Source organism: Ruegeria sp. C12, from assembly GCF_056537745.1.
Map to the genome: position 1 here is coordinate 54,078 of NZ_JBQFSA010000009.1, position 53,418 is coordinate 107,495.

General features: G+C 59.9%; 68 protein-coding genes and 1 tRNA gene (2 of these 69 running past the window's edge). 35 read left to right on the forward strand and 34 right to left on the reverse strand.

The window, feature by feature from the left end:
• Positions 1-1,021, reverse strand: the 5' portion of a protein-coding gene (locus ACR0C9_RS17405) for an aminotransferase-like domain-containing protein (protein WP_480781570.1). The gene continues 179 nt to the left of window position 1, outside the view; the window shows 1,021 of its 1,200 coding nt (coding positions 1-1,021); it begins with the start codon at positions 1,019-1,021; its stop codon lies off the left edge, out of view.
• Positions 1,022-1,171: 150 nt separating this feature from the next.
• Here ACR0C9_RS17405 and ACR0C9_RS17410 point away from each other — a divergent pair, with 150 nt between their 5' ends.
• A complete protein-coding gene (locus ACR0C9_RS17410) occupies positions 1,172-1,942 on the forward strand; it encodes an FCD domain-containing protein (protein WP_170454713.1) in 771 nt (256 codons plus the stop codon).
• 80 nt (positions 1,943-2,022) lie between these two features.
• Here ACR0C9_RS17410 and ACR0C9_RS17415 read toward each other — a convergent pair whose 3' ends face one another.
• The 5 genes from ACR0C9_RS17415 to ACR0C9_RS17435 form a co-directional block, all read right to left on the reverse strand.
• A complete protein-coding gene (locus tag ACR0C9_RS17415; protein ID WP_170520225.1) occupies positions 2,023-2,583 on the reverse strand; it encodes a F0F1 ATP synthase subunit B in 561 nt (186 codons plus the stop codon).
• 5 nt (positions 2,584-2,588) lie between these two features.
• The gene (locus tag ACR0C9_RS17420) at positions 2,589-3,140 is read right to left on the reverse strand and encodes a F0F1 ATP synthase subunit B' (RefSeq protein ID WP_170454717.1); all 552 of its coding nucleotides are present in this window, start codon (positions 3,138-3,140) and stop codon (positions 2,589-2,591) included.
• A gap of 86 nt (positions 3,141-3,226) precedes the next feature.
• A complete protein-coding gene (locus ACR0C9_RS17425; protein WP_005981269.1) occupies positions 3,227-3,451 on the reverse strand; it encodes a F0F1 ATP synthase subunit C in 225 nt (74 codons plus the stop codon).
• 76 nt (positions 3,452-3,527) lie between these two features.
• The gene (locus tag ACR0C9_RS17430) at positions 3,528-4,286 is read right to left on the reverse strand and encodes a F0F1 ATP synthase subunit A (protein ID WP_170454719.1); all 759 of its coding nucleotides are present in this window, start codon (positions 4,284-4,286) and stop codon (positions 3,528-3,530) included.
• A gap of 2 nt (positions 4,287-4,288) precedes the next feature.
• Positions 4,289-4,621, reverse strand: coding sequence for an AtpZ/AtpI family protein (locus tag ACR0C9_RS17435; RefSeq protein WP_480626909.1), 333 nt, complete (start codon positions 4,619-4,621; stop codon positions 4,289-4,291).
• Between the two features lie 232 nt (positions 4,622-4,853).
• On the opposite strand from ACR0C9_RS17435, the gene ACR0C9_RS17440 reads away from it, so the two are divergent.
• A complete protein-coding gene (locus tag ACR0C9_RS17440) occupies positions 4,854-5,204 on the forward strand; it encodes a metalloregulator ArsR/SmtB family transcription factor (protein ID WP_170520223.1) in 351 nt (116 codons plus the stop codon).
• Here ACR0C9_RS17440 and ACR0C9_RS17445 read toward each other — a convergent pair.
• The 4 genes from ACR0C9_RS17445 to ACR0C9_RS17460 all read right to left on the reverse strand — a co-directional run bounded on the left by ACR0C9_RS17445 (position 5,197) and on the right by ACR0C9_RS17460 (position 7,850).
• Positions 5,197-5,610 carry a universal stress protein gene (locus ACR0C9_RS17445; protein ID WP_480781571.1) on the reverse strand — a complete coding sequence of 138 codons (414 nt, stop codon included), beginning with the start codon at positions 5,608-5,610 and terminating at the stop codon, positions 5,197-5,199. The genes ACR0C9_RS17440 and ACR0C9_RS17445 overlap by 8 nt on opposite strands.
• Positions 5,611-5,723: 113 nt before the next feature.
• Positions 5,724-5,996 carry a hypothetical protein gene (locus ACR0C9_RS17450; RefSeq protein ID WP_480781572.1) on the reverse strand — a complete coding sequence of 91 codons (273 nt, stop codon included), beginning with the start codon at positions 5,994-5,996 and terminating at the stop codon, positions 5,724-5,726.
• Between the two features lie 64 nt (positions 5,997-6,060).
• Positions 6,061-6,975, reverse strand: coding sequence for a DMT family transporter (locus ACR0C9_RS17455; RefSeq protein ID WP_480585301.1), 915 nt, complete (start codon positions 6,973-6,975; stop codon positions 6,061-6,063).
• A complete protein-coding gene (locus tag ACR0C9_RS17460; RefSeq protein ID WP_170454731.1) occupies positions 6,972-7,850 on the reverse strand; it encodes a LysR family transcriptional regulator in 879 nt (292 codons plus the stop codon). The genes ACR0C9_RS17455 and ACR0C9_RS17460 overlap by 4 nt, the downstream gene beginning before the upstream one ends.
• A 119-nt stretch (positions 7,851-7,969) precedes the next feature.
• On the opposite strand from ACR0C9_RS17460, the gene ACR0C9_RS17465 reads away from it, so the two are divergent.
• Both ACR0C9_RS17465 and ACR0C9_RS17470 read left to right on the forward strand, forming a co-directional pair.
• On the forward strand, positions 7,970-8,551 hold the full coding sequence (locus tag ACR0C9_RS17465) for an NAD(P)H-dependent oxidoreductase (RefSeq protein WP_170454733.1): 582 nt from the start codon (positions 7,970-7,972) through the stop codon (positions 8,549-8,551).
• A gap of 72 nt (positions 8,552-8,623) precedes the next feature.
• Positions 8,624-9,367 carry an aspartate/glutamate racemase family protein gene (locus ACR0C9_RS17470; RefSeq protein ID WP_480781573.1) on the forward strand — a complete coding sequence of 248 codons (744 nt, stop codon included), beginning with the start codon at positions 8,624-8,626 and terminating at the stop codon, positions 9,365-9,367.
• A 71-nt stretch (positions 9,368-9,438) separates the two neighbouring features.
• Here the strand turns inward: ACR0C9_RS17470 and ACR0C9_RS17475 are convergent, their stop codons facing one another.
• Positions 9,439-9,969, reverse strand: coding sequence for a prolyl-tRNA synthetase associated domain-containing protein (locus ACR0C9_RS17475; RefSeq protein WP_170454737.1), 531 nt, complete (start codon positions 9,967-9,969; stop codon positions 9,439-9,441).
• An 88-nt stretch (positions 9,970-10,057) separates the two neighbouring features.
• Between ACR0C9_RS17475 and ACR0C9_RS17480 the strand changes: the two genes are divergently transcribed.
• A complete protein-coding gene (locus ACR0C9_RS17480; RefSeq protein ID WP_480626911.1) occupies positions 10,058-10,576 on the forward strand; it encodes a hypothetical protein in 519 nt (172 codons plus the stop codon).
• Between the two features lie 3 nt (positions 10,577-10,579).
• On the opposite strand, the gene ACR0C9_RS17485 is transcribed toward ACR0C9_RS17480, so the two are convergent.
• Positions 10,580-11,467, reverse strand: coding sequence for a sulfotransferase domain-containing protein (locus tag ACR0C9_RS17485; protein WP_480781574.1), 888 nt, complete (start codon positions 11,465-11,467; stop codon positions 10,580-10,582).
• A 304-nt stretch (positions 11,468-11,771) separates the two neighbouring features.
• Between ACR0C9_RS17485 and ffh the strand changes: the two genes are divergently transcribed.
• From ffh to trmD, 11 genes are all read left to right on the forward strand, one after another.
• Positions 11,772-13,280: a signal recognition particle protein gene (ffh, locus tag ACR0C9_RS17490; protein WP_480781575.1), complete on the forward strand. Its 1,509-nt coding sequence runs from the start codon at positions 11,772-11,774 to the stop codon at positions 13,278-13,280.
• On the forward strand, positions 13,281-13,817 hold the full coding sequence (locus ACR0C9_RS17495) for a GNAT family N-acetyltransferase (protein WP_170454744.1): 537 nt from the start codon (positions 13,281-13,283) through the stop codon (positions 13,815-13,817).
• Positions 13,814-14,404 carry a GNAT family N-acetyltransferase gene (locus ACR0C9_RS17500; RefSeq protein ID WP_170454746.1) on the forward strand — a complete coding sequence of 197 codons (591 nt, stop codon included), beginning with the start codon at positions 13,814-13,816 and terminating at the stop codon, positions 14,402-14,404. Before ACR0C9_RS17495 ends, ACR0C9_RS17500 begins: the two co-directional genes overlap by 4 nt.
• Complete coding sequence (locus ACR0C9_RS17505) at positions 14,401-14,940, forward strand: GNAT family N-acetyltransferase (RefSeq protein WP_170454748.1); 540 nt, start codon at positions 14,401-14,403, stop codon at positions 14,938-14,940. The genes ACR0C9_RS17500 and ACR0C9_RS17505 overlap by 4 nt, the downstream gene beginning before the upstream one ends.
• A complete protein-coding gene (locus ACR0C9_RS17510; RefSeq protein ID WP_074737903.1) occupies positions 14,937-15,233 on the forward strand; it encodes a chorismate mutase in 297 nt (98 codons plus the stop codon). The genes ACR0C9_RS17505 and ACR0C9_RS17510 overlap by 4 nt, the downstream gene beginning before the upstream one ends.
• 67 nt (positions 15,234-15,300) lie before the next feature.
• On the forward strand, positions 15,301-15,690 hold the full coding sequence (rpsP, locus tag ACR0C9_RS17515) for a 30S ribosomal protein S16 (RefSeq protein WP_170350323.1): 390 nt from the start codon (positions 15,301-15,303) through the stop codon (positions 15,688-15,690).
• 12 nt (positions 15,691-15,702) lie between these two features.
• A complete protein-coding gene (gene bluB / locus ACR0C9_RS17520) occupies positions 15,703-16,338 on the forward strand; it encodes a 5,6-dimethylbenzimidazole synthase (RefSeq protein ID WP_480585281.1) in 636 nt (211 codons plus the stop codon).
• Between the two features lie 3 nt (positions 16,339-16,341).
• Positions 16,342-16,491 (forward strand): hypothetical protein, encoded by a 150-nt coding sequence (locus tag ACR0C9_RS17525; RefSeq protein ID WP_170454753.1) that lies wholly within the window; start codon positions 16,342-16,344, stop codon positions 16,489-16,491.
• Entirely contained in the window at positions 16,484-16,987 is a 504-nt protein-coding gene (rimM, locus tag ACR0C9_RS17530) for a ribosome maturation factor RimM (RefSeq protein ID WP_480585277.1), read from the forward strand. Before ACR0C9_RS17525 ends, rimM begins: the two co-directional genes overlap by 8 nt.
• Positions 16,987-17,802 carry a hypothetical protein gene (locus ACR0C9_RS17535; protein ID WP_480781576.1) on the forward strand — a complete coding sequence of 272 codons (816 nt, stop codon included), beginning with the start codon at positions 16,987-16,989 and terminating at the stop codon, positions 17,800-17,802. Before rimM ends, ACR0C9_RS17535 begins: the two co-directional genes overlap by 1 nt.
• Positions 17,799-18,608 (forward strand): tRNA (guanosine(37)-N1)-methyltransferase TrmD, encoded by an 810-nt coding sequence (trmD, locus tag ACR0C9_RS17540; protein ID WP_480781577.1) that lies wholly within the window; start codon positions 17,799-17,801, stop codon positions 18,606-18,608. The genes ACR0C9_RS17535 and trmD overlap by 4 nt, the downstream gene beginning before the upstream one ends.
• Before the next feature lie 5 nt (positions 18,609-18,613).
• Here the strand turns inward: trmD and ACR0C9_RS17545 are convergent, their stop codons facing one another.
• A complete protein-coding gene (locus ACR0C9_RS17545; RefSeq protein ID WP_480781578.1) occupies positions 18,614-19,417 on the reverse strand; it encodes a glycoside hydrolase family 25 protein in 804 nt (267 codons plus the stop codon).
• Between the two features lie 373 nt (positions 19,418-19,790).
• Between ACR0C9_RS17545 and rplS the strand changes: the two genes are divergently transcribed.
• Both rplS and rpmE read left to right on the forward strand, forming a co-directional pair.
• On the forward strand, positions 19,791-20,174 hold the full coding sequence (gene rplS / locus ACR0C9_RS17550; RefSeq protein ID WP_170328369.1) for a 50S ribosomal protein L19: 384 nt from the start codon (positions 19,791-19,793) through the stop codon (positions 20,172-20,174).
• Between the two features lie 11 nt (positions 20,175-20,185).
• Positions 20,186-20,407: a 50S ribosomal protein L31 gene (gene rpmE / locus ACR0C9_RS17555; RefSeq protein WP_170454763.1), complete on the forward strand. Its 222-nt coding sequence runs from the start codon at positions 20,186-20,188 to the stop codon at positions 20,405-20,407.
• 72 nt (positions 20,408-20,479) lie between these two features.
• On the opposite strand, the gene ACR0C9_RS17560 is transcribed toward rpmE, so the two are convergent.
• On the reverse strand, positions 20,480-20,851 hold the full coding sequence (locus ACR0C9_RS17560) for a VOC family protein (protein WP_480781579.1): 372 nt from the start codon (positions 20,849-20,851) through the stop codon (positions 20,480-20,482).
• Between the two features lie 95 nt (positions 20,852-20,946).
• Positions 20,947-21,834, reverse strand: coding sequence for an AEC family transporter (locus ACR0C9_RS17565; protein ID WP_170624294.1), 888 nt, complete (start codon positions 21,832-21,834; stop codon positions 20,947-20,949).
• A gap of 218 nt (positions 21,835-22,052) precedes the next feature.
• Here ACR0C9_RS17565 and ACR0C9_RS17570 point away from each other — a divergent pair, with 218 nt between their 5' ends.
• Positions 22,053-22,862: a division plane positioning ATPase MipZ gene (locus ACR0C9_RS17570; RefSeq protein WP_170454769.1), complete on the forward strand. Its 810-nt coding sequence runs from the start codon at positions 22,053-22,055 to the stop codon at positions 22,860-22,862.
• 16 nt (positions 22,863-22,878) lie between these two features.
• Here the strand turns inward: ACR0C9_RS17570 and ACR0C9_RS17575 are convergent, their stop codons facing one another.
• The gene (locus tag ACR0C9_RS17575) at positions 22,879-24,111 is read right to left on the reverse strand and encodes an adenylate/guanylate cyclase domain-containing protein (RefSeq protein WP_480781580.1); all 1,233 of its coding nucleotides are present in this window, start codon (positions 24,109-24,111) and stop codon (positions 22,879-22,881) included.
• Between the two features lie 60 nt (positions 24,112-24,171).
• On the reverse strand, positions 24,172-24,624 hold the full coding sequence (locus tag ACR0C9_RS17580; protein WP_480781581.1) for a MarR family winged helix-turn-helix transcriptional regulator: 453 nt from the start codon (positions 24,622-24,624) through the stop codon (positions 24,172-24,174).
• 57 nt (positions 24,625-24,681) lie between these two features.
• On the opposite strand from ACR0C9_RS17580, the gene hmgA reads away from it, so the two are divergent.
• From hmgA to ACR0C9_RS17610, 6 genes are all read left to right on the forward strand, one after another.
• A complete protein-coding gene (gene hmgA, locus ACR0C9_RS17585; protein ID WP_170624302.1) occupies positions 24,682-26,037 on the forward strand; it encodes a homogentisate 1,2-dioxygenase in 1,356 nt (451 codons plus the stop codon).
• A 31-nt stretch (positions 26,038-26,068) separates the two neighbouring features.
• The gene (gene fahA, locus ACR0C9_RS17590) at positions 26,069-27,325 is read left to right on the forward strand and encodes a fumarylacetoacetase (RefSeq protein ID WP_480781582.1); all 1,257 of its coding nucleotides are present in this window, start codon (positions 26,069-26,071) and stop codon (positions 27,323-27,325) included.
• A gap of 217 nt (positions 27,326-27,542) precedes the next feature.
• Positions 27,543-29,153, forward strand: coding sequence for an FAD-dependent oxidoreductase (locus tag ACR0C9_RS17595; RefSeq protein WP_480781583.1), 1,611 nt, complete (start codon positions 27,543-27,545; stop codon positions 29,151-29,153).
• Between the two features lie 5 nt (positions 29,154-29,158).
• Positions 29,159-29,356, forward strand: coding sequence for a DUF2783 domain-containing protein (locus tag ACR0C9_RS17600; RefSeq protein ID WP_480781584.1), 198 nt, complete (start codon positions 29,159-29,161; stop codon positions 29,354-29,356).
• 24 nt (positions 29,357-29,380) lie between these two features.
• The gene (gene maiA / locus ACR0C9_RS17605) at positions 29,381-30,022 is read left to right on the forward strand and encodes a maleylacetoacetate isomerase (protein ID WP_480781585.1); all 642 of its coding nucleotides are present in this window, start codon (positions 29,381-29,383) and stop codon (positions 30,020-30,022) included.
• An 84-nt stretch (positions 30,023-30,106) separates the two neighbouring features.
• Positions 30,107-30,442 (forward strand): DOPA 4,5-dioxygenase family protein, encoded by a 336-nt coding sequence (locus ACR0C9_RS17610; RefSeq protein ID WP_480781586.1) that lies wholly within the window; start codon positions 30,107-30,109, stop codon positions 30,440-30,442.
• Here the strand turns inward: ACR0C9_RS17610 and ACR0C9_RS17615 are convergent.
• Positions 30,439-32,064, reverse strand: a complete 1,626-nt coding sequence (locus ACR0C9_RS17615; RefSeq protein ID WP_480781587.1) for an acyl-CoA synthetase — start codon at positions 32,062-32,064, stop codon at positions 30,439-30,441. The two genes, ACR0C9_RS17610 and ACR0C9_RS17615, sit on opposite strands and share 4 nt — an antisense overlap.
• Before the next feature lie 219 nt (positions 32,065-32,283).
• On the opposite strand from ACR0C9_RS17615, the gene ACR0C9_RS17620 reads away from it, so the two are divergent.
• Positions 32,284-33,675: an aminotransferase family protein gene (locus ACR0C9_RS17620; RefSeq protein ID WP_480781588.1), complete on the forward strand. Its 1,392-nt coding sequence runs from the start codon at positions 32,284-32,286 to the stop codon at positions 33,673-33,675.
• Between the two features lie 137 nt (positions 33,676-33,812).
• On the opposite strand, the gene ACR0C9_RS17625 is transcribed toward ACR0C9_RS17620, so the two are convergent.
• Positions 33,813-34,118, reverse strand: a complete 306-nt coding sequence (locus tag ACR0C9_RS17625; protein ID WP_170454790.1) for a YciI family protein — start codon at positions 34,116-34,118, stop codon at positions 33,813-33,815.
• Between ACR0C9_RS17625 and ACR0C9_RS17630 the strand changes: the two genes are divergently transcribed.
• A complete protein-coding gene (locus ACR0C9_RS17630; RefSeq protein ID WP_480781589.1) occupies positions 34,105-35,079 on the forward strand; it encodes a LysR family transcriptional regulator in 975 nt (324 codons plus the stop codon). The two genes, ACR0C9_RS17625 and ACR0C9_RS17630, sit on opposite strands and share 14 nt — an antisense overlap.
• Before the next feature lie 137 nt (positions 35,080-35,216).
• Here the strand turns inward: ACR0C9_RS17630 and rplT are convergent, their stop codons facing one another.
• From rplT to pyk, 5 genes are all read right to left on the reverse strand, one after another.
• Positions 35,217-35,582: a 50S ribosomal protein L20 gene (gene rplT, locus ACR0C9_RS17635; protein WP_008756009.1), complete on the reverse strand. Its 366-nt coding sequence runs from the start codon at positions 35,580-35,582 to the stop codon at positions 35,217-35,219.
• A gap of 14 nt (positions 35,583-35,596) precedes the next feature.
• On the reverse strand, positions 35,597-35,797 hold the full coding sequence (gene rpmI / locus ACR0C9_RS17640; RefSeq protein WP_010443552.1) for a 50S ribosomal protein L35: 201 nt from the start codon (positions 35,795-35,797) through the stop codon (positions 35,597-35,599).
• A 182-nt stretch (positions 35,798-35,979) separates the two neighbouring features.
• A complete protein-coding gene (locus ACR0C9_RS17645; RefSeq protein WP_170520119.1) occupies positions 35,980-37,530 on the reverse strand; it encodes an alanine/glycine:cation symporter family protein in 1,551 nt (516 codons plus the stop codon).
• A gap of 11 nt (positions 37,531-37,541) precedes the next feature.
• A complete protein-coding gene (locus tag ACR0C9_RS17650; RefSeq protein ID WP_170737574.1) occupies positions 37,542-37,979 on the reverse strand; it encodes a universal stress protein in 438 nt (145 codons plus the stop codon).
• Between the two features lie 244 nt (positions 37,980-38,223).
• Positions 38,224-39,669: a pyruvate kinase gene (gene pyk / locus ACR0C9_RS17655; protein WP_170520116.1), complete on the reverse strand. Its 1,446-nt coding sequence runs from the start codon at positions 39,667-39,669 to the stop codon at positions 38,224-38,226.
• Positions 39,670-39,797: 128 nt separating this feature from the next.
• On the opposite strand from pyk, the gene ACR0C9_RS17660 reads away from it, so the two are divergent.
• The 3 genes from ACR0C9_RS17660 (at position 39,798) to ACR0C9_RS17670 (ending at position 41,237) form a co-directional block, all read left to right on the forward strand.
• Positions 39,798-40,535, forward strand: a complete 738-nt coding sequence (locus ACR0C9_RS17660; protein WP_170624315.1) for an N-formylglutamate amidohydrolase — start codon at positions 39,798-39,800, stop codon at positions 40,533-40,535.
• A gap of 69 nt (positions 40,536-40,604) precedes the next feature.
• A complete protein-coding gene (locus ACR0C9_RS17665) occupies positions 40,605-40,844 on the forward strand; it encodes a DUF6868 family protein (protein ID WP_480781590.1) in 240 nt (79 codons plus the stop codon).
• Positions 40,845-40,922: 78 nt separating this feature from the next.
• Positions 40,923-41,237: a DUF1244 domain-containing protein gene (locus tag ACR0C9_RS17670; RefSeq protein WP_170454804.1), complete on the forward strand. Its 315-nt coding sequence runs from the start codon at positions 40,923-40,925 to the stop codon at positions 41,235-41,237.
• A 45-nt stretch (positions 41,238-41,282) separates the two neighbouring features.
• Here the strand turns inward: ACR0C9_RS17670 and ACR0C9_RS17675 are convergent, their stop codons facing one another.
• The 3 genes from ACR0C9_RS17675 to dgcN form a co-directional block, all read right to left on the reverse strand.
• Positions 41,283-42,143, reverse strand: coding sequence for a D-amino-acid transaminase (locus ACR0C9_RS17675; protein WP_170624317.1), 861 nt, complete (start codon positions 42,141-42,143; stop codon positions 41,283-41,285).
• Between the two features lie 10 nt (positions 42,144-42,153).
• The gene (gene dgcA, locus ACR0C9_RS17680) at positions 42,154-43,119 is read right to left on the reverse strand and encodes an N-acetyl-D-Glu racemase DgcA (protein ID WP_480781591.1); all 966 of its coding nucleotides are present in this window, start codon (positions 43,117-43,119) and stop codon (positions 42,154-42,156) included.
• Positions 43,120-43,195: 76 nt separating this feature from the next.
• Complete coding sequence (gene dgcN / locus ACR0C9_RS17685) at positions 43,196-44,197, reverse strand: N-acetyltransferase DgcN (protein WP_170454810.1); 1,002 nt, start codon at positions 44,195-44,197, stop codon at positions 43,196-43,198.
• 295 nt (positions 44,198-44,492) lie between these two features.
• Between dgcN and ACR0C9_RS17690 the strand changes: the two genes are divergently transcribed.
• The gene (locus tag ACR0C9_RS17690; protein ID WP_170454812.1) at positions 44,493-45,455 is read left to right on the forward strand and encodes an L-malyl-CoA/beta-methylmalyl-CoA lyase; all 963 of its coding nucleotides are present in this window, start codon (positions 44,493-44,495) and stop codon (positions 45,453-45,455) included.
• 35 nt (positions 45,456-45,490) lie between these two features.
• Here ACR0C9_RS17690 and ACR0C9_RS17695 read toward each other — a convergent pair whose 3' ends face one another.
• Both ACR0C9_RS17695 and ACR0C9_RS17700 read right to left on the reverse strand, forming a co-directional pair.
• The gene (locus ACR0C9_RS17695; protein ID WP_170454814.1) at positions 45,491-46,069 is read right to left on the reverse strand and encodes a PA14 domain-containing protein; all 579 of its coding nucleotides are present in this window, start codon (positions 46,067-46,069) and stop codon (positions 45,491-45,493) included.
• A gap of 117 nt (positions 46,070-46,186) precedes the next feature.
• A complete protein-coding gene (locus ACR0C9_RS17700; protein ID WP_480585212.1) occupies positions 46,187-46,639 on the reverse strand; it encodes an Lrp/AsnC family transcriptional regulator in 453 nt (150 codons plus the stop codon).
• Positions 46,640-46,712: 73 nt separating this feature from the next.
• Here ACR0C9_RS17700 and ACR0C9_RS17705 point away from each other — a divergent pair, with 73 nt between their 5' ends.
• Positions 46,713-47,309, forward strand: a complete 597-nt coding sequence (locus tag ACR0C9_RS17705; RefSeq protein WP_170454818.1) for a LysE family translocator — start codon at positions 46,713-46,715, stop codon at positions 47,307-47,309.
• Here the strand turns inward: ACR0C9_RS17705 and ACR0C9_RS17710 are convergent, their stop codons facing one another.
• Positions 47,310-48,143: an AraC family transcriptional regulator gene (locus ACR0C9_RS17710; RefSeq protein WP_480585209.1), complete on the reverse strand. Its 834-nt coding sequence runs from the start codon at positions 48,141-48,143 to the stop codon at positions 47,310-47,312. It lies immediately after the preceding gene.
• 121 nt (positions 48,144-48,264) lie between these two features.
• On the opposite strand from ACR0C9_RS17710, the gene ACR0C9_RS17715 reads away from it, so the two are divergent.
• Positions 48,265-49,227, forward strand: coding sequence for an acetyl-CoA carboxylase carboxyltransferase subunit alpha (locus ACR0C9_RS17715; RefSeq protein WP_480781592.1), 963 nt, complete (start codon positions 48,265-48,267; stop codon positions 49,225-49,227).
• A 4-nt stretch (positions 49,228-49,231) separates the two neighbouring features.
• On the opposite strand, the gene ACR0C9_RS17720 is transcribed toward ACR0C9_RS17715, so the two are convergent.
• The 3 genes from ACR0C9_RS17720 to ACR0C9_RS17730 form a co-directional block, all read right to left on the reverse strand.
• Positions 49,232-50,362: a lytic murein transglycosylase gene (locus ACR0C9_RS17720; RefSeq protein ID WP_480781593.1), complete on the reverse strand. Its 1,131-nt coding sequence runs from the start codon at positions 50,360-50,362 to the stop codon at positions 49,232-49,234.
• Positions 50,363-50,474: 112 nt separating this feature from the next.
• Complete coding sequence (locus ACR0C9_RS17725) at positions 50,475-51,122, reverse strand: GntR family transcriptional regulator (RefSeq protein WP_170454826.1); 648 nt, start codon at positions 51,120-51,122, stop codon at positions 50,475-50,477.
• A 39-nt stretch (positions 51,123-51,161) separates the two neighbouring features.
• Positions 51,162-51,848, reverse strand: coding sequence for a M48 family metallopeptidase (locus tag ACR0C9_RS17730; protein ID WP_480708619.1), 687 nt, complete (start codon positions 51,846-51,848; stop codon positions 51,162-51,164).
• 100 nt (positions 51,849-51,948) lie between these two features.
• Between ACR0C9_RS17730 and ACR0C9_RS17735 the strand changes: the two genes are divergently transcribed.
• A complete protein-coding gene (locus ACR0C9_RS17735) occupies positions 51,949-52,275 on the forward strand; it encodes a TIGR02300 family protein (RefSeq protein WP_170520078.1) in 327 nt (108 codons plus the stop codon).
• 136 nt (positions 52,276-52,411) lie between these two features.
• A tRNA-Ala gene (locus ACR0C9_RS17740) sits at positions 52,412-52,487 on the forward strand.
• 36 nt (positions 52,488-52,523) lie between these two features.
• On the opposite strand, the gene ACR0C9_RS17745 is transcribed toward ACR0C9_RS17740, so the two are convergent.
• A protein-coding gene (locus ACR0C9_RS17745) for an alanine racemase (protein ID WP_170624326.1) crosses the window boundary here: on the reverse strand, positions 52,524-53,418 show its 3' portion. It continues 227 nt past the right edge of the window; 895 of the gene's 1,122 nt are visible here — the last part of the coding sequence; the start codon falls outside the window, past its right edge; it ends in the stop codon at positions 52,524-52,526.

The following is a 53,418-nucleotide window of genomic DNA, read 5'->3' on the forward strand; positions in this document are numbered from 1 at the left end:
TGCCCACCGGAAGCGTGACCCAGATGAACATGCCGCCCTCGGGCCGGGTCCAGACCACGCCATCCGGCATGTGCTGCTGCAAGGCGGCCAGCATCGCATCGCGCCGCGCCTGATAGGTTGCGCGGACCTTGGGGATATGGGTGTCGAAACACGCCTCGGCCACCTGATGCACGGCCATCTGGTTGATGGTGGCCGAGTGCAGATCAGCGGCCTGTTTCATCAGCACCATCTGCGAGATGACCGGCTTGGCAGCGACCACCCAGCCCATCCGCAATCCCGGCGACAGTGTTTTCGAAAAGCTGCCGCAATAGATCGTGCGGCAGTTTTCAATCGTTCCTTTCTGCGCAAGTTCCAGCGCCAGAACCGGTGGAATAGCCTCGCCATCATAACGCAGGGCCTGATAAGCCCCATCCTCGATCACCGCGCATTCCAGTTCTTCGGCCAGGTCCAGCAGCGCCTCGCGCCCGTGCAAATCAACCGTCTCTCCGGTCGGGTTCGAGAAATCCGGTGACAGATAGGCGAACTTGACCGCCCCGTCCCCGGCCGCCTCACGATATTCCCCAGCACCGCGATTGCCGTTGATGCTGAGCCGGTCAAACCGCGGCTCATAGGCGTTGAAAGCTGCCAAAGCCCCAAGATAGGTCGGCCATCCGACCAGGGCCGTATCGCCCGGCGACAGGAACAGCTTACCAAGATAGTCCAGCGCCTGTTGCGAGCCCGAGGTGATCAGGATGTTGTCGACCTCGCACTCGACCCCGATCTCCCGCATATGGCGGACCAGCCACTCGCGCAGCGGCGCATAGCCTTCGCTGACCGAGTATTGCAGCGCCTGCGCCTGAGTGTCCGGCCCAAGCGCTGCCTGGAACGCCTGCGAAAACGCATCTGCCGGGAACAGGGCCGGATCGGGGATTCCACCAGCGAATGAGATGATGCCGGGCTGGTCCAGCAGTTTCAGCAATTCCCGCATCTCGGACGCTTTCATTCTGGATGTACGGGTGGCGAACAGGGTCTGCGCGGTCATGAGGCTCCTCCGATCTCAATTCGGGCAGCCTATGCAGAACAGTATTAAAGTCAACAATACTGACCTAATGTTTCAATCAAAGTGAAACCGCCCTTCTTGAACCCGAACCCCCACTGTGGTCATATGTTTTGACCAATTTTGGACGTGTATATGCCCTTTCAAAAAGTTCAGACCGAAAAGCTGTCGAGTGCAGTTGTCCGGCAGATCGAATTGCTCATCCTACGCGGCATCCTGCGCCCCGGCGAGCGTCTGCCGTCGGAGCGGGAATTGGCCGAGCGCATGGGCGTGTCACGCCCATCTTTGCGGGATGCCATTTCCGATCTGCAGGACCAAGGGTTGCTGACCGCAAAGGCCGGATCCGGTATCTATGTGGCCGAAGTTCTGGGCTCGGCCTTTTCCCCTGCCCTGATCCGGTTGTTCAGCAGCCATGACGAGGCAGTGTTCGACTATCTGTCCTTCCGCCGGGATATGGAGGGGCTGGCCGCCGAGCGCGCTGCGCGGCTTGGGTCCACCAGCGATCTTAAGGTGGTTCAGGCCATTTTCGACCGGATGGAGACGGCACATGAGCGCAACGCCGCCGAAGAAGAAGCCGGGTTGGACGCCGAGTTTCACATGGCCATTATTGAGGCCAGCCATAACGTTGTCATGCTGCACATGATGCGGTCGATGTACGATCTGCTCCGGCAGGGAGTGTTTTACAACCGCCAGATGATGTTTCAGCAACGCGCCACGCGTGAGGCCATTCTGGACCAGCACCGCGCGATCAACACAGCCCTGCAAGCTCGGGATCCCGAGGCCACCCGTTTGGCGGTCGAACAGCATCTGGATTTCGTCGAGCGCTGCATGAAGGATCAGCAAAAGGCCGAACGCAACGAGGCGATTGCACAGCAACGCCTGGCGCATGAGACGGGGCAAGCCTAGGCGCCGAAACCGCTTTGGGCACCTGAAACAAAAAAACCCGGCGACTGCGCCGGGTTTTCTTAATTCGGGATAGGCAATTGTCAGTGCAGCTTTTCGCCCACGTCAGCAATGGCCGCATCGATCAGCTTGTTCGCCTGAGCAGCGGTCATCTGCTTGGCCAGCACAGCGTTAGCTGCCGAGACAGCAACGGTGATGGCCTGATCGCGCACTTCCTTCACAGCCGAAGCCTCAGCCGACGCGATCTGGTCCTGTGCGGCCGCCAGACGGCGCGCGATGGATTTCTCCAGATCGACCTTGGCTTGCTCTGCTGCCAGCGCCGCGTCATCCTTGGCCGCAGCCACGATGGCATCCGCCTGCGTCTGCACTTCGCGCTGCTTACGCTCGTACGAGGCCAGCAGGCTGCGCGCTTCTTCATGCAGGGCGCGGGCTTCGTCCAGTTCGGACTTGATGCCCTCGGCCCGGTTGTCCAACGCGCCACCGATCATGCCGGGGACCTTGAAGTAGAACAGGACCGCGATGAAGACGATGAAGCCCAGAGTGACGACAAAGTCCGTATTGCCAAGCGAGAAGAACGGGCCGCTTGCGGCCAGCGCCGGGCTTGCGGCACCGAAGGTCAGGATAAGGGCAAGAGTGTTCCGCATGTCACTTATCCTTTCATCTGCGCATCTACGGCACCGTCGATGGCTTTGGCATCCGCCTCGCCGCCCAGTGCTGTGACCAGTTCAGCCGCCGTATCCTTGGCAACCACTTGAATGCTTTCCAGCGCACCGGCACGGATGTCGGCAATTGCCTTTTCCGATTCAGCCGCCTTTGCAGCGATTTCCGCGTCCGCCTTGGCAATCGCGTCATCCAGACCAGCCTGGATTTCGGCGCGGGCTTCCGCTGCGATACGCTGTGCCTCAGAACGGGCATCGGCCAGCGCCTTGTTATAGGCCTCTTCAGCCTCGACCGCTTTGGCCTTCAGATCTTCGGCCGCAGCCAGGTCATTTGTAATGGTCCCCTGACGTTCAGCCAGGATTGCCGCGATGCGGGGCAAGGCCACGCGGGACAGGACCAGAAAGATGACGACCAGCGTAATGACCAGCCAGAAAATCTGGTTGGGGAACCAATCGAAGCAGAGCTGCGGCATCCCGATGGCAGAGCCATAGGAGTCGACGCACGAGCCGGCTACCTCTTTAGTAATGGGTTCAGTCGCCATGATATCCTCCGTCGGAAACTTGTCTTTACAACAGGTGGGCCGCTATGGCTTGGGCCCACCTGCGCGTAAGGATCAGGTTCCGCAGATTATACGGCGAACATCAGCAGCAGCGAGACCAGGAATGCGAAGATCCCCAGGGCTTCTGCGAACGCGATACCGATGAACAGGGTTGCGGTCTGCGAAGCAGCCGCCGAAGGGTTGCGCAGGGCGCCGGCCAGGAAGTTGCCTGCAACGTTGCCCACCCCGATTGCGGCTGCGCCGGAACCGATTGCTGCCAGGCCTGCGCCGATGTGTGCGAGATCGCCTTCCATGATGTATCTCCTTACGAATTGGAAGTTTCGATGTTGGGTTATCGTTCCTGCGTAGGATGGGTGATTTCACCCATCTTTAGTGATGCGGATGCAGAGCGTCCTTCAGGTAAACACAGGTCAGAATGGTGAAAACGTAGGCCTGAATGAAGGACACCAGGACCTCGAGGCCGTACATTGCGGTGATCGCCAGAACGGACACGGGCGAGATCGCGGCAATCGCGGCAAAGCCTGCGAACACCTTGATAACAGCGTGGCCTGCCATGACATTACCGGCAAGACGAATGGAGTGGCTGACCGGGCGCACGAAGTACGAGATCAGCTCGATGATCGCCAGAATGGGACGCAGCGCCAGCGGGGCGCTGGACACCCAGAACAGGCTCAGGAAGCCTGCGCCGTTCTTGACAAAGCCCAGCACGGTCACGGTCAGGAAGACCGACAGCGCCAGCGGGATGGTCACGGCGAAATGCGACGTTGTGGTGAATGACATGGGGATCATGCCCAGGAAGTTCGCGCAGACGATGAACATGAACAGGGTCATGACATAGGGGAAGTACTTGACGCCTTCCTTGCCGCAGATGTCTTCCAGCATCTTGTAGATGAAGCCATAGGCCAGTTCGGCCACCGACTGCATCCGGGTCGGAACAATCGCGCGCTTCGAGGTCGGCACGATCAGCAGCAGAATGATGGCCACGATCGCAAGGAACAGCCACAGCGTCACGTTGGTGATCGTGAACATGCCCACCGCACCGTCACCGAACAACGGCTTAACGATGAACTGATCCATCGGGTGGAAAACCAGGCTGCTGCCTTCTGCTGCGGTGGTCTCAGTTGCCACGTTCAGTCCCTCTCGTCCTTCTCGGCCGCCTCAGCCGCCGCTTGTTTCTCTTGAACCTCTTTCGCGCTGCGGAGCATAACCTTCACGCCCGCGACAAGGCCCAGCAATGTGAACAGCACCAAAAAGATCGGGATCGTCCCGAACAGGCTGTCCAGCCCGTATCCGATGCCAAATCCGATCCCCAGACCGGATACCATTTCGATGACCATCCTCCAGGCAAGCTCGCCCCCGGACACGTCAGCATCCGCACGAGGTTTTGGCGCTTTCGCCTTTTTCGCCGCGTCGATCTTGGCCTCCAGCTGCGCCATACGCTGCTTTTGGTCGTCATCGGTCACGGGCGTTTTCCTCGCACAGTCTTGGGGCTAGGTGCTAAGGGGCGCAGGGCACAGAGTCAACGGTGTTGAGCGCCCGAATTGCCGCAGGATAAACTCCTGTTTTCATTCGGTATTTCTGCTGGGAAGGTGCAGGTAAATCGCAGGTCGAAGGGTGGGCAATCCGAAATCACCCTGAATCCACATATTCAACCAAATGGTTGACCAAACTCCGGCGCTGTGGTTCAGCGGGATCATGTCCGACGACCTTGACACCGTATTCGCCGCCCTGGCCGACCCGACCCGGCGCACCATCCTTGCGATGTTGCTTGAGGATGATATGGCCGTCACAGACGTGGCCGAACCGTTCGAGATGTCGTTGGCCGCGATTTCGAAACACCTGGTCATTCTGACCAAGGCCGGGCTGATCTCTCAGGAAAAACGCGGGCGGGTGAAGTGGTGCAAGCTGGAGCCCGACGCCCTGCGGACGGCCTCGGTCTGGATGCAGGGCTTCGGACAGTTCGAGCCGGTGAACCTGGACGCGTTCGAGCGGTTTCTTGAGGTCGAACTGCCCGCGACGGATGGCGCGGATGACTCGCCTACCTGACGACAAACACGGACACTTTGGCGTGTTTCGCCAGATACCCGGCATGGCTTGAGAAGATATAGTCCGTGATCCGAGGCGCGTGTGTTCCCACAACGATCAGATCGGCGCCAATCTCTTCGGCTGCACGCGTCAAATCCCCATCAACTTCGACCGCAACATCGACTGAATGGATGTTCTTAGTGCCGACCTCTGCGCCGCTCTTGGCCGACAGGTCATCAGCCAAAGCCGCAAGGTCCTTGGCGATAGAGGCGTCCGATGCGGTGACATCACCGGGTTGGGTTCCGGTCACGCTGACCAGGGTCACACGTGCGTTTTGCCATTTGGCCATCTCACCCGCCACAGCAACGGCTTTTTGCACTTCGGGCGGCAAGTGAAGATCGACGGGGATCATGATGTGATTGAACATTTCGTCCTCCTCTTCCTTGTGGAAAGTATAGAAGACATGCCCCGTTTCAGCCTTGATCTGCCTCAACGGAGGGGCTGTTCGCCCCCTTGGCGAACAACACAGCCGAACCGCAATCAGCCGGGTATGACGCTGTAAATGACGCCTGTTGGGTCCGCCGAACACGTCCATGGGCGGCTTTGCCCGGCAACAGTAACCGCTGTGACGGAGCCCCGTGGGTCGGGCTGCGTTTCCAGCGCCTTGACGTCTTCAATACGCGTGCCGCTTTCGGCAGAGACCAGCGCCTCGCAACTGGCTTGCAGCGATGTCTCGTTGCCGGAGCCCTGCAAGTTGTTTTGCGCACACGCGCCCAGTGCGATCAAAACCGCGCCCGTTAGAATTGGCTTCATTCCCCTGCCCTCGTTTTCGTTTTGGCCGGTGGGATGCTGCCAGAAGCTGATGGGAACACAAGCGTCAATCTGCACTGCGCCGAAGGGATGCCGGCTCGGGGATTTCCTCTTTCAGCAGCAAGAGAAGGGCCAGAATTGTCAGGGCAATGCCCAACACGATCAGCCCGGTCGGCACACCGTTGCCCAACGCAATCTCCCACAGGATGACCCAACTGGGCACCAAATAGGTATACGCCATGACTTTGGCCGAGGGCAGCTTCAGCGCCGCAAACTGGACCAGAACGAAGCTGGCTGCCGTTGCAAAGAAGGACAGGTACAGCAGCCCGATCCAGACGATGCCCGGCAGGCTGAACCAATTGGTGCTGATAATATCTGACCAGCCGAAGGCCGTCAGCAGGACGCACCCGGCCAGCAGGGTGCCAAAGGTGAACACCACCGCCGGTTCGCCCCGGTTCAGCTTGCGGACCATGGGCGTATAGATTGCGTGGGCGACGCAGCCCACGAAATAGATGACCTCACCCACCCCGATCTGGAAGGCCCGGAACAACTGCCAGTCGGCGCGAAAAATCACCCACAATGCGCCGACCGCCCCGACGGACAGGGCCAAAGCCATCCGCGGGGTTGTGACCTGCCTCAGCAACACCCACCCCGCAATGGCCGAGACAACCGGCGTCAGCGTGAACACGGCGGCAGCACTGACCGGCGGAGCGGTCTGCAGGCCGTAGAACATCAGGACAAAATAGGTGGCGAACAGACCGCCCAGAACCAAATAGCGCCACGGGGCCTGCGCGGCGGAACGTGGCACACCGGTCGTGGCATAGGCAGCAATCCCAATTACCACCGCCGCAATCGCAAAGCGCACCGCGTTCAAAGCGGCTGGGGCGATCTCATTCGCGATCATCGACCCCAGCGAGAAGCTGCCTGCCACCAGCGCCGAAAAGCACAACATGGCCAGATGGCCACGGGCGTGCGGCGTCATGGCAGCCAGGTCCGCGACTGTTCCTTCAGGAAGGACAGGAACGCCTGCACCTTGGTCGTGCGATGCAGATCGACATGGGTGACCAGCCACAGTTTGCCCGACCATTCGGGCAGGCTGTCCATCACTTCCTCAAGATCCGGGTATCTGGCAGCCTCCCATCGGGCCATGAACCCGATCCCGGCCCCGGCCCGAACGGCCTCGGCCACGGTGAAGTTGTTCGAGCACCTGAATGTCAGCGCCTCGGCCGGGGCGTTGGCCCGCAGCCATTGCGAAAACGGCGCGCGGCTGTTTTCGTCATCATTTCCAACAAAGGCGTGTTTGGGGAAATCCTCGACACTTTGCGGCTTGCCCCGGCGGGCGACGTAATCCTTGCTGGCAAACAAGCCCACGTCCTGTGTCACGAAGGGCTGCACAACATTGTCCGGCTGATCCGGCGCTGACCCGGCGCGAATGGCAACATGCGCCTCGCCATATTCAAGGCGAAACAGGCGGTCCCCGGTCAGATAGCGCACGATCAACCCCGGGTGGGCCTTTTGGAACTCGCTGAGAGTGGGCACAACCAACGGCACCAGCGACGCCAGCGAGGTCACCACCAACTCGCCCGAGACATCGTCGCCCCGGCCCTTCATTCGACCCACAAGCTGGTTGAACTGATCCTCGGTCGCCTGCGCCACGCGCAACAGGTCTTCACCCGCCTCGGTTGGCGTATATCCCCGCGCGTGACGCTGGAACAGTTTCACACCCAACCGCGCCTCGATCGCGTCGATATGGCGGATCACTGTTGCATGGTGCACGCCCAAAACCTCGGCCGCGCCGCTGACTGTCCCCATCCGCGCGACCTGATATGCGGTTCTCACTTCATCCCAATTATCCATGGCAAAGCTATCTTTGTGCAATTTCTAACAGACGCTGTTGATGTATCCGACTTTTGTTCGCCAGCGCAACAATCATATTGAGCCCAGACCACATCACCCCTGATCGAAGGACTGCAGAAATGACCAAAACCATTCTCCACATCGACGCCTCGGCCCGCCGCACCGGATCGGCAACACGTGATCTGTCAGACCGTGTCGTCAAACATCTGGGCGCCGGGCGCATCATTCGCCGTGATCTGGCCTCGCCCCTGCCGCTGCTGACCGAAGACTGGATTGCCGCGAACTTTACCCCGGCAGATCAGCGCGACGCGGTTCAACGGGATCAACTGGCCCTTTCGGACGAGCTTGTGAACGAGCTTCAGCAGGCCGACACAATCGTCATTGGTTTGCCGATCTACAACTTTTCGGTACCCGCCGCGTTCAAGGCGTGGATCGACCTGGTTGCCCGCGTGGGTCTGACCTTTTCCTATACCGAAAACGGCCCCAAGGGGCTGCTGGAAGGCAAACGCGCCGTTCTGGCCATCGCCTCGGGCGGCACCGCCGTGGGGTCCGAGATCGACTACGCGTCTGGCTACGCAAAGCATGTTCTGGGCTTTATCGGAATTCACGATGTGGACGTCGTCGCCGCGGACCAATTGGCCATCGACCCTGACGCATCAGTGCAGAATGCGCATAAGGCCGTATCCGAACTGGCCGCCTAAACCGGCACTGGCCTTCGCGACCAGAAATGTCCAATCTGCAAAACAGGTATTTTGCGGGTTGGACATTCAATCATGAAAAAGATCGGAATTCTGGGCGGAGTCGGCTGGGCCTCGACCGTCGACTACTACAGAGCCATCGCCGAAGGGGCGGGCCGATATTTTGCCGCGCGCGGCCATGGCTCGCCCCTGCCCGTACCGCCGATGACGATCGAGTCGGTGACGCAAGCCAGAACACGGGCGCTGCGCGGTGTGGCCGGAAACGAAGAAAGCTGGGCAGAGTTCGACGCGGTCTTCCGCGACGCGCTGCTGACCCTTGAAAACGCAGGGTGTGATTTCGGCATCATTGCGTCGAACACGCCCCATGCCCGCCTGCACGCGATCCGTCAGGGTGTTTCGATGCCCATCCTCAGCATCTTCGATGCCACTGCCGAAGCCACCGCAAAAACCGGCGCATCACATGCGCTGGTGCTGGGAACAACCGTGACCATGCAAGCGACCAACTATGCCGAAAGGCTGGCGGTCGAAGGCGACACCGCAAACGTCCGACTGCCGGATCCGGACGTCGACGAGATGCAGGCCATGATCGACAGCGATTTTTATGGCGGCGCGTCCGGGACCGCGCACACCCGTTTGCTGGCCTTCTGCAACCGCCACGCAACACCCGGCACCGCTATTCTGCTGGCCTGCACCGAACTGCCGCTGGCCTTCCCCAACCATCTGGACGACCCGGTATTCGAGGCAGACGGGCATCTGTTCATCAACCCCTCAGCCGCCCATGTGGCCGCCGCCCTGAAACAGGCGCTGCCCGCGGACTAAAGCGCCCGCCCCTTCTTCTGTTCAAAAATACCTCCGCCGGAGGCACGTGCGCCTGAAAGGCGCACGTTCAGTCAGGGCAGCCACGTCACCTGACAGCCGATCTTTTCGAAAAACGCCATCAGATCACCCCGCGACATCGCAACCGTCCGGTCATTGACCAGCGGATGCATATAGATCACATCGGCCTGCTGTGCGGCTGCATCCATGAAAAAGCGCAGATCATTCTGCACCCCGTTGATCATGGCCAGCGGGCTGACCGCGCCGGGCCGGATACCAAGGTTCTGCAACAACCGATCCGCCGAGCCGAACGACAGGTTGCCCACACCCAGCTCTGCCCCCAGTGCTTTCAGATCGATCTCGCGGCTTTGTTCCAGCGTCACCAGATAGTTCCGCTTTTTCTTGTCGCGCAGGTACAGGTTCTTAAGGCGCAGCGCGTTCTCTCCGGGCACCATGAACTGATCCTCGACGGCCTTCGACTCTTCGACCGTGCGCAGCGGAGGATGAGTGTGCAGCCGGTAAACCAGCCCCCAATCGTCCAGTTGCGCCAACAAGGCGTCAGAACTGAGGGGCAATGTGTCCTGAAAAGCGGATGATGCGTCCATCGTGACCTCCTGTCTGATGCGCTCATCGCGCAACAAAGGTGGAAATTCAAGCCACGACAGTGCCGGAATTCAGTGTTAGCGTGCCGCCATGAAAGTGTCCCGCAATACCCCGGACCAATTGATCCTGACATACACGCCCTGGTTCATCGGCATCACGCTGGTCTTCTTCATCCTCGCCTTTGTCGGCGCAGGTCTGTTCATGGTCAGCGAAGGCGGCGAAGGCATTCTGTTCGGTCTTTTCTTTGCACTCTTTGGAGGAGGATTGGGGTTCGGCGCGTTCTGCACCTTCGTCCGGCGCGTTCAGGTCATACTGGACCGCAATAAGGGCAGCCTCGTGATCCGCAGGCAGTCGGTCTTTGGCTATGACGCGGTCGAACATGCGCTGTCAGACCTGTCCCATGCCGAGATCGAAAGCTCGGTGTCGCGCAGCACCAAAGGATCGTCGACCCTCTACCGCCCGGTCCTGATACTCGACAAGGGTATGAGCGCGGGCCGACATCCCATCGTCGAGGCATTCTCAAGCGGACGCGGGGCGCACGGATTGGTGGATGCGATCAACTATTGGCTGCCCGCTGGCGATCAGAAACCAGATCGGGAACAGGCCTGAGGGTTACACGGCCCGACCATGTTCCAGCCACATCCGCTCAGCCGGGGTGACCATGCCGGCCATCCGGGCGTCATATCGCGCCATCTCGGCCTCGGTCAGCTTACCTTCCCACTTGTTGCTGGTGCCTGACGAGAAAAACTGCGCGAAATCGCGAAAAACGCTGGTAAACCCCGGCGTCTGCGACAGGCGTCTGGCATTGTCTTTCATCGACCCGAAGCTTCCCGCTTGCGAAATCCCGGCCACCATGCGGTCGTCGATGTTCATTCCCATGATCCCGGCCAATCGCCTGACCTGTCCCGGCAAGTCGCGGCTTAGCTCGGCATAGTGCAGGAAATGAATATTGGGCAGGTCGCGATAATCCCAGAAAGACCGGAAGTGATGCACGAACGAGGCCAGCGTCAGATCATCGGTCCCTTTGGTCGAGGCCGGGCGGTCCAGAAACATCGCAAACGCTTCGGACAGGTCGTCGGGAAACAGATAGTCCAGCCAGTCTTCGGTCATGTTCTCGACATGGCTACGCAGCGAAAAATGCACATCGACCGGATGACGATGAACCACCAGATACTGGGCATCCGGCGAATAGGTGATGCCATCCAGCGGTGAATGCGTTTTGATGCAGCGCCTGTGGTCCTGAACTTCCAGTGAATTGGCCTGCGCGACCCGGTCGCGAAAAGCGCAATCCAGCCAGGGCGAGACCTTGTTGTCATAGATCGACGGATCGGCCTGTTCGGTAATCAGCATTCGCACCAGTGTCTGCGTCCAGGTGGTTCCGCATTTGGGCGGCGTGCAGACAAACAGATCGTCAGGGCGTATCCGGAAATCGGGCCAGATATCCGTATTTGTCACCGGGCCCACGTAGTCGGTGGTCCGCTGTGGAAATGTACCGCTCACCTTCACCCTCCGACCCTTGCATCCTGCTTGCCGACGCTACACCACAGGGGGTTCCATACAAAGCGCCTGTCTTGACTCGGTGCCTTCAGGCGCGTAGACGACGCGCAAACATCCGGAAGAAACCATCCTTCCGGTCCCTTGAGTCGTTCAGGGATCGCCCCCCACCAGCGAGTTTCGCCCGTGGGGGCAATGCCATTTGGCATTACCCCCACGTATAATTCTGTGGGAGGGGGCGTTTGTGCATTTAACCGGCGCATCCTATTTAGGACACGCCAAGAGACAACCGGCGAAGGAGGCCGAAGGCATGTTTGAAAATCTATCCGAACGCCTCTCTGGCGTCTTTGACCGGCTGACCAAACAGGGCGCCCTGTCCGAGGAAGACGTCAAGACCGCCCTGCGCGAGGTGCGCGTTGCGCTGCTTGAGGCTGACGTCTCGCTGCCGGTGGCCCGCGCCTTCGTCAAGAAGGTGCAGGAACAGGCGACCGGTCAGGCGGTGACTAAGTCGATCACCCCCGGCCAGCAGGTCGTCAAGATCGTGCATGACGCGCTGGTCGATACCCTGCGCGGCGAGGAAGACCCCGGCAAGCTCAAGATCGACAACCCGCCCGCCCCGATCCTGATGGTTGGTCTGCAGGGCTCGGGCAAGACCACCACCACCGGCAAGCTGGCAAAGCGCCTGAAAGAGAAAGAGGGCAAGAAGGTCCTGATGGCCTCGCTCGACGTCTATCGCCCGGCGGCGATGGATCAGCTGGCGGTGCTGGGCACGCAGGTTGGTGTGGATACGCTGCCGATCGTTCCCGGCCAGAAACCCGTCGATATCGCCAAACGGGCAAAGCAGCAGGCGACGCTTGGTGGGTATGACGTCTACATGCTCGACACCGCGGGCCGTCTGCATATCGACGAAGTCCTGATGGACGAGGTCGAGCAGGTGCGCAATGTGGTCGACCCGCGTGAGACTCTGCTGGTGGTCGACGGCCTGACCGGTCAGGTCGCCGTCGAGGTTGCCGAGGAGTTCGACGCCAAGGTCGGTATCTCGGGCGTGGTCCTGACCCGGATGGACGGTGACGGGCGCGGTGGTGCGGCGCTGTCGATGCGCGCGGTCACTGGCAAGCCGATCCGCTTTGTCGGTCTGGGCGAGAAGATGGACGCGCTGGAGACCTTCGAGCCGGACCGGATCGCCGGACGTATTCTGGGCATGGGCGACATCGTGGCCCTGGTCGAAAGGGCCCAGGAAACGATGGAGATGGAACAGACCGAGCGCATGATGAAGCGCATGGTCAAGGGTCAGTTCAACATGAACGACCTGAAGATGCAGCTGGAACAGATGATCCAGATGGGCGGCATGCAGGGCATGATGGGCATGATGCCGGGCATGGGCAAAATGGCGAAACAGATGGATCAGGCCGGTCTGGACGACAAGATCCTGCGCCAGCAGATCGCGATGATCCAGTCGATGACCAAACGCGAACGCGCCAACCCTCAGCTGCTGCAAGCCAGCCGTAAGAAACGGATTGCAGCGGGTTCGGGGATGGAGGTCAGCGACCTCAACAAACTGCTCAAGATGCACCGGCAGATGTCGGACATGATGAAGAAAATGGGCAAGATGGGCAAAGGCAAGATGCTGAAACAGGCCATGAAGGGCATGTTCGGCAAAGGCGGCCCCTCGCCCGAGGATATGGCCGCAGGTATGGACCCCAAGGCGCTGGAACAAGCGGCCAAGGCGATGGGCGGCAAGATGCCCGGGGGCCTGCCCGGCATGGGCGGCGGCATGGGCCTGCCTTCGGGTCTGAGTGGGTTCGGGAAGAAAAAGTAAGTGACCCTCGCGCCCACCATATCCACTGCGCGCCTGACATTGCGCCACCACCGGCTTGAGGATTTCGAGCCGATGGCCGCGCTGTTTGCGACGGATTGGGCGAAGTACATGGATGGCCCGTACTCGGCCCAGAACCTGTGGTCGATGCTGGGCTCGGACGTGGCCAGTTGGCAGTTTCTCGGGTTTGGCGCGTGGGCGGTCGATCTGACGGAAACCGGTGAATTCATTGGGCAGGTCGGGATCAACAAACCTCCGAAATTCCCGGAAACCGAAATCGGCTGGTGTATCTTCCCCGAATTTGAAGGCAAGGGCTATGCATTCGAAGCAGCCTGTGCCGCGCGTGACTGGGCGTTTCAGAATACCGGACTGACGTCTTTGGTCAGCTATATCGATGCGCCGAACACCCGTTCAATTGCGCTGGCCAAACGGCTTGGGGCACGTGAAGACCCAAGCGCAGCGCGCCCGGACCCCGAGGATGTCGTCTATCGTCACCCTCACCCGGATGAGCGGCAAATCGGATCGGAGGCCTACGCATGACCTTCCGGTTCGAAGTTGCGCCAAATGTTCAAGGGGCTGAACTGGCGGCTCGCGTGGCGGGCGCGATTCCGACGCTCGAAACCGAGCGTCTGGTTCTGCGCGCGCCACAATTGTCGGATTTCGACACCTATGCCCGGATCGTGGCCAGCCCGCGCGCGCGGTACCTGACAGTCATGTCGCGCGAGGATGCGTGGTATGATTTCGCTCAGATGGTCGCCATCTGGTCGCTGCGTGGCCATGGCCTTTGGTCGGTTGAAGCGAAGGCAGGCGGTCAACTGCTGGGCTTTGTCGTTCTCGGCTTCGAGCCGGAAGACCCAGAGCCAGAGCTTGGTTTCATCTTCACCGAGGAAGGCGAGGGCCACGGCTATGCGTTTGAGGCTGCAAGCGCCGCGCGTGGCTTTGCGTTTGAGCAACTCGGCTGGGACACTTTGGCAAGCTTTATCGTCAAAGGGAATGAACGCTCTCAACGTCTGGCAGACCGGCTTGGCGCTTTTGTGGAACGCGAGATCGTTGAAGCGGACGGTGTGACCTTGGTGTATCGCCACCTCGCCACCGATGGCGACGGCGGGATGGAGGCCTACGCATGACCTCATTCACCATCCCCACCGTTGAGACAGACCGCCTGATCCTGCGCGCGCCGCATCTGGATGATCTGCCTGCGATGACCGCGTTCTTCGCGACCGAGCGCAGCCATATGGTCGGCGGGCCGAAGGATGAGATGGGCAGCTGGGATTCGCTGGTGAAACGCCTTGGACACTGGGCGCTGAAAGGCTTTGGCCTGTGGCACCTGACCGAGCAGACCAGCGGCGCATTTGTTGGATGGGCCGGTATGATCGACGTACCCGGCTGGGCCGAACCCGAGCTGGGCTGGACCCTGATGGCCGAGGCCGAGGGCAAGGGTTTGGCATTTGAAGCCGCAGCGGCTGCGCGCGATTACGCGGCGCGGCATCAAGGGTTGAACGGCGTGATCAGCTATATCGCCCATGCCAATGACCGCTCGCGCGCGCTGGCCGAACGGCTTGGTGCGACGCTGGAGATTGAAAACGCCGAGCTATTGGGCAAGCGCGCCCAGATCTGGCGCCACCCGCAGATTGACTTGACCACCGAAAGGACCGGCCAATGACCAACCCCGTGACACAGGCTGCCACGCTGTTGAAAGAGCATCGCGAAAGCATCGACAGGCTGGACGCGATCCTTGTCTACACGCTGGGCGAGCGGTTCAAGCACACGCAGGCCGTTGGCAAGCTCAAGGCCGCACACGACCTTCCCCCGTCCGATCCCTCGCGCGAGGCAGCGCAGATCGCACGGCTCGAAGACCTGGCGAAAGAGGCCGATCTGGACCCCGACTTCGCCAAGGCTTTTCTGAATTTCATCATTCAGGAAGTCATCCGACACCATAAGAAACATCAAAACTAACCGGCATCTGCGCCGGCTCAACAAAAGACACGCCTTCGGCGTGATGCCATTCAAAGGAGATACCACCATGGCAATGAAAATTCGTCTCGCCCGCGGCGGCTCGAAAAAGCGTCCCTTCTACCGCATCGTGGCTGCTGACAGCCGTATGCCCCGCGACGGCCGTTTCATCGAGAAACTGGGCACCTACAACCCGTTGCTGCCGAAAGACAGCGAAGAGCGCGTGAAAATGAACATGGAGCGCATCCAGTACTGGCTGGATCAGGGCGCACAGCCCACCGACCGTATCGCACGTATGCTGGAAGCAGCCGGCACCCGCGACAAGGCCGAGCGCAACAACCCCAACAAGGGTACCCCGGGCAAGAAAGCTCAGGAACGCGCCGAAGAAAAAGCGGCCAAGGCTGCTGAAGCTGCCGAAGCGGCTGCTGCACCTGCTGAAGAAGCGGCTGCAGAAGAATAAGCAGGCGGGCTCGTGCGGGATCAGACTTTCACCGATGATTTTCGCACGCAGTTCGATCTGTTGATGCGGCTCCGGCGCGATGTGCGCCGGTTCCGCACCGACGCGGTTGACGAGGCAGTGCTGACGCGCTGCCTCGACGCGTTTCGTCTGGCCCCCTCGGTGGGGCTGAGCGAACCCTGGCGCGTGATCCGCGTCGAAAGTGAGGCCGCGCGCAATGCGGCGCTTGAGAATTTCCAAACTGCCAACGCGCAGGCGCTGGATGGATATTCGGGCGAAAAAGCACAACTTTATAGCCAGTTGAAACTGTCGGGCATGCAAGAGGCCCCGGTTCAGCTGGCCGTTTTCTGCGACGATTCAACGGATAAGGGGCTTGGGCTGGGTGCCGGTTCGATGCCCGAGATGCGGCGTTATTCCGTCGTGTCTGCCGTCACTCTGTTCTGGCTGGCCTTGCGGGCCGAGGGGCTGGGGCTGGGCTGGGTCTCGATCCTTGATCCCGACCGGATGGCGCGCGATCTGGACGTGCCCGAAGATTGGCGTCTGATCGGCTATTTCTGTGTCGGCTGGCCGGAAGAATTGTCCGACACGCCAGAGCTGGAACGTGTGGGTTGGGAAAGTCGCAACGACGCGCTTCCCATCGAGGTACGATAAGCAATGTTCGGTCTGTTACGCCTTCCCATCCTGCTACTGATCGCCTTTATTGTCGGCGTGTTCTTTGAACGCAGCAATCAACGCGAGGCCTGCGACGGGCTTGGGCAGTGGAAGAACGGGCTATGTGTAACGACGGGTGTGACCAATGAGTGACCTGATCTGCGTCGGCAGCATTGCAGGATCATACGGCGTGCGCGGCGAAGTGCGGCTGAAAAGCTATTGCGCCGAGCCTGCGGATATCGAGGCTTACGCGCCCCTGACCGACGAATCTGGCAAGGACCGCTACCCACTGGTCCTGACCCGCACCATCAAGAACGGCTTTGCCGCCCGTTTGGGTGGCGTCGAGACCAAGGAACAGGCTGACGATTTGAAGGGCCTGCGCCTATTCGCGCGGCGCGACCAGTTGCCCTCGCTTCCGGATGACGAGTTTTACCATGCCGACCTGATCGGGCTTGAGGTATATGACACTGGCGGCACATTGTTGGGGCGGGTGAAATCCGTTCAGAACCACGGTGCTGCGGATCTGCTGGAACTGCACGGTCCGGGCCTGAAATCCACCGTTCTGCTGCCGTTCACGCTTGAAGCTGTGCCAACGGTTGATCTGGACAAAGGCCGCATCGTCGCGGACCCGCCCGAAGGTCTGATCTGATGCGGCGCGTCCTGCTGCATCTTGGCTTGCACAAGACCGGCACCACCGCCGCGCAATCCTTTCTTTACGAAAACCGCTCGCTGATCTGGCCGCACTATTCGCTGCTGCTGCCCTATAAGACACGCAAATCTGGCTTGGCGGCGGCGGCCACGCGGCATTCGGTCTATCGGCTGGACGATACGCTGGCCACGTTCGGCAACCAGTTGAACGCATTTCTGGGCGACATCGATTTCGGAACGCGACGCGGCCTTGTGCTGAGCGACGAAAACTTTGCCGGTCTGCGCCCCAGCAGAAACAGCGCCGAAGGATATGCGGCCACGCCCGAACTTGCGGCCACATTGGTCAGCGCAATTCGCCGCCGGTTGGTGGGGGACAAGGTGGACATCACCGTTTACCTGTCCCTACGCGAAAGAACCGGATGGCTGCGCAGTCTTTGGGCGCATGACCTGCAACGCAGGCGTCTTGTTCAGGATTTCGATGAGTTTTGCAGGTCCCTCGATCACCTTCCCGGGTTGCCAACCGTCGCAGACAGAATTCACGAGCGACTGCCAGAGGTGACCGTTCAGACGCGGTGGCTGGAAGACCTGCAGGACACCCGGTTCGGTCCCGGCACGCCCTTTGCAGACTTTCTGAACCTGCCTCATGACAAGACGTCAAAGCTGGTGCCGCCCACAAAATCCAACGCGGGCCTGCCCCATGACGTGTTGTCCGAATTGCTGACGCTAAACCGATCCCCGCTGGACGACACCGCGCTGATCGCGCAGAAGAAGGCCCTTATTCGCAGCGCACGGACCGCATTGGCTGGCCAGACATGACCGACACACCCAAGAAATCCCACGGCCGCAAGGCCATCCGCCCGACATTGAAACCGCGAGAGCTGATGACGCCCACGCCGGATCTGCACGGCGTATGGAAGGCCAAGATCATCACGCTGTTCCCCTCAGCCTTTCCCGGCGTACTGGGCGAAAGCCTGACCGGGAAAGCCCTGCAAGAAGGGTTGTGGCAGCTGGAAACCGTGGATTTGCGCCAGTTCGGCATTGGCAAGCATCGCAATGTCGATGACACACCTGCGGGCGGTGGCGCGGGCATGGTCCTGCGCGCCGACGTGCTGGGCCCGGCAATCGAGCACACGATGTCAGGCATTCGCGGCAACTGGCCGCTGATCTATCTCAGCCCACGTGGGCGTCGAATGGATCAGCGCATGATGCAGACCTTCGCGCGCTGCGACGGAATGACCCTGCTGTGCGGCCGATTCGAGGGCGTGGATGAGCGTGTGTTAGAGCATTACGGCGTTCAGGAAGTGTCTCTGGGCGATTTCGTGATGACCGGTGGTGAGATTGCCGCGCAGGCCCTGATCGACGCCACCGTGCGCCTGATCCCCGGCGTTCTGGGCAATCAGGCCTCGACGGAAGAGGAAAGCTTTTCCTCCGGCCTGTTGGAGCATCCGCAATACACCCGTCCGTCGGACTGGAATGGCCGTCCGATCCCTGACGTTCTGATGTCCGGCCATCACGGTCGCATCGCGGACTGGCGGCATCAGATGGCGGAACAGATCACCCGCGAAAGACGCCCGGATATCTGGCAGGAATATCTGGGTTCGCAGGACAAAGATCGCAGTTAAATTTCTTAAGGCGTCGCGGTTTTCCACAGCGCCCAGGTCTCGGGCGTTCCGTGAAAGACGTTGATGTCGACCCGGCCCTGAACGCCGGGCACCAGACCCGTGCCCGTATACTGCCAGAAACGCCAGACCGAGCGCGGATAGACCTTGCTGGGATGCCCGGCGACGGATCTTAACCAGAACTCGGTCTTTGGCAGGCGGCCGATATTGGTGTCGTCGTAGAAATCGACGGTCGTATAGACGATGGGTCTGCGGCCATAGTGTCGTTCGAGGATATCCAGAAAGCGCTGTGCCTCGGCCCGAACGGTCGCGCCATCGGGGCGCAGGGTGCAGGTTCTGGAATGCGGCGTCCATTCCATGTCCAGCACATGCGGCAGGTCCGCGCCTTTGGGTACGTTTTCGATAAACCAGCGCGCCTGTTCCCGCGCAGAACGGCAGAAGTAGTAATAGTGATACGCCCCCCACGGCACACCCGCCGCCTGCGCGCCGCGCCGGTGGTCATCGAACATTGGGTCGAAAACATCACCACCCTCGGTTGCCTTCATGAAAACAAAGCTGACACCCGACGCCTTGGCCTGCCTCCAGTCGATAGGACCTTGCCAGCGCGAGACGTCCAGCCCGTGCACCGGATACAGCCCGGGATGCCGCCCTTCCCAGTCATGGGGATCGGCGTCGCCGAAATCCGGGTAAATCACCGATGGGGCCGTTCGATCCACGCCCGGCGTTGGCTCGACCAACTGCGGGGGCGGCCCTTGCCGCCCGCACGACATCAACGCAACGCCCAATAGTGCCAATAAGACGGAAACCCGCATAGCCCTGTCCTGATTTTGTTAAATCTGCTCTTTCAATTGACTTCAGAATGCCCGAACCGTGGGCCAAGGCAACGGCGCAGTTGCAAAGTGGCGAATTCTCACCGGTGACGCCTGCAATTTAGGCTTGATCCCTGCCCCCAAACCCCCTAAAGCAGCGCAATCCGGTGCCGCGAACAGCGACTCCGGTGTTTTGGTTTGCATCCTGACGTGACGCCCGGCTTTCTTCAGCCCCGGCGCGACAGGGCGGACCGGACCAAAGGAACATTCGATCTGACCTCTGGCGGGCTGCACAGCAGGACCCGGTGAAGACCAAGAGCTCTCAGGCCGTGCCCAAACTTCGTGGACCAACCACGAGCAGATAGGAGTAACTGCGATGGACCTGATCGCACAGCTTGAGGCGGAACAGATTGCCGCCCTGGGGAAAGACATCCCCGATTTCAAAGCCGGAGACACCATCCGTGTCGGCTTTAAAGTGACCGAAGGGTCGCGTACCCGTGTGCAGAACTACGAAGGCGTCTGCATCGCGCGCAAAGGTGGCAGCGGCATCGCCGGTTCGTTCACCGTTCGCAAAATCTCGTTTGGCGAAGGCGTGGAGCGTGTGTTCCCGCTGCACTCGACCAACATCGACAGCATCACCGTTGTCCGCCGTGGCCGCGTCCGTCGCGCCAAACTGTACTACCTGCGCTCGCGCCGTGGTAAATCCGCGCGTATCGCAGAGGTTACCAACTACAAGCCCAAGGCTGGCGCCGAGGCGTAAGGAGCGGAAAGATGAAAAAAGACATCCATCCCGATTATCACGTCATCAACGTCAAAATGACCGATGGCACCGTGGTTCAGATGAAATCCACCTGGGGCGCCGAAGGCGACCAGCTGGCTCTGGAAATCGACCCTTCTTCGCACCCCGCATGGACCGGCGGTTCGTCGCGCCTGATGGACACCGGTGGCCGCGTGTCGAAGTTCAAGAAGAAATACGAAGGCCTGGGCTTCTAAGCTATACCTTTACCGAATGCGAAAGGCCGCCCGTTTGGGGCGGCCTTTTTTTGTTTGCGGTGCTTCAAGTCTTTACCCAAAGACATAGAAACATAGTTTGTTGCCATCAGGATCACGCACATAGGCCCCATAGAAGCGATCCGGCACGCGCTGGCCCGGTTCACCCTCATCCGTTGCACCCAGGCTGATTGCCTTTTCATACATGATTGAGACTGCCTCTTTGTTGTCCGCCGGAAAGGATACCATGTTGCCATTACCCGAGGCGCACTCATTACCATCATAAGGCTCGCACACGGCAAGCATCGGTGCAGTGGGATCGTTGCCGATAAAAGCGATGCGGCCCGCATCGATCAGGACTTGCGCGTCTTTGTCTGCAAACAGCGACGTGTAGAACTGCTTGGCGTTGTCCAGGTTGGAAACACCGATGGTGACGTATCCGATCATATGCGGAACCCTTTTGTGTTTGATGGGGAATCTCCGGGTCATCGTCTGCCAGGTGACCGGGGTATACAAGTCACGAAACCGACAACAGCCGGAGCTTACAGCCAATAGGACAAGGCAAGCGGCAGAACAAAAATAGTCGCCAAGGTCGACACCAGAATGAATCCCGCCACATCCGGTCCGTATTCAGGCACATGCTGGTCAATGAACAGATAGGTCGCCACGGATGACGGCATCAGGCAGCACAGGATCAACGCTCCGCGTTCGGCTCCGGTGAAGCCGAACAGCCAGACCAACGCGCTGGCGATGCCCACGGCCATCACAAGATGCAGACCGGTCAGCAGAACCGCGCGCCCAAGGCTGGTGATCCGCAGGGTTGCCAGCGTGTGACCCAATGTCAGCAGCATCAGCGGGATCGACAGGCCGCCCAGAATATCAAAGGACTTTGCAACCGGCTGCGGCAGGCTGATCCCTGTTGCCATCAGTATCAGCGATGCCGCAACGGCGTAGATAATCGGCGACGTCGCGAGTTTCCTGGGCGAGAATTCTCCGGCAGGGATCCACATGCCGAAGGTGAAGATGCTGATCAGCACCACAACGACGAAAGCCATCGTGTAGGCCATGCCTGCATCCCCCAGCGCCAGCAGAGTGATCGGCAGACCGATATTGCCCACATTCCCGTGCATCAACGGCGTCAGGAATGCCCGCACCGGCAGGCGCAACGCCCTGAGCGCGACAAACCCCAGAACACCAAACCCCGCTACGGCCAGCGCGGCGGCGCTCATCATGTCCAGAAACGTCCCCACATCCAGCTTGGTGCCCGTCAGGTGCGAGATGATCAGCGTCGGGTACCCAACCTTCGAGACGATCCCGCCGATCACCTTGTTGTCAAACGGGGCCTTCGTCAGTGCCAGCCCATAGCCGATCCCGGCGCAAATCAGCACAGGCAAAACCACGTTGAAAACGTTCAGAAACAGGTGCTCCAACCCGCGCTCCTCTTGCCCGGCCTCTAAACAGACAGTGAATCGGGCCGGCGTGTTTGGCAAGCAATCCGATCTAACCCGCGAACAGATCAGAGTTTTCCAAATTAGAGCCTGATAAAGGCCCAAACCACGGCCTGAGGTTCTTTTCTTCCCAGCAGACACAACATATAGTGGCTCTAAACAACGTGTGGACAAACACGGCAAGACTTGGGACGACAAGCATGGCACATATAATCGTTGTCGGAAACGAAAAGGGCGGCGCAGGCAAATCGACCGTGTCGATGCATGTTGCAACGGCGCTGGCACGGCTGGGGCACAAGGTCAGCACATTGGACCTGGACCTTCGCCAGCGCAGCCTTGGCCGCTATTTCGAGAACCGCGGAAACTTTCTGAACGGTGCCGAATTCGCGCTGCCAAGCCCGCGCCATCATGACCTGCCCGAGATCGACGCCAGTACGCTGAAGCCCGGTGAGAATATCTATGACCACCGCCTGTCTGCCGCCGTGGCTGAACTGGAAAGCGACAGCGATTTCATCCTGATCGACTGCCCCGGCTCGCACACCCGCCTCAGCCAGGTAGCGCATTCGCTGGCCGATACGCTGATCACGCCGCTGAACGACAGTTTTATCGACTTCGACCTGCTGGCGCGGATCGATTCAAAGGGTGAGAAAATCCTTGGCCCGTCGGTCTATTCCGAGATGGTCTGGAACGCGCGACAATTGCGGGCGCAGGCCGGACTGAAGCCCATCGACTGGGTGGTCGTGCGCAACCGGGTCGGCACCCAGCGCATGGTCAACAAGGAAAAGATGCAGCGCGCGATCGAAATGCTGTCGCAGCGCATCGGCTTCCGTGTCGCCTCGGGCTTTTCCGAACGGGTTATCTTTCGCGAGTTGTTTCCGCGCGGCCTGACGCTGCTGGACCTCAAGGATATCGGGGTGAAACAGCTGAACATCTCGAACATCGCGGCCCGGCAGGAATTGCGCGACATGATGCGCGAATTGAACCTGCCCGGCGTTGAAATCGATTTCTAAAATCGGCGCTTAAGCCTCAATCGACCGGACCGTACACCGTGAACAGCTCTTTCGGTTCGTTCACGCCCCGCAGCATGTAGCGCCCGACCGAGATCAGTTCCTGTTGGCAGGACCCCGCCGCGCGGGCGACATCGTCCGAGATCAGGATCCGCTGCCCCAGCGACCTGTGCATTCCGGCGATACGCGCCGCCTGATTGACGGCCGGGCCGATCACCGTAAAATCCAAACGGGATTCCGAGCCGATATTGCCATAGAGAATCTCTCCGGAATGCAACGCCAGTGTGTAATTCGCCACGGGCAACCCTTCCTCGGCACGGCGCGCCTTCAAATCATCCATCCGCTTTTGCAACAAAGGCACGGCTGACAGCGCCGCACGGGCGTCCTCGTCAATCTCGCCGACATCGAACATCGCCATCAGCCCGTCACCCATGAACTTCAGAATATTGCCCCCGCAGTCATGCACAACACTGACGGCCACGGCCAGATAGTCGTTCAGCATGTCGATAATCTCGGTCCCTGGCAGGTCCTCGGACAAGGTGGTGAAGCCTTCAAGGTCAAAGTTCCAGATTACCGCATCGATCTGCTGCAAGGACCCGCGCCGGATTTCGCCCGACAAGACCCGCTGACCCGCGTCGCGTCCCAGATAGACACGCAGCAGGTCCCGCGACATCATTTGATTTCTGGCGGATTTCAGCGCCAGACCCAGATGCGGCAATATCGCGTGAAGATGTTCGATATCCCTGTCTTCGAACCCGGTTGGTGCGTCACTGGTCCAGGACATCAACACGCCATCACTGACCTTCTGCGCCCCGGTGTTCCGCATCTCGGTCTTTTCAAAGGGAATGCCGGTTGCGTAGTAGTCGGTCGCCCCCTCTTCCCGCAGGTCATTCAGTAACGGGAAGCGGCTGGGTTCGTTCTGATCGACCAGCCGAACGCGGATGTCCTCGATATCCTCTTCCAGCAGGGCGTATAAGGGGCTGCGCAGCCATTCTTCGCTGGGGGTATCCGAGTTCTCGAACTTCTCGGATGTGCCGCCCTTGGCGCGATACCAGCTATACCCCATTCCGCCATAGACGGGGTGCAGTGTCGACTGGGCCGCATGAAAGCGCATCAGGGGCAGGCCCTGATCGATCAACCCGTTGCAAAACCCTTCAAGCAGTTCTTCCTGTCCGGCCCCTTCAAGGCCCTTAGTGACAAGCCAATCGATCAATTCGTATGTCGCTGGCGACAGGCGTTCAGAAATGGTCATATGAAAATCCGTGTTAGCTCTGTGCCACAGATGGGGTCGGTCATGCGATAGTACCAGAGGTCAATCCATTCCGGCCAGCCGCTTGAGCATTTTCCGCAACAAGGCCGTCTCGGCCGCATCGAAGGGGCCGGCCAGCCTGGCATCGTATTCCCGGGCAATCCCGCTGAGTTCGCGATATACCGTTTCGCCCATCGGCGTCAGCGTCAGCCATTCCACGCGCCTGTCCTGTTCATCCCGCGTCCGTTTCAGATAACGCCGGGCTTCCAGTTTCCCAACGGCGCGGCTGATCTTGGTTTTATGCAGCTTGGCGCGATCCGCGATGTCCTTGGCGGTCAAAGTGCCAAACATTCCCAAGTGAAACAGAACCCGCCATTCAGTGCGCAGCATCCCATACCGACCCTTGTAGATCTTCTGAAAATCCAACGAGGCCTCTTCGGCCGCCTGATTCAACAGGAAAGGCAGGAAATTCTGCAGATCAAAGGCATCTTTTTTGTTGAAATCATCGTTTGTCATTCTTGTTAGTTACAAAATCAACTATTATCCGACAAGCAGCAAACGGAGGAGCACGCGATGAATCGTCCGACTGATCCACACCGCCTGACCCAGGCCAGCACGCCGGTTGGCACCCATTCGGGCTATATGCCCGGCTTTGGAAACGACTTTGAGACCGAGGCGCTACCCGACGCGCTGCCCCAGGGCATGAACAGCCCGCAGCGCTGCAATTATGGCCTTTATGGCGAGCAGCTCAGCGGCACCGCCTTCACCGCCAACCCGCCCGAGCGAACGTGGTGTTACCGCATTCGCCCCTCGGTCAAACACTCGCACCGGTATGAGAAGATTGACCTGCCGTACTGGAAATCGGCCCCCTGCATCGATCCTGATGTGATCAGCCTGGGCCAGTACCGCTGGGACCCGGTTCCGCATTCTGAACAGGGCCTGACCTGGTTGACCGGGATGCACACGATGACCACCGCCGGGGACGTGAACACTCAGGTCGGCATGGCCAGCCATATCTATCTGGTGACCGAGTCGATGGTGGATGAATATTTCTTCTCGGCTGATTCCGAGCTTTTGGTGGTGCCGCAGGAAGGCCGCCTGCGCTTTGCGACCGAATTGGGGATCATCGATCTGGAGCCCAAGGAAATCGCCATCCTGCCGCGCGGCCTGCTGTACCGGGTCGAGGTTCTGGAGGGCCCGGCACGCGGCTTTGTGTGCGAAAACTATGGGCAAAAGTTCGAACTACCGGGGCGCGGGCCAATCGGGGCCAACTGCATGGCCAATCCGCGCGACTTCAAAGCTCCGGTCGCTGCGTTTGAGGATCGTGAAACACCCTCGACCGTGACCATCAAATGGTGCGGGCAGTTCCATACAACTAAGATCGGCCACAGCCCGCTGGACGTGGTCGCGTGGCATGGCAATTACGCGCCCTACAAATACGATCTGCGTACCTACTGCCCGGTTGGTGCCATCCTGTTTGACCACCCGGACCCTTCGATCTTTACCATCCTGACTGCGCCATCAGGCCAGCCCGGTACGGCCAATATCGACTTTGTCCTGTTCCGCGAACGCTGGATGGTGGCCGAAGATACGTTTCGCCCGCCCTGGTACCACAAGAACATCATGTCAGAGCTTATGGGCAACATCTACGGCCAGTACGACGCCAAACCACAGGGCTTCGTCCCCGGCGGGATGAGCCTGCACAACATGATGATCCCGCACGGACCGGATCGCGAGGCATTCGACAAAGCCTCGAACGCCAATCTGGGGCCGGACAAGCTGGATCACACCATGTCCTTCATGTTCGAAACACGCTTCCCGCAGCATCTGACCGAGTTTGCAGCCAAAGAGGCCCCATTGCAGGATGATTACATCGACTGCTGGACCTCGCTGGAAAAGAAATTCGACGGAACGCCGGGCAAGAAGTAACCCGGTTTCGGGTCAGATATTTGGAGACAACATGCCATTGATGAAATCCTGGGTGACTTCGGCCAACGATCCGTCCCACCCGTTTCCGCTGAACAACCTGCCCTATGGGGTGTTTTCCGCCAGCGATGAGGAGCCCCGCTGCGGTGTTGCTATCGGCGATATGATCTTCGACATCACAACGGCCGAACACGAAGGGCTGATCGCGTTGAGCGATGAACCTCTGTTCGACCTGCCCTTTTGGAACCCTTTGATGGAACAAGGCCCCGCTGTCTGGACCGCGCTGCGCAACCGTCTGGTGGATTTGTTGTCCGAGGGTTCACAGGAACAGGGCGCCGTCGAACCGCTGCTGGTCGCGCAGGCCGACGCCGTACTGCATATGCCCTTCGCAGTCAGCGAATACACCGATTTCTACGCGGGCCGCCACCACGCCTTCAACGTCGGCACCATGTTCCGGGGGCCGGAAAACGCGCTGCCGCCCAACTGGCTGCACCTGCCCATCGGGTATAACGGCCGTGCTTCATCCGTGGTGGTCTCGGGCACAGACATACGTCGCCCGTGGGGCCAGTTGAAATCCCCCGATCAGGAGTTGCCCGCTTTCCTGCCCAGCCGCCGCTTTGATATCGAGCTCGAGATGGGCGCCATCGTCGGCACCCCGTCCGACGGCCCGATCTCGGTCCAGCAGGCGGATGACCATATCTTCGGCTACGTCCTGCTGAATGACTGGTCAGCCCGCGATATTCAGGCGTGGGAGTATCAGCCCCTCGGTCCCTTTCAGGCCAAGGCCACGGCAACCTCGATCAGCCCATGGATTGTCACCAAAGCCGCGCTGGAACCATTCCGGTGCGACACGCCGGAGCGCGAGTTCGAACTGCTGGACCACCTGAATGACTGCGGCCCGATGCTGTATGATCTGGATCTTGAGGTCACGCTTGCCCCCGAAGGTCAGACCGCAACCACCATCGCGCGAACCAATTACAAGGAAATGTACTATTCCGCCGCGCAGCAACTGGCGCATCACACGACCTCGGGCTGCCCTATGAACACGGGCGATCTGCTGGGATCCGGCACGATCTCAGGGCCCGAAAAGAAAAATCGCGGCTCGCTGCTGGAGCTAAGCTGGGGCGGAAAAGAGCCCATGACGCTGGACACCGGAGAAACCCGATCCTTTATCGAAGACGGCGACACGCTGACCCTGAAAGGCAATGCCAAAGGGGACGGGTTCACAATCGGCTTCGGGGATTGCACCGGCACCGTTCTGCCCGCTCTGGAAAACCCTTACAAAACATAACGCTGCAGGCTTCATCTTTTCAAAAATACTCCCGCCGGAGGCGTCCGACATGCGCCACCGGCAACTCGGCGCGGGACCTCGCGACACGACCCGGGGCATTCTGCCGCATTTGATCCAGATCGTTTTGCGCCACCGGAATCGATGAGACGATGCCCCCAATACCCGCCAGCAACAGTCTCGGCGCGGGTCATCGACAGATCAGGATTGGGGGTTGCCCATGAACAAGATATTCGACTTTCCGCTTTACGCCTATGAGCGCAGTCCGGATCAGGATTCCGCTGTTCCGACCCGTCACAAGGTCATTGTGGTCGGGGCGGGTCCGGTCGGGTTGGCCGCCGCCATCGATCTGGCGCAACATGGCGTCGAGGTTGTAGTTCTGGACGAAAACGACAAGGTCAGTTTCGGCAGCCGCGCCATCTGTTTCTCGCAGCGCACCCTGGATATCGCCAACCGGCTGGGATGTGCGCGCCCGATTTTGGACAAGGGCGTGCAATGGGATCAGGGCAAGGTCTTCTTTGACACGCGCGAGGTTTATACCTTCGACGTCCAACCCGAAAAAGGCGCGGCCAACCCAGCCTTTGTCAATCTGCAGCAATATTATCTGGAAGAATTCCTGGTGGCGCGCGTGCGCGACTTGCAGGCCAGCGGCGCGCCGATCGACCTGCGGGGCGGCAACAAGGTCGAAGCCATTGGCACCCATGACGATCACGTCCGGCTGGAAGTCGCAACGCCCGAAGGCCCCTATGTCGTCGAGGCCGACTGGCTGATTGCCTGCGACGGGGCCAAATCTCCGACCCGGCAGATGCTGGGCATCGATTTCGACGGGCGCGTGTTCGAGGATAACTTCCTGATCGCCGATGTGATCATGGAGGCTGATTTCCCGTCCGAGCGCTGGTTCTGGTTTGACCCACCGTTCAATCGTGGCCAATCCGCACTGTTGCACAAGCAGCCAGACAATGTCTGGCGGATCGATCTGCAATTGGGCAACGACATTGATCCCGAAACAGAAAAACGCCCCGAAAACGTGATCCCGCGCCTAAAGGCGATGTTGGGGGATGAGGTTGAGTTTCAGCTTGAATGGGTCTCGATCTACACATTCCAGTGCCGCCGGATGGAGAGTTTCCGCAAAGATCGGGTTCTGTTTGCCGGTGACAGCGCGCATCAGGTCAGCCCGTTTGGCGCAATGGGCGCCAATTCCGGCATTCAGGACATCGACAACCTGTGCTGGAAGCTGAAACTTGTGATGGACGGCAAGGCCCCCGAAACTCTGTTGGACAGCTATGTCGGTGAACGGGCGCAGGGCGCGGATGAAAACCTGCGCAAATCCAGCCAGTCCACGGAATTCATCACGCCCAAGTCCGACATGTCCCGCCTGTTGCGCGATGCCGTGCTGGACCTGAGCGAGGTCTATGACTTCGCACGCCCGCTGGTGAATTCAGGCCGTTTGAGCCGGCCGTGCACTTATGACGGGTCCGCGCTGAACTCGGCCGATGCGTTGGATGGGCCAGCGCTTACCCGTCCGGGCTCGGCCTGTCCGGATGTGCCGTTGGGCGATGGGTTCTTGTTGCCAAAACTAACAGACGGATTCGCCCTGCTGACGATTGATGCCGAAGCGCCCGAGACACTCGAAGTAGACGGGATCGAGGTCACGCGTCTGGCACTGTCGGTCAAAGACGATCCGTCGCTGGCGCTGAAACGCGCCTTTCTGGGCAATGCGACCGGCGCGGTTTATCTGATCCGCCCCGATCAGCACATCGCTGCGCGCCGCGACAGTTTCGAAGAAAACGCATTCCGGCAGGCCATTCGCCGCGCCTGTGGTAAGGAGTAAGCAAGATGACGGATGTAACCCTGACCCCGAACCTTGACGACCCGGATGCGTTCTATGCCGATCTTCTGGCCGCCCATGACGGTCTGGACAAGGCAGACAGCGATGCGCTGAATGCACGGCTGGTGTTGGTCTTGGCCAATCATATCGGTGATGGCACAGTGCTGTCGCAGGCAATCCGGGCGGCAACGCTCAAAGGGTCCTGACAAGCCGCTTATTGGGGGATCCGCGTGACTGGCACTGTTCTTTATGACTACTGGCGGTCCTCGGCCAGTTACCGCGTGCGGATCGCCCTGAACCTCGCCGGGATAGCCTACCGTGCCGTTTCGGTTGATTTGACCAGCGCCGAGCAGCGCTCGGACACCCATCTGGCCCGCAACCCGCAAGGGCTTGTACCTGTGCTCGAGATTGATGGCGCGCGTCTGACCCAGTCACTGGCCATTATCGAGTATCTGGATCAGACCCGTGGGCTGCGCCTCTTGCCTGACGACCCGGCCGAGCGTGCCAAGGCGCAAGCATTGGCGCACAGCATTGCCATCGATATTCATCCGGTCTGCAACCTGTCCGTGGCACAGTACGCCACGCAACTCAGCGGCGGCATCGACGGTATGCCGGGCGATTGGATGAAACGATTTATCCGGCCTGGTCTGCTGGCGTTTGAGGCTCTGCTGGGCGGGTTCCAGCAAGCCCCCTATAGCACCGGGTCCCGGCCCGGACTGGGCGATCTGTGTCTGATCCCACAGCTTTACAACGCGCGCCGCTGGCAAGTGGATCTGTCGGATATGCCGCGCCTGCTGGACGTCGAGGCCGCCTGCGCAACCCTCCCGGCTTTTCAGGCCGCGCACCCGGACCAGCACCAGCCGGAAGCCTAGCGCACATATTCTGTGTACGCGTACAGGTATCAATCGCCCCGGTACGCTCATACCTTGACGCAACCCGTCAAGAATGAGGTCCCGATGCCCCAGATCACCGGCTACCACGCGCATGTCTATTTCGACGCGCAGACGCAAGACACCGCCCAGCGCATCTGCGAAGAGGCCGCGCGCCTGTTCCCCGTGCAGAAGGGCCGCATGCACGCCCGCAATGTTGGCCCGCACCCCCGCTGGAGTTGCCAGTTGGGCTTTGCCGCCGACGCATTCGATCAGGTCATCCCGTGGCTGATGCTCAACCGGCAAGGCCTGACCGTATTCACCCATCCCGAAACCGGAGATCACCTGGCCGATCACCGCGACCATGCGTTTTGGATGGGAGAGCTGTTGGAACTGGACCTGTCGATTTTCGACAAAGCCTAACCCAACGTGCGCGCCTGATCCCGCAATACAAATTTTTGGATCTTGCCGGTGGATGTCTTGGGCAATGCGCCGAACACCACTGTCTTGGGCGCTTTGAAATGGGCCATGTTGTCCCGGCAGAACGCAATCAACTCGGCCTCGGTCGCGGATGTGTCGGGTTTGAGTTCCACAAAGGCACACGGCGTTTCGCCCCATTTGTCATCGGGGCGTGCCACCACGGCGGCCTCCATCACCGCCGGATGCTTATATAGGATGCCCTCCACTTCGACGGACGAGATATTTTCGCCCCCCGAAATGATGATATCCTTGGACCGGTCCTTGATGGCGATATAGCCATCCGGATGCATCACCCCCAAATCGCCTGAGGCAAACCATCCGCCGTTGAAGGCCGCGTCGGTGGCGTCGGGATTTTTCAGATACCCCTTCATCACCACATTGCCCTGCATGAATATCTCACCCATCGTCTCGCCATCAGAAGGCACCGGCTGCAAGGTATCGGGGTCGGCGACCATCAGCCCGGACAGCGCGGTATAGCGCACCCCCTGCCGTACTTTCAGAACAGCGCGTTCCTCGGGGCTTTTGTCATTCCATTCCTCTTTCCACGCACAGACGACCGAGGGGCCGTAGGTTTCCGTCAGGCCGTAGGCATGAGTCACCTCGACGCCCATCGCCTCCATCGCTTCGATCACGGCGGCGGGCGGCGGGGCGCCTGCGGTCATCACCTTGATCTGGTGCTCGAAGTCCTTCAGATGATCCGGCGCGTGGGCCAGCATGTTCAGCACAATCGGCGCGCCGCAGAAATGGGTCACTTTCTCGTCCCGGAATGCGGCATAAATCGGCTCGGCCCGGACCGCGCGCAGGCAGACCGAAACACCTGCATTGGCCGCCATTGCCCAGGGGAAGCACCAGCCGTTGCAGTGAAACATCGGCAAGGTCCAAAGATAGACCGAATGCTTGGGCATATCCCAGTCCAGCAGGTCCGACTGCGCGTTCAGCGCCGCCCCCCGGTGATGGTAGACGACGCCTTTCGGGTTGCCCGTCGTGCCCGAGGTGTAGTTCAGCGTGATCGCATCCCATTCATCGGCAGGTAGTGACCAGTCGAACTCCGGGTCACCCTCGGACAGCAGAGTGTCATAGGTCAGATCGCCCAGACGCTCACCGCCCTCGAAACTCGGGTCTTCAATGTCCACGACCAGTAGATCGTGATCGACCTGTTGCAACGCCTCTTTGACCACAGCCGAGAATTCAGGATCGACCAGCAGCACCTTGGCCTCGGCATGGTTTAGGATGAAGGCGATGATGGCCGCATCCAGCCGCGTATTGATCGCGTTCAGAACCGCGCCAGCCATGGGGATGGCAAAATGCGCCTCGTAAAGCTCGGGGATATTGGCCGCGATGATCGACACTGTATCCCCGCGCCCGATCCCCCGCGCGGACAGCGCACCCGCCAAACGGCGGCAGCGTGAATAGGTTTCGGCCCATGTATAGCGACGTTCGCCATACACGACCGAGGGGTAATCGGGGTAAACCTGAGCGGTGCGTTCGATAAAGCTCAGCGGTGACAAGGGCGTGTAATTCGCTCGGCACTTGTCCAGATGATCGTCATATATGCTGGCTGACATCGGCTATCTCCCCATAAACCGTTTGGGCGACTTGATCACAAAGTCGCCATCCTGACAAATCCGTAAAACTACGACACCGATCCCGTCTGGCAATAAGGTATGATATGATCTGGCCCTATCTCAAACTGGCCATTCGCGGTGTTCTGGATTATCTCAAACACCCGACCGGGCGTGGCAGGTCCATGACCCGCGCGAAGCACTTCATTGAAAGGACTTGTCATGGACGGCACGTTCAACGAAAACGATCTTTCCCACGTGGTCGAAGCCGACCGCGCCCACGTCTGGCACCACCTGATCCAGCACAAACCCTTTGAAACCAACGATCCACGCATCATTGTCGAGGGCAAAGGCATGCGTGTCTGGGATCAGAAGGGTAAAGAACACTTGGACGCTGTTTCAGGCGGGGTCTGGACCGTCAACGTCGGCTATGGCCGCGAGTCCATCGCGAAAGCGGTTTACGATCAGCTGATGAAGCTGTGCTATTTCGCGAACTCGGCGGGCTCGATTCCCGGGTCGATCTTTGCCGAAAACCTGATCGACAAGATGCCCGGCATGAGCCGCGTATATTACACCAACTCAGGCTCGGAAGCGAACGAGAAAGCCTTCAAGATGGTGCGCCAGATCGCGCATAAGCGCTATGGCGGCAAGAAGACCAAGATCCTGTATCGCGACCGCGACTATCATGGCTCGACCCTGGCAACCATGTCGGCAGGCGGTCAGGACGAGCGCACCGCGCAATACGGTCCTTTCGCACCTGATTTCGTGCGCGTTCCGCACTGCATGGAATACCGCAAGCACGAGCTGGACGGCGCACCCGAAGAGAATTTCGGCGAATGGGCTGCCAATCAGATCGAACAGGTCATTCTGCGCGAAGGTCCCGACACAGTGGGTGCCCTGTGCCTTGAGCCGGTAACCGCTGGAGGCGGCGTGATCGAAGCGCCCGAGGGCTACTGGCCGCGCGTGCAGGAAATCTGCAAGAAATACGACGTGCTGCTGCATATCGATGAGGTGGTCTGCGGCGTGGGCCGCACCGGCACCTGGTTCGGCTATCAACAATATGGCATCAAGCCGGACTTCGTGACCATGGCAAAAGGTGTTGCCTCGGGCTATGCGGCGATTGCCTGCATGGTCACCACCGAGGAAGTCTTTGACATGTTCAAGGATGACATCTCGGACCCGATGAACTACTTCCGCGATATCTCGACCTTTGGCGGTTGCACAGCGGGTCCGGCGGCGGCGGTCGAGAACATGCGCATCATTCAGGATGAGAACCTGCTGGTAAACTGTTCGGCCATGGGCGACCGGATGATGGGCAACCTTCAGGCGCTGATGGAAAAGCACAAAGTCATCGGCGACGTGCGCGGCAAGGGCCTGTTCCTGGGCGCTGAACTGGTCGCGGATCGTGGCACCAAGGAGCCGGTGGACGAGAAGCTGGCTCAGGCCGTTGTCGCTGACTGCATGGCGCAGGGCGTGATCATCGGCGTCACCAACCGCTCGATCCCGAGCCGCAACAACACGCTGTGCTTCTCACCCGCGCTGATCGCGACTGCGGATGACATCGATCAGATCACCGACGCGGTTGATGGTGCACTGGGACGTGTGTTCGGGTAAGATACCGCTGCAAAGCAACTATGAAAACCGGCGCCTACTGCGCCGGTTTTTTTGTTTTGATGGCCGATATGCGGACAAAGTGAGCTTTCGCTGTGGCTACGCCAATGTTTACTATACGCTTTTTAAGCGCTTAAGCCTCAGCTCGGATGGATCAACCGCGCACCGTCAACATAGACCTGTTTCCATTTTATGATCGAATACGATTTCCTGAGACCAGTCGGCCAGAACGGGTCATCATGCACCAGTTGATCGACTTCGTCCTCTGTGCCTGCTTCCACAATCCATAAACCGTCGCGCCCTTGACCTTCGGCGTCGGACAAAGGGCCAGCAGCCTCGATCTTGTCTGCGTTCTGCTCAAGGAAATCGAGGTGCTTAACCATGTGCGTTTTGCGGATATCAGGATCAGCGTCTGGTGCGTCTTCAAACAGGATGATGAACTTCAATTGTTTTCTCCTACAGATTTGTGAAATCATAGTTGCCACATCGAAATCGAAGATTGAGTCAGTAATACTGGAGATTTACTCTGCAAAAATGCAGAGTCATGATTGGAATGATCTAAAGTATCTTTTGGCGCTTCATCGCGAAGGAAAACTGACCGAAGCAGGGCGGACGGTTGGCGTCAGCGATACAACGGTAGCACGCCGAATAAAAACGCTTGAAGAGGCTTTGGCTACGACCCTTTTCTTGCGTAGCGCAAATGGGCGGTTCGAACCGACGGACGCTGCGTTGCGCATTCTGTCACACGCCGAGAAAATCGAGACGAGTCACGCTGCGATAAGCGCAATTTCAGGCGAAAGCACAAACAAGGTTACCGGTTCCGTACGTCTGAGCGCGGTGCCTGTTATCGTGAACCGTTTTCTGGTGCCTCATCTTCCTCTTTTGACCCGCCTCCATCCAGACCTCAGCGTCGAGCTTGTTCCGCGTGCGGACAATCTGAACTTGTCCAAGCGTGAGGCCGATCTATCAGTTCGCTTTGCACGTCCATCTGATGGGGGTCTACGCACCAAAGCGCAAAAGCTGGGCGAGATTTCATTCGTTGCCTGTGCTGCAAGTTTTGTCTCACCGGAGCAATGTGCGAAATTGGGTTGGATCACCTACGACGAGGCACATTCTCGCCAGCCGCAGGCGCGTTGGCTTGAAAGGACCGCGAGGTCAGAACACCTGCGTGCGGGTTTGCGAGTAATGGACGTTGAGACGGCGATTCAGGCCGTAGCGGCGGGAATTGGAAAAACGCTACTTCCAAGAGCAATCGTATTGTCCGATTCAAGATTTCGAGTAATCGAGCCAAAAAACTGCGCCAAGCTTCCGAGAAGGGAAGTTTGGATGTTGTCGCATGCGGATCAGACATCAAGAGCGTCGTTTACAGCAGCCAAAGAGTGGTTGATTGGTCTGAACTGGCAATGACGCACGGTTCAAAAGCGGCCATTCATGCAAGGCGAAGCATGTGTCACGTTGGGCTCGAAACCGACATCCCTCCTACCTAAAACAAAAAAGCCGCCCCAAATGGGACGGCCCTTTTTTCACTGTCTCTTTTCAGAGGATCAGGCAGCCAGAGCGGCCTGTGCTTTGGCGACGATCGCGCCGAACGCTTCCGGTTCGTGCACGGCCAGGTCGGCCAGAACTTTGCGGTCCACTTCGATACCGGCCAGGTTCAGGCCGTTGATGAAGCGGGAATATGTCAGTGCTTCGTCATGGCTACGCACAGCCGCGTTGATACGCTGGATCCACAACGCGCGGAAGTTGCGCTTGCGGTTCTTGCGGTCGCGGGTTGCGTACTGGTTGGCCTTGTCGACGGCCTGACGGGCAACCTTGAAGGTGCTCTTGCGGCGGCCATAGTAACCTTTGGCGGCCTTGATGACCTTCTTGTGACGGGCGTGAGTTACGGTTCCACCTTTAACGCGGGACATCTCTTAATCTCCTCTTAGCGGTCGTAGGGCATGTAGCCCTTGACGATCTTGGCGTCGGGGGCGGACAGGGTGGTGTTGCCACGGGCGTCGCGGATGAATTTCTTGGTTCGCTTGATCATGCCGTGCCGTTTGCCGGCCTGGCCAGCAAGGACCTTACCGGTCGCAGTCACCTTGAAGCGCTTTTTGGCGCTCGACTTGGTCTTCATCTTAGGCATTTCCGTCTCCTTTTTCGGGTTCGGTTTCAGACGCGACTCGGCATGCCATCTCGGCCGGTCACGCGATCAGAAGCGCCGTTTACGCAAGTTCGGTCATACTGGCAAGGGGGTTCGGGCCAGAATCTGCGATTTTCGCAGGCTGGCAGCGTACCGGGGCGACAAAGGCCGCCCCGGTCGTTGGATCAGTGTTCGAATTTGCGGATCTCGCCGCTTTTCAAACGTTCCGCGTAAGACGCCAGTTCCTGACGCACCACTTTCATCAGGAAGTACAGCGCAAAGACGTTCACAACCGCCATGGCAAAGATCGCCGCATCCGAGAAGTCGATGACCGGGCCAAGATTGGCCGCCGCACCGATCACCACGAAGATGCAGAAGATGATCTTGAACACCAGTTCCTTGGTGTGGCCTTCGCCGAACAGATAGGTCCAGGCCTTGAGGCCGTAATAGGACCAGCTGATCATGGTCGAGAACGCAAACAACACCACGGCAATCGCCAGGATGAACGGGAACCAGCTGAAGGCGCTGCCGAAGGCCGCCGAAGTCAGGCTGACGCCCGAGTTGCCGTCGACGGTGGCGATGGCATTGCCTGCCTCGTTCAGCATGTAGTTGCCGGTTGCCGGATCAACGATCAGCTGCTGGGTGATGATGATCACCAGCGCCGTCATGGTACAGATCACAACGGTATCGATGAAAGGCTCAAGCAGCGACACGAAGCCTTCGGTGATCGGTTCCTTGGTCCGCACAGCCGAGTGTGCAATCGCAGCCGAACCAACGCCTGCTTCGTTCGAGAACGCCGCACGGCGGAAGCCCTGGATCAGCGCGCCAACCATGCCGCCAGCAACACCGAGGCCCGTGAAGGCGCCAGCAAAGATCTGGCCAAAGGCCCAGCCGATCTGATCCGCGTGCATGATGATGATGACCAATGCGGCCAGCACATACATGACACCCATGAACGGCACGACCTTCTCGGTCACCCGCGCGATGGATTTCAGGCCACCTACGATGACGGCAAAGACGATGGCCGCAAAGACCAGACCGGTGATCCAGCCCGGATAGTCCCCGACGATGCCTGCAATCTGCTGATGCGCCTGATTGGCCTGGAACATGTTGCCCCCGCCCAGCGCGCCAAGGATACAGAAGATCGAGAACAGAACCGCCAGAATCTTACCACCCGGCAGGCCCAGTTCGGCAAAGCCCTTGGACATATAGTACATCGGGCCACCCGAAACGGTGCCGTCTTCGTATTCGTTGCGGTATTTCACACCCAGCGTACATTCGGTGAATTTCGACGCCATGCCCAAAAGGCCCGCGACGATCATCCAGAAGGTCGCGCCCGGTCCGCCGATCCCAATGGCAACGGCCACACCGGCAATGTTGCCCAGACCGACCGTACCCGACAGGGCTGTGGCCAGAGCCTGAAAGTGACTGACCTCACCCGCATCGTTCGGGTCGGAATAGTCACCTTTGACCAGGCTGATAGAGTGCCCGAAGAACCGAAACTGAACAAAAGCAAAATAAAGCGTGAACACGGTCGCCGCGACCACCAGCCAGCCGACGATCCACGGGAACCCGGTTCCCGGGAACGGCGCGAAGATAAAGCTGACAAACGGCCCGGTCGCATCGGCGAAGGCCTGATTGATCTTGTCGTCCAGGCCCGGAGCCTCTTGGGCCGTTGCCGCACCTGCCACCAGCATTGATACGACAAGAAGACTGAGATATTTGAAGGTTTTCATTTTCTACCCCCTTAGTTCACAACAGTGACTGGCACGTCGGCATGCATCACCAGATTCTGCGTGGCGCTGCCAAACAGCCGCTTCTTGATGCCGTCAGCCGAAGCGCGGCCAACCACAATCTGCGATCCGCCGTTTTCGACAGTGATCTTGTTCAGCGTCTCGGCCACGTCTCCGTGCCGCACGACGCCATGCGCCTGGAATCCGGCCGCATTCAACGCGTCCACAGCAGGGGTCACGATGCGGGTTGTTGCCAGCTCGACCTCTTCCTCGCGCCGTTTGTGGCGTTGTGCGTTTTCTTCAGGGGTTTGGAATGTGTACGGGGACCATTCGATCACATAAGCGACCAAAAGCTCGCACGTATTCAGCCGTCCCGCCAGGTCTTTGGCGAAGGCCAATGCGCGCTCTCCGGTTTCTGTCCCGTCCAGTCCTATGACAATTTTCGCTGTCATCTCGTTCCTCCGTTTTCGTTGTTATCCGGGGCCCGTGCCCCCGGCAGAGCAGCCGGAACTTGGAACTTGTGAATTTGACTGCCCTTAGGGTCTTTATCCGAAATTTCCATCAGAAAATGAAATCTATTCTGCAAAATTCGCCCCAAGCGGTCAAATTTCGCTTAAAAATCAGCGATATTCGCGTGGTGAAACAAGCCCGCCCGGCATGATGCGGGGCGGGTTATGAGGGTGATTTGTGTCGGGCTTATTCGGGATCGGTGCTGTAGATCAGCCGTTCGTCACATGGTGCAACCCGCAGAATGTTTGTCGTGCCGGGGACGTTAAAGGGCACGCCGGCGGTTACGACGATCTGGTCGCTTTCCGTTGCAAATCCACCGGCCCGCGCGGCGCGTGCGGCGTTGACCACGGCCCCCTTGAACCGTTGCAACTCGGGCGTCATCACGCAGTTGCAGCCCCAGCTCAGGCACAGCCTGCGCGCCGTGCCCATCTGGGATGTCATGGCAATGATCGGCACACCGGGTCGCTCGCGCGCGGTCAATGAGGCTGTGGTGCCGCTTTGGGTAAAGCAGCAGATTGCTTTGATGTCCGTTTTCTCGGCGATTTCGCGGGCGGCTGCGACAATGCCATCCGCGACGGTCGTGCCCTTGGCCGTGCGCGAGGCGGCGATGATCTGCACATAGGTCGGGTCGGCCTCGACCTCGATGGCGACCTTGTTCATGGTCTGAACCGCTTCGATCGGGTACGAGCCTGCGGCAGATTCCGCGCTCAGCATGATTGCATCGGTCCCCTCATAGATCGCGGTCGCCACATCCGAGACCTCGGCGCGGGTGGGCATCGGGCTTTCGATCATGCTTTCCAGCATCTGAGTGGCGACGATGACCGGCTTGGCAGCGCCGCGGCACTTGCGCACCAGACGTTTCTGGATCGGAGGCACCGCCGAGACCGGCAGTTCCACGCCCAGATCGCCACGCGCGACCATGATCCCGTCCGAGGCATCCAGAATATCGTCAAAGGCCTGCACGGCGGCGGGCTTTTCGATCTTCGACAGGATCGCGGCGCGGCCATCCGCCAGCGCGCGCGCCTCGAACACATCCTTGGCGCGCTGAACAAAGCTCAGCGCCAGCCAATCAACGCCCAGCTGGCAGACAAATTCCAGATCGTCGCGATCCTTGGCCGACAAAGCGGCCAGCGGCAACACAACGTCAGGCACGTTCACACCTTTGCGGTTCGAGATGGTGCCACCAATCTCAACCGTGCAATTGGCATAGTCCTGCCCACAATCATTGACGATCAGGCGAATCTTTCCGTCATTGACCAGCAGCCGCGCACCGGGTTCGAGGGCGGCAAAAATCTCGGGGTGCGGCAGGCAGACACGGGCCGCATCCCCGGCCTGTGGGTCAAGGTCCAGTCGGAACGCGGCACCCTCTTCCAGTTCCTCAGCGTCGTTGGCAAATACGCCGACGCGCAGTTTGGGGCCCTGCAAGTCGGCCAGAATCGCAATCGGGCTGTCCAGATCCTTTTCCACCTGACGGATAATGCGATGCCGTTCGCGGATCTCGTCATGGCTGCCGTGGCTCATGTTCAGGCGAAACACATCCGCCCCGGCCTCGTGCAGGGCACGAATGGTATCATAGTCGTTGGACGCCGGTCCCAGCGTCGCCACAATTTTCACATTTCTAAGGCGTCGCATTGGTCTTGCTCTCCTCAATCCCACGGTGTTAGGGCAATGTTACCGCAAACATTGCCTTGGCTGCTTATTGCGCAATTCCCTTTCCGAAGCAACTGCCATACACCTGCGGCAAACTTGATGACAGGCTTATGACGTACACTCCGTTCTTTATCCACGGCGAGGATCGCCCGTCCCGCTGGCTGATCACCTGCGACCACGCAACCAATACCGTTCCGCCCGATGTGGGTGACGGCGACCTCGGCCTGCCGCGTGAAGATATGGAGCGTCACATCGCCTATGATGTCGGTGCCTATGAGGTATCGAAACATCTGGGCGAAATCCTGAATGCGCCGGTGATCGCCGCCAATTTCTCGCGCCTGGTGATCGACCCGAACCGGGGTGAGGATGACCCGACCCTGCTGATGAAGCTGTACGACGGCTCGATCATACCGGGCAACCGCCACGCCGATGCGGCCGAGCGCGAGCGTCGCCTGAACATGTGCTACCGCCCGTATCATGAGGCACTTGGGCGGTTGGCCGCCCTGCCCCATGCGGTTGTCGTGTCGATGCATTCCTTCACCCGCCAACTGCGTGGCCGCGACCCACGGCCCTGGCACATTGGCGTGCTGCACACCCCGGACAAGCGATTCGCGGGCCCGTTGATCGACCGGTTAAGGGCCGAGGACGACCTGTGCGTCGGCGTGAACGAGCCCTATACCGGGGTCCTGCCCGGTGACGCGATTGACAAGCATTGCACAACACATGGCCGCCCCAACGCCCTGATCGAGCTGCGCAATGATCTGATCGCAGATCACGTCGGGCAACGGGAATGGGCCGAGCGGCTGGCAGTTGTCCTGACGGATGCGCTGGAGGAAAGCGACCTTTAGCCTCAGATCCTCAACGGGTATTCCACTCCTGATCCTGGCTCCCCATATAATGAAGGAAAGGAGGCAGGTATGACTCAAGAGTTCCTGACAAGCTTCTTTGGCTGGATGGCGGTGCTGAATATCGCCATTCTGTTGTTCACCACCGTGATGATCGTCCTGATGCAGGACTGGATCGCCGGTATTCACAGTCGAATGTTCCAGATGGACCGCGCGGATGTGAAACAGGCGTATTTCCGGTATCTCGCCAATTACAAGATCCTCACCCTGATCTTCTGCATCATCCCGTGGCTGGCCCTGAAACTGGTCTGACATCCTGTTTATTGAAACATCCCCACCGGACCGCTAGGTCAGGTGTGACACGCACCAGAACCACCCGGAGCCAGACTTATGGACAAGCAAACCGAAATCGAACTTCAGGCCGCCGCCTTCCGCCGGTTGCAGCAGCACCTGATGGAAGACCGCACGGACGTACAAAACATCGACATGATGAACCTGGCCGGGTTCTGCCGAAATTGCCTGTCGCGCTGGTATCAGGAAGCGGCCAATGAAAAGGGCATCGAAATGGGCAAGGACGAGGCGCGCGAAATTTTCTACGGCATGACCATGGATGAGTGGAAAGCCAACTATCAGACCGAGGCCAGCCCCGAGAAACAGGCCGCCTTCAAGGTCGCCTTCGAGGAAAACGTCACCAAGAAAGGCTGACGCCCCCAAAACGAATAAGGCCCGCCGGATTGGCGGGCCTTTTCTTTAGATCGCCGCTTTACGGCTTTCGTCCAGATAAATCTCGCGCAGACGCTTTGCGACCGGGCCGGGCGTCCCGTCGCCCAGCGTCACGCCGTCAATCTCGATCACCGGCATGACAAAGGCGCTGGCCGAGGTGGTAAAGGCTTCGTCCGCCTCTTTGGCCTCGTCGATGGTGAACAGACGCTCTTCGATTTCCATCTGCGCCTCAGCCGCCATGCGCAGCACTGCCTTGCGGGTGATGCCGTGCAGAATGTCGTTGGACAGCGGGCGGGTAACGATCTTGCCGTTCTTGACGAAAAAGGCGTTGTTGCTGGTGCCTTCGGTCACATAGCCATCCTCGATCAGCCAGGCATCGTCGCAGCCCGCTTTCTTGGCCATCATCTTGCCCATCGACGGGTAGAGCAGCTGCACGGTCTTGATGTCGCGGCGGCCCCAACGCAGGTCATCAATCGAGATGATCTTGGCACCTTTCTTGGCCGCCGGGCTATCCGCCAGACCCGGCTTGTTCTGCGTGAACAGAACGAGGCTGGGCTTGGTATCCACCGACGGGAACACAAAATCACGGTCGCCATCCGATCCACGGCTGACCTGCAGATACACCAGACCTTCCTCGATGCCGTTCAATTCCACCAGCTTGCGGTGAATTTCCAGCAGCTCTTCCTTGGAGCACGGCTCGGCCATCTCCAGCTCATCCAAGGACCGCTTGAGGCGCACGGCGTGGCCTTCGAAATCGATCAGCTTGCCGTCCAGAATGCTGGTCACTTCGTAAACGGCGTCCGCAAACAGATAACCACGGTCAAAGATCGAAACCTTGGCTTCGGTCTCGGGCAGGTATTCGCCATTCACATAAACGGTGCGAGTCATGTATCTCTCCTTAGCCCCAAAGTGCCGCCATGGGCGGGTGCACTCCGGCATCATCAAATGTCAGCGGTGTCGCGCGGTCTTCGGCCAACAACAGCGGGCCGTCAAGGTCCATTACCATCGCGCCCTGCGCCAGCAATGTCGCAGGGGCCATCGCCAGTGAACTGCCGACCATGCAGCCGACCATCACGCGATAGCCCTCGGCCAGCGCCTGTTCCCGCAGGGCCAGCGCCTCGGTCAGACCACCGGTCTTGTCCAGCTTGATGTTGACCACATCATACTTGCCCTTCAGCTTGGGCAGGCTGGTCCGGTCATGGCAGGATTCATCGGCACAGACAGGCACCGGACGCTCCATCCCGATCAGCGCGTCATCCTGTCCGGCGGGCAGAGGCTGCTCGACCAGCGCCACACCCAGACGCACCAGATGCGGCGCCAGATCGGCGTAAACCTCAGCCGACCAGCCTTCGTTCGCATCCACGATGATCTTGGCATCCGGCGCACCCGCGCGCACGGCTTCCAGCCGAGGCATGTCGTCCGGGGTGCCCAGCTTGATCTTCAGCAACGGGCGATGCGCATTCTCGGCCGCCTGCTTCTGCATCGCCTCAGGCGTATCCAGCGACAGGGTATAGGCCGTGATCTCAGGCCCCGGCACCGGCAATCCGGCCAGATCCCAGGCGCGCTTGCCCGCTCGCTTGGCCTCAAGATCCCACAGCGCACAATCCACCGCGTTCCGCGCCGCACCGGCTGGCAGCAGATCCATCAGCGCCTGACGCGTGAACTCCGCAGGCAACCCGGCAATCTCGGCCTCAACGGACTCAAGCGTCTCATCATACCGCGCATAGGGCACACATTCGCCCCAGCCTTCATGCGCCCCATCCGACAGCCGTACCGTCAGCACCTTTGCCTCGGTCCGCGACCCGCGCGAGATGGTGAACACCTGCGCCAGCCGGAAAACATCACGAGAGACGTCAATCTGCACGCGCACGCTCCTTCTTCTCGTTCAAAATACGGCCGCCGGAGGCGGATCAACACCCGCCTCCGGCGCGCCGTTCAGATCACAGCGCGGCCAGCGCGTCTACCAGTTTACCGGCACCAAAACGGTACGGGTCGGTGGCGGGCAGGCCCATTTCGGCCTCGACCTTGGCGATATAGGCCTTCGCCTCATCCTCGCTCAGGTGCTGGGTGTTGATCGACACGCCGACCACCTGACAGTCCGGGTTTGCAACCCGTGCCAGCGGCAATGCGGTGTCGCGCAGCTGCGGCAGCGTCGGCACAGAATACTCGGGCAGACCACGCATATGCGTCCGGGTGGGTTCATGGCACAGGATCAGGGCATCCGGCTGGCCGCCGTGGATCAGGGCCATGGTGACGCCGGAATACGAGACATGGAACAACGAGCCCTGCCCTTCGATGTGATCCCAGTGATCCTCATCATTCTCAGGCGTCAGATATTCCACCGAGCCTGCCATGAAGTCTGCAACGACGGCGTCCAGAGGCACGCCCTGACCGGTGATCAGAATACCGGTCTGACCAGTGGCGCGGAATGTCGACTTCATGCCACGGTTGCGCATTTCGGCGTCCATGGACATGGCGGTATACATCTTACCGGCAGAACAGTCGGTTCCAACGGCAAGGCAGCGCTTGCCGCTGCGCTTTTTGCCGTTTGCGATCGGGTAGCCGACGGTCGGTACGCGAACGTCGTGCAATGTGCAGCCATGAGTCTGCGCCGCTGCAACCAGATCACCCTCGTCCCGCAGCAGGTTGTGCAGGCCCGACGCCAGATCATAGCCCATTTCCAGCGCAGCGATAAGAACCTCTTTCCAGGCCTGGCTGATCACGCCGCCACGGTTCGCAACACCAATAACCAGGGTCTTGGCACCGGCGGCCTTGCCTTCTTCAAGCGTCATGTCGGTCATGCCCAGGTCGGCCTTGCAGCCGTCCATCCGCAATTGGCCAACGGCGTTCTCGGGACGCCAGTCCCGGATTCCGATTGCAACTTTGGCGGCCAGTTGGTCGGGCGCATCGCCCAAAAACAGCAGGTACGGTGTCTCGATCATTGCGGTCACTCCTTTGATTCCGACGCAAAGTAGACAAGCGCCAATACGAGCGCTTCGCGTTTTCACCGCCTAACCCCACACAGCACGCGAGGTTTTTGCGCCGTGTTCTCTGACTGCGCAAAAATATTCGAAGTTTTCAAACTGATTAAACTTTAATCACCCTTACTTCGCAGTCGAAACTGCGATTTCTGCACGCGCATTGCCGCAGGCGCACAATCCCGCTTGCGCTGATCTACGTAATTTAATACCTCAATCGAGAGAAAAATCGCAATTTCCTTACCCACAAGAGGCCCCGATGAGTTTCCGCATTCAACCCGCCGCCCCGGCCCGCCCCAATCGCTGCCAATTGTTCGGCCCCGGATCGAACACCAAGCTGTTCCCCAAGATGGCAGCATCGGCCGCAGACGTGATCAATCTGGACCTCGAGGACTCGGTTGCCCCATCTGACAAGGACGCCGCCCGCGCAAATGTCATCGAAGCGTTGAACACCATCGACTGGGGTGGTAAGTATATGTCGGTGCGGATCAATGGGCTGGACACACCCTATTGGTACCGCGATGTCGTTGACGTTCTGGAACAGGCGGGCGACCGGCTGGACCAGATCATGATCCCCAAGGTCGGTTGCGCGGCAGATGTCTACGCCGTGGACGCGCTGGTTACTGCTATCGAGCGCGCCAAGGGCCGGACCAAGCCGATCTCGTTCGAAGTGATTATCGAATCCGCTGCAGGTATCGCCCATGTCGAAGAAATCGCCGCGTCCTCGCCCCGTATGCAAGCCATGAGCCTTGGTGCTGCGGATTTTGCAGCCTCGATGGGGATGCAGACCACTGGCATCGGCGGAACGCAGGAAAACTATTACATGCTGCGCGAGGGTGAAAAGCACTGGTCCGATCCGTGGCACTGGGCGCAGGCCGCCATCGTCGCCGCCTGCCGCACGCACGGCGTTCTGCCGGTAGACGGGCCGTTCGGCGATTTCTCGGATGACGAAGGCTATATCGCGCAGGCCAAACGCTCGGCCACGCTGGGTATGGTTGGCAAATGGGCGATCCACCCCAAACAGATCGCTTTGGCCAATCAGGTCTTCACCCCGTCGGATGAAGCCGTCTCGGAAGCGCGCGAGATTCTGGCCGCGATGGAACAGGCCAAGGCCAATGGCGAAGGGGCCACAGTTTACAAAGGCCGTCTTGTCGACATCGCCTCAATCAAACAGGCCGAAGTCATCGTGGCGCAGGCCGAGCTGATAGCGGCCAACGGCTGACCAGATTGAAAAAGGCGCCAGATCTGGCGCCTTTTTTACCGGCCAAACACGTTGTTTGGCGTCCAGGTGAACCGATCACCCTGCTTGCCCCATTTCATCATCAGGCAGGATGTGCCGTATTTCTGGAAATACTTGATCTTCAGCGGATACCACCCGGCTTGTGGGACCTCGACCGCTGTTCTTTGGTTGGCCTCACAGCCCTGACGCCCGTTGACATAACCGATCTGTTGCCCGCCAACCCAGGCGTCGATGCCGTCATTCGACCAGGTTTCCAGTTCATACACACCCGGTGAATCGAACCGGATATAGCCCGAAACTTCAGCCGCCACGTTATAGGCTTCGTTGAACGTCAGAACCGGATCGCCTTCGGAGGTATCGCGATAGTCCAATCCCCGCAAAGGTTGACCGGGCTTTGCCTTCTTCAGCAAAAAGTCCACTTTGGACAGGTTCTGGATTTTGCGCGGCGGGTTCCCCTCCCACGCGTATTTGACGTCCAGCCCTGCCTTTGGACTGGGCTGAGGGCTTGCAGGCTGCAGTTTCAGCGGCGCCGCCAGAGCAGCCCCGGCGATCAAAACGGCGGCTGCCGCAATCGCACCTGTACGAAAGAGTTTCATCATCATCTCCCTGTGTGCGCCGCGTTTGTTTGGTATTTTGGTCTACGGCATCATTAACGTCACACTAGGATGTGAATTTTTACCCTGCAAGAGCGTGAATCTTCACAATGTGGCCGCTCAGGCCCGCAAATCCTTGGGCGACCCCATAACCACATAGGACGTGATCGAGGTGACATGGGGCAGCGTTCCCAGCACATCGGTATGGAAGGTCTTATAGGATGGAAGGTCGGCGCATTCGACGCGCAGCAGGTATTCGATCGTGCCGGTGATGTTGTGGCATTCGACCACTTCGGGCGCGCGCTGCAAGGCCCGTTCAAACCCTTCCTGCGCGGCCTTGGTATGTTCGCCCAGCCCAACGCCGATATAGGCCACAAACCCCTTGCCCAGCGCGACGGGGTCCAAAACGGCGCGGTAACCGGTGATCACTCCTGCCCTTTCCAATTCCTGCACCCGGCGCAGACAGGCAGAGGGGGACAGGCCCACGCGGTCAGCCAGTTCCAGATTGCTGATCCGCCCATCTGCGGTCAGCGCACGCAATATATCGCGGTTTATCTGATCCATCTTGGTCATTAATTGTGAAAATAAACAAGATGCGCACCAAAACGCAATTTCATTTGCCGCTTTTGGCGCAAAAATTCGCCCCATGACTTACGACATCCTTCTGGCCCTGATTGTGTTTGCCTTCGTATCCTCGATCACTCCGGGGCCGAATAACCTGATGCTGATGGCGTCAGGGGCCAATTTCGGCTTTCGCCGCTCGATCCCGCATATGTTGGGAATCGGGCTTGGCTTCACCTTCATGGTCCTGCTTGTCGGCGCGGGGCTGGTGCAGGTGTTCAACCAATACCCGGCCAGCTACACGGTGCTGAAGGTCGCCTCGGTGGCTTATCTGCTGTATCTGGCCTGGAAAATCGCACATGCTGCGCCCGCCGGTGGAAAGGCCGAAGTCGGCACACCGATGACATTTCTGCAGGCCGCCGCGTTTCAGTGGGTCAACCCGAAAGCCTGGGCCATGGCACTGACCGCGACCACGGCTTACGCGCCCGATCAGACACTGAACGTGATCGTTGTCGTCGCGCTGGTATTCGGCGCGGTCAATTTACCGTCGGTCAGCACCTGGACCCTGCTGGGCCAGCAAATGGCGCGGTTCCTGACGAATCCGCGCCGGTTGTTGGTTTTCAATTGGACCATGGCAGCACTGCTGGTCGCCTCGCTGTATCCGGTCCTGTGGCCAAGCTGATCACTTCAGGGGAAGACAGATCTCGGTCAGCAACTCTTCGGGCGGGGTTTCGCGCGGATCGTTGAGGTAGATTTCATAGCATGGCTGATCCGCAGGCTCTTCGCCGGACTCGGGCAACCAGTTGCCGAACAGGCTGTGATAGGCGGCCTCGATCCCGGAATAAGGGCCTTTGTAGGTCAGCACCGCGGTCTTCCCGCCGGGGATTTGCATGTCCTCCATGCCTTGGGGCGTCTCATCGCCCCGGAATTCAGCCCCGGCATAGCTGCGCAACTGATCCTCGGGCACGTCATCGGGGCTGTCGAGGTACAGCGCCAGAACCGGGCCGATCTGGGGCCAGAGCTGGCGGGATTCGCACAAGGCACCAAAGGCCTCGAAGCTCTTGCCGATTTCGGAATAGGCCCCCTTGTGGGGCAGCGCGATCACACGGCGGGCGGGTTCGGTACGGGTTGTCACGGGATGCATCGGGTATCCTCCGGTTCTAAAGTTGGGATGAGCCGGCAGAAACTGCCCCGCCTTGCGAAAGGCACCGGGGCTGCTGCCATAGGCCTCGGTAAAGGCCCGCGCAAATGAGCTGGGGTTGGGATAGCCAACGGTTGCCGCGACCTGGGCCACCGGTGTGTCGGTTCGCACCAACAACGTCGCCGCACGGTGCAAGCGCAGGCGTCGCACAGCCTGAGCGCAGGTCTCACCGGTCAGGGCGCGAAACACGCGGTGCCAGTGAAACCGGGACATGGCGGCGACATCGGCCAGCGCGTCCAGTGACAGATCCCCGGCAGGGTTGTCGTGGATATAGCTCAGCACGCGCAGAACCCGGTCTTCGTAGCTGGTTGCCATCGGCATCCTTCCTTCTCATTGCTTTCCTCAGCTTGCATATTCACGGCCCACAAATCTTGCTGAGTTGCATCCGGGGCGACGTCAGGTCATATAGCAGGGAACTTCCGCGTTGAGAGGCGTCATGACCCAGTATCTGGATTTCGAAAAACCACTGGCCGAGATCGAAGGCAAAGCTGAAGAGCTGCGCGCATTGGCCCGTGCCAATGAAGAAATGGACGTGAGCGAAGAAGCCGCCGCGCTGGACGCCAAAGCCGCCAAGCTGCTGGATGAACTGTATGCCGATCTGACCCCGTGGCGGAAATGTCAGGTGGCGCGCCACCCCGAACGGCCCCATTGTCAGGACTATGTCAAAGAGCTGTTCACCGAATTCACGCCGCTGGCGGGCGACCGGAACTTTGCCGACGATCTGGCGGTGATCGGCGGGCTGGCCCGGTTCAACGACCAGCCGGTGATGGTGATCGGCCATGAAAAGGGCAGCGACACCAAATCGCGGATCGAACGGAATTTCGGCATGGCCCGCCCCGAAGGCTATCGCAAGGCCGTGCGCCTGATGGAGATGGCGGGCCGGTTTGGTCTGCCGGTGATCACCCTGATCGACACGGCGGGTGCTTACCCCGGCAAAGGCGCCGAGGAACGCGGCCAGTCCGAGGCCATCGCGCGCTCGACCGAGATGTGCCTGAAAATTGGTGTGCCACTGGTGTCGGTCATCATCGGCGAAGGTGGGTCCGGCGGGGCCGTCGCCTTTGCCACCGCCAACCGCGTCGCGATGCTGGAACATTCGGTCTATTCGGTGATCTCACCCGAAGGCTGCGCCTCGATCTTGTGGAAAGACGCCGAGAAGATGCGCGAAGCCGCCGAGGCGCTGCGCCTGACAGCGCAGGACCTGCACAAGCTGGGCGTCTGCGACCGGATCATCCCCGAGCCCAAGGGCGGGGCCCATCGCGGTCGCCCCGAGGCGGTTGAGTCGGTGCGTGACGCCATCGCCGCCATGCTGAAAGAGCTGGACGGCAAGGACGCAGCGGCCCTGATCAAGGACCGCCGCCAGAAATTCCTGGATATCGGGTCGAAAGGGCTGGCGGCGTAAACCGTCAGCCGCCCAAACGACGCAGCAGATCAACCGATGGCTCGCCGGTCACAGGCAGGCCATTGGCGCGCTGATAGCCGCTGATGGCGGATTTGGTGTTATTCCCGATCACCCCATCCGCGCCCTGCGTGTCATACCCGGCCGAGGTCAGGCGGCGTTGCAGGTCTTTGCGGTCCTCCAGCGTCAGACCCGTGGCATCCGGCCCGAACGAGGCCTGAAACGGAGCCCCTCCGGCGATCCGGTCCGACAGGTGCCCCACGCCAATCGCATAGCTGTCCGAGTTGTTATACCGCTTGATGACATTGAAATTGCGGAACACGGCGATACGCGGCCCCGGCTCCTGCGGTTGCAGCACCGCAACCGGCGTGCCCGACACGGCGCCGACCTCGCCACCCCAAGGCTGGCCGCGCACCCAACCGGCACGGGATAAATAGGCCGCCGTCGAGGCCAAAGAATCCGTCGGATCATCGGACCAGATATCGCGCCGACCGTCGCCGGTGAAATCCACCGCATAGGCCAGATACGAGGTTGGGATGAACTGAGTATGCCCCATCGCCCCGGCCCAGCTGCCGGTCATGTTGGCGGGCGAGGTGTCGCCCTCCTGAATGATCTTCAGGGCTGCGACCAGTTGCTTTTCGAAAAATTCTCCGCGCCGCCCCTCATACGCCAAGGTGGACGTGGCTGAAATCACCGGCACGTCGCCGCGCCGCGCGCCGTATCGGCTTTCCAGCCCCCAGACGGCCACGACAACCTCTTTGTCGACGCCGTACTGCGCCTCGATCTGCGACAGCGTCCCATTGTAGCGCTGCAACATCTGCCGCCCGGTGCTGATGCGTTCGTCCGAGGCGGCGATGGCCAAGTAGTCCTCAAGCGAGCGTTTGAATTCCACTTGATTGCGGTCGCGCTCGATCACGCCGGGCAAATAGCCCGCACCCTGAAAGGCCCGATTTATGGTCGTCTGGGAAATCCCCTGCGACGCGGCTCGGGATTTGAAATTGGCCACCCAGGCATCATAGCCCGCATTCGGCACCGACTGCATACGCGACGCACGCGCACGGGATGGCGCGCCCTCGTCGCTGCACCCGGCCAATATTGCCGCGCCAAGGCCAATGGAAAAGCTCCGTCGATTGATCATGACTGAAATCTGCTCTTGTTTGTGATTTGCCTCAGCCTAGCGCAGACCGGACGCGCAAACCAGAACGACCGAGAGTGGCTGCCGCCAAATCGACGCTTCGGCGGTTCGCCGCTTAAGCAACCAGCAACCGCAACCCCTGTGTTACGTCGGAGCGCACGGCAAGGCGCAACCCCGGCTCGTCCCCGGCCTTCAGCGCGGCGATGATCAGCTTGTGATAATGCGGCGGCTCGGTGCGCCGAAGCCGCCCGTACAAGGACCGCATGGTGGGGCCAAGTTGCAGCCAGACCGTCTCGGCCATGGCCAACATCGCGGGGGCCTGCGCGCGCAGATACAGCGTCCTGTGAAACTCCAGATTCGACCGGATATAGCCCACGGCGTCGCGCTTGGTCACCATTTCGGCGACGGTCATGTTGATGGTCTGCAACCGGTCGATCAGCGCGATATGGGCACGCGGCAGGGCGCGGCTGGCCAGTTCCACCTCAAGCAAGGCGCGCAATGCGGCCAGTTCCTCGATCCGGTCATTCGTCAGTTCCGGCGTCGAAACCCGCCCCGATGAGGACAGAAACAACGCCCCTTCCGCCGCCAGACGGCGCACCGCCTCGCGCGCAGGCGTCATCGAGACATCGAACTCCTTGCCGATCCCACGCAAGGTCAGCGCCTCGCCGGGGGCGATCTCTCCGTGCAGGATACGGGACCGCAGAGTGCGATACACCCTGTCATGGGTTGCGATATGCGAGTCGGTCGGGCGTGTAGCTAACATGGTCTCATGTGATCACAAAAACCTGCGGGGTCAACTCGACTACGCGTCAAAGCGGTATCTGTGCAGCATCGCTCCGTTTTCACGCAACCACCGGCGCGGGGCATCATAGGGGCCAAAAATACGTTCGACCTGCGCCCAGAATGCGGGCGAATGGTTCATCTCGGCCAAATGCGCCACCTCATGCGCGGCGACATAGTGCAGAACTTCGGACGGCGCGAGGATCAGGCGCCAGGAAAACATCAACCCGCCATGCGAACTGCACGACCCCCAGCGGGATCGCGTGTCCCGCAGCGTCAGACTGGTGTACGAGCGCCCCAGAATGGCGGCGTAATCATCGCAGGCCCCAGTCAGCCGATCCCGTGCAAGTTCTTTCAGAAACCGGGCCAGACGTCGCCCCTCGGCCCCGGCAGGCACGGCCACCGAGTCTGTGCTCAGCACCACCCGCCGCCCCGGCGCGGGCACGATTCGACGCTCGGTGCCTTCGATCCAGATCACACCGCCCAGACGCACCTGTTCCAGATCGGGTTGGCCTGCCAAATGCTGCCGGATCCACTCCTCTTTGCTGCGCGCGAAACTCAACGCTTCGGCCTCGGGCACGCCTTGCGGATAGGTCAGGGTAACCCGCCCGTCCAATTGGGAAATCCGCAGGCTGATCCGCCGCGCCCGCGTCGATCTGCGCAGCGTCAGCGGCACCGGCGGCGTTCCCGGCAAAGCGTGATCTCCCATATCCCGACCTCTTCCGCGCAAAGGCTTTGACAGTGCCCGCCGCCTGTGGCAGGTGAACTGAATCTTTTAGACGACTCACCTGATATCAAGGGGATTTGACATGCCCAAGGAAGAATGGGGCGTAAAGCGCGTTTGCCCGACCACCGGTAAGCGATTTTACGACCTGAACAAGGACCCGATCGTCAGCCCCTACACGGGCGAGATCGTGGAGCTTGAAACCGGCAAAAGCCGGATGATTGCCGCCGATGCCGAGGACGCAGCGACCGCGAAAGCACGCGAAAACGCATCCGAGGATGATCTGGTTCTGGATGATGACGACAATGTCGACGTGGATCTGGACGACGATCTGCTGGACGATGATGACGACAACAACGATGACGTCTCGCTGGACGACATCAAGGACATGTCATCAGAAGACGAAAACTGATCTTAAGGCGGCCCTGGGCCGCCTTGGTTCTTTGTGCGGATGGCGACGGAAAGTTTTTGCACAATTCTATTTTTGGACTTGCACTCCCCGCCGTCGTCTCATAAACGTCCGCCCACTGCTTCGGCAGTACCCGGATGGGGCCTTAGCTCAGTTGGGAGAGCGCTTGCATGGCATGCAAGAGGTCAGGGGTTCGACTCCCCTAGGCTCCACCAAATCTACCTGGATTTGCAGTCTAACAAGACCACCAATCAATTCGGCAAAGTTTGCCACTCGTCGACTACAGCGTCGCTGCATACCGCAAGGACTGTACCGAACTGGTTCAGAACAGCCTCGCTTTGGCTGGGGCGTAGCAAGGCGATGTCGCCGGGTCGGGCTGCGCTTGTGGCAGGTCCTGTCCAAACCTCCTGATTGCTGGAGCGACCGAATATTGAGGAATAGGCGAACCCCTTTGGATGCACCGGATGTGCGAGGTAGTGACCGCCAAACACGGCGATATCGGTTTTGCGACGGGGCAGAAAATCCAGCCCGGGCAACCCGTTGCCGGGCATGGCCTTGAGAATTGGCGTCCCTATAAACGCCGCTGGCTGAAAGGCACGGGTCGCGCTGTGGTCAAAATCCGAGGGTTTGACCAGAACCGAGCCAAAGGCGACCTCGGTCGCTGAATTGTCCGAGGCATGGGTCTGGAACGTCAGGCTGCCCCCGGTATTCAGGCACAGGCCTGCGCCTTGATCCGGCAGTGCGGCGACCGCGCAGCGAAAGGTCTGGGCCGAGGCGCGGGCCGCTCTGTTTCTCAGAAAGCCTGGCAGTTTCGCCAGATGGGCCTCATAGCCCATCACACCGCTCAGCCGTGCCAAGGGATGCGCTTGGATGCCCTTGGCGACCTCGGCGACCTGCTCGGGCGTCAGACCGCCGCGATGCAGACCGATGTCGAGTTCCAGCGACAGGCGGAGCCGGGACTGGGTCTGATCGGCAAGGGCCAGATACTCACGCAACCGGTCGGGCGTATCGATCAGCCATTGCACCCGCTCCGCCGCGTCAGGACAGGACGCCAGGACACGGGCGGCGGATCGAACCGGCAGAGGCTTTCCGCTCAGGTGATCCGTTCCGCTTTCTGCTTTCAGCAAAGCCGTCAGCATCGGCGCA

Coding starts and splice junctions, on each gene's coding strand:
- ACR0C9_RS17645 (WP_170520119.1), bottom strand. CDS start 37,530: ATGAAAACCTTCAAATATCTCAGTCTTCTTGTCGTATCAATGCTGGTG.
- ACR0C9_RS17670 (WP_170454804.1), top strand. CDS start 40,923: ATGGACAAGCAAACCGAAATCGAACTTCAGGCCGCCGCCTTCCGCCGG.
- ACR0C9_RS17525 (WP_170454753.1), top strand. CDS start 16,342: ATGTTCGGTCTGTTACGCCTTCCCATCCTGCTACTGATCGCCTTTATT.
- ACR0C9_RS17420 (WP_170454717.1), bottom strand. CDS start 3,140: ATGGCGACTGAACCCATTACTAAAGAGGTAGCCGGCTCGTGCGTCGAC.
- ACR0C9_RS17715 (WP_480781592.1), top strand. CDS start 48,265: ATGACCCAGTATCTGGATTTCGAAAAACCACTGGCCGAGATCGAAGGC.
- ACR0C9_RS17500 (WP_170454746.1), top strand. CDS start 13,814: ATGACCTTCCGGTTCGAAGTTGCGCCAAATGTTCAAGGGGCTGAACTG.
- ACR0C9_RS17535 (WP_480781576.1), top strand. CDS start 16,987: ATGCGGCGCGTCCTGCTGCATCTTGGCTTGCACAAGACCGGCACCACC.
- ACR0C9_RS17570 (WP_170454769.1), top strand. CDS start 22,053: ATGGCACATATAATCGTTGTCGGAAACGAAAAGGGCGGCGCAGGCAAA.
- ACR0C9_RS17545 (WP_480781578.1), bottom strand. CDS start 19,417: ATGCGGGTTTCCGTCTTATTGGCACTATTGGGCGTTGCGTTGATGTCG.
- ACR0C9_RS17600 (WP_480781584.1), top strand. CDS start 29,159: ATGACGGATGTAACCCTGACCCCGAACCTTGACGACCCGGATGCGTTC.
- ACR0C9_RS17575 (WP_480781580.1), bottom strand. CDS start 24,111: ATGACCATTTCTGAACGCCTGTCGCCAGCGACATACGAATTGATCGAT.
- rimM (WP_480585277.1), top strand. CDS start 16,484: ATGAGTGACCTGATCTGCGTCGGCAGCATTGCAGGATCATACGGCGTG.
- rplT (WP_008756009.1), bottom strand. CDS start 35,582: ATGTCCCGCGTTAAAGGTGGAACCGTAACTCACGCCCGTCACAAGAAG.
- fahA (WP_480781582.1), top strand. CDS start 26,069: ATGCCATTGATGAAATCCTGGGTGACTTCGGCCAACGATCCGTCCCAC.
- ACR0C9_RS17700 (WP_480585212.1), bottom strand. CDS start 46,639: ATGACCAAGATGGATCAGATAAACCGCGATATATTGCGTGCGCTGACC.
- ACR0C9_RS17465 (WP_170454733.1), top strand. CDS start 7,970: ATGACCAAAACCATTCTCCACATCGACGCCTCGGCCCGCCGCACCGGA.
- ACR0C9_RS17445 (WP_480781571.1), bottom strand. CDS start 5,610: ATGTTCAATCACATCATGATCCCCGTCGATCTTCACTTGCCGCCCGAA.
- ACR0C9_RS17610 (WP_480781586.1), top strand. CDS start 30,107: ATGCCCCAGATCACCGGCTACCACGCGCATGTCTATTTCGACGCGCAG.
- ACR0C9_RS17510 (WP_074737903.1), top strand. CDS start 14,937: ATGACCAACCCCGTGACACAGGCTGCCACGCTGTTGAAAGAGCATCGC.
- ACR0C9_RS17710 (WP_480585209.1), bottom strand. CDS start 48,143: ATGGCAACCAGCTACGAAGACCGGGTTCTGCGCGTGCTGAGCTATATC.
- ACR0C9_RS17690 (WP_170454812.1), top strand. CDS start 44,493: ATGAGTTTCCGCATTCAACCCGCCGCCCCGGCCCGCCCCAATCGCTGC.
- ACR0C9_RS17475 (WP_170454737.1), bottom strand. CDS start 9,969: ATGGACGCATCATCCGCTTTTCAGGACACATTGCCCCTCAGTTCTGAC.
- ACR0C9_RS17725 (WP_170454826.1), bottom strand. CDS start 51,122: ATGTTAGCTACACGCCCGACCGACTCGCATATCGCAACCCATGACAGG.
- ACR0C9_RS17450 (WP_480781572.1), bottom strand. CDS start 5,996: ATGAAGCCAATTCTAACGGGCGCGGTTTTGATCGCACTGGGCGCGTGT.
- ACR0C9_RS17560 (WP_480781579.1), bottom strand. CDS start 20,851: ATGATCGGATACGTCACCATCGGTGTTTCCAACCTGGACAACGCCAAG.
- ACR0C9_RS17505 (WP_170454748.1), top strand. CDS start 14,401: ATGACCTCATTCACCATCCCCACCGTTGAGACAGACCGCCTGATCCTG.
- ACR0C9_RS17620 (WP_480781588.1), top strand. CDS start 32,284: ATGGACGGCACGTTCAACGAAAACGATCTTTCCCACGTGGTCGAAGCC.
- ACR0C9_RS17455 (WP_480585301.1), bottom strand. CDS start 6,975: ATGACGCCGCACGCCCGTGGCCATCTGGCCATGTTGTGCTTTTCGGCG.
- ACR0C9_RS17595 (WP_480781583.1), top strand. CDS start 27,543: ATGAACAAGATATTCGACTTTCCGCTTTACGCCTATGAGCGCAGTCCG.
- dgcN (WP_170454810.1), bottom strand. CDS start 44,197: ATGATCGAGACACCGTACCTGCTGTTTTTGGGCGATGCGCCCGACCAA.
- pyk (WP_170520116.1), bottom strand. CDS start 39,669: ATGCGACGCCTTAGAAATGTGAAAATTGTGGCGACGCTGGGACCGGCG.
- rplS (WP_170328369.1), top strand. CDS start 19,791: ATGGACCTGATCGCACAGCTTGAGGCGGAACAGATTGCCGCCCTGGGG.
- ACR0C9_RS17705 (WP_170454818.1), top strand. CDS start 46,713: ATGACTTACGACATCCTTCTGGCCCTGATTGTGTTTGCCTTCGTATCC.
- rpmI (WP_010443552.1), bottom strand. CDS start 35,797: ATGCCTAAGATGAAGACCAAGTCGAGCGCCAAAAAGCGCTTCAAGGTG.
- ffh (WP_480781575.1), top strand. CDS start 11,772: ATGTTTGAAAATCTATCCGAACGCCTCTCTGGCGTCTTTGACCGGCTG.
- ACR0C9_RS17735 (WP_170520078.1), top strand. CDS start 51,949: ATGCCCAAGGAAGAATGGGGCGTAAAGCGCGTTTGCCCGACCACCGGT.
- ACR0C9_RS17470 (WP_480781573.1), top strand. CDS start 8,624: ATGAAAAAGATCGGAATTCTGGGCGGAGTCGGCTGGGCCTCGACCGTC.
- rpmE (WP_170454763.1), top strand. CDS start 20,186: ATGAAAAAAGACATCCATCCCGATTATCACGTCATCAACGTCAAAATG.
- ACR0C9_RS17580 (WP_480781581.1), bottom strand. CDS start 24,624: ATGACAAACGATGATTTCAACAAAAAAGATGCCTTTGATCTGCAGAAT.
- ACR0C9_RS17615 (WP_480781587.1), bottom strand. CDS start 32,064: ATGTCAGCCAGCATATATGACGATCATCTGGACAAGTGCCGAGCGAAT.
- ACR0C9_RS17425 (WP_005981269.1), bottom strand. CDS start 3,451: ATGGAAGGCGATCTCGCACACATCGGCGCAGGCCTGGCAGCAATCGGT.
- ACR0C9_RS17480 (WP_480626911.1), top strand. CDS start 10,058: ATGAAAGTGTCCCGCAATACCCCGGACCAATTGATCCTGACATACACG.
- hmgA (WP_170624302.1), top strand. CDS start 24,682: ATGAATCGTCCGACTGATCCACACCGCCTGACCCAGGCCAGCACGCCG.
- ACR0C9_RS17460 (WP_170454731.1), bottom strand. CDS start 7,850: ATGGATAATTGGGATGAAGTGAGAACCGCATATCAGGTCGCGCGGATG.
- trmD (WP_480781577.1), top strand. CDS start 17,799: ATGACCGACACACCCAAGAAATCCCACGGCCGCAAGGCCATCCGCCCG.
- ACR0C9_RS17695 (WP_170454814.1), bottom strand. CDS start 46,069: ATGAAACTCTTTCGTACAGGTGCGATTGCGGCAGCCGCCGTTTTGATC.
- rpsP (WP_170350323.1), top strand. CDS start 15,301: ATGGCAATGAAAATTCGTCTCGCCCGCGGCGGCTCGAAAAAGCGTCCC.
- ACR0C9_RS17730 (WP_480708619.1), bottom strand. CDS start 51,848: ATGGGAGATCACGCTTTGCCGGGAACGCCGCCGGTGCCGCTGACGCTG.
- ACR0C9_RS17665 (WP_480781590.1), top strand. CDS start 40,605: ATGACTCAAGAGTTCCTGACAAGCTTCTTTGGCTGGATGGCGGTGCTG.
- ACR0C9_RS17720 (WP_480781593.1), bottom strand. CDS start 50,362: ATGATCAATCGACGGAGCTTTTCCATTGGCCTTGGCGCGGCAATATTG.
- ACR0C9_RS17675 (WP_170624317.1), bottom strand. CDS start 42,143: ATGACTCGCACCGTTTATGTGAATGGCGAATACCTGCCCGAGACCGAA.
- ACR0C9_RS17415 (WP_170520225.1), bottom strand. CDS start 2,583: ATGCGGAACACTCTTGCCCTTATCCTGACCTTCGGTGCCGCAAGCCCG.
- ACR0C9_RS17440 (WP_170520223.1), top strand. CDS start 4,854: ATGTCCGACGACCTTGACACCGTATTCGCCGCCCTGGCCGACCCGACC.
- ACR0C9_RS17630 (WP_480781589.1), top strand. CDS start 34,105: ATGATGAACTTCAATTGTTTTCTCCTACAGATTTGTGAAATCATAGTT.
- ACR0C9_RS17660 (WP_170624315.1), top strand. CDS start 39,798: ATGACGTACACTCCGTTCTTTATCCACGGCGAGGATCGCCCGTCCCGC.
- ACR0C9_RS17650 (WP_170737574.1), bottom strand. CDS start 37,979: ATGACAGCGAAAATTGTCATAGGACTGGACGGGACAGAAACCGGAGAG.
- ACR0C9_RS17410 (WP_170454713.1), top strand. CDS start 1,172: ATGCCCTTTCAAAAAGTTCAGACCGAAAAGCTGTCGAGTGCAGTTGTC.